52 protein-coding genes and 1 pseudogene (1 of these 53 only partly in view) are annotated in these 57,671 nt (G+C 57.8%); 31 read left to right on the plus strand and 22 right to left on the minus strand.

The window, feature by feature from the left end; translation table 11 throughout:
- Positions 1–291: 291 nt before the first annotated feature.
- The 5 genes from asnB to nagB form a co-directional block, all read right to left on the minus strand.
- Positions 292–1,956, minus strand: a complete 1,665-nt coding sequence (asnB, locus tag NKJ21_RS21940; RefSeq protein WP_008805652.1) for an asparagine synthase B — start codon at positions 1,954–1,956, stop codon at positions 292–294.
- A gap of 279 nt (positions 1,957–2,235) precedes the next feature.
- Entirely contained in the window at positions 2,236–2,988 is a 753-nt protein-coding gene (locus NKJ21_RS21945) for an HAD-IIA family hydrolase (protein ID WP_022065694.1), read from the minus strand.
- 128 nt (positions 2,989–3,116) lie between these two features.
- Positions 3,117–4,337 (minus strand): N-acetylglucosamine repressor, encoded by a 1,221-nt coding sequence (locus tag NKJ21_RS21950; protein ID WP_008805654.1) that lies wholly within the window; start codon positions 4,335–4,337, stop codon positions 3,117–3,119.
- 8 nt (positions 4,338–4,345) lie between these two features.
- Complete coding sequence (gene nagA / locus NKJ21_RS21955) at positions 4,346–5,494, minus strand: N-acetylglucosamine-6-phosphate deacetylase (protein WP_012542447.1); 1,149 nt, start codon at positions 5,492–5,494, stop codon at positions 4,346–4,348.
- Between the two features lie 113 nt (positions 5,495–5,607).
- Positions 5,608–6,408, minus strand: coding sequence for a glucosamine-6-phosphate deaminase (gene nagB / locus NKJ21_RS21960; RefSeq protein ID WP_012542446.1), 801 nt, complete (start codon positions 6,406–6,408; stop codon positions 5,608–5,610).
- Between the two features lie 315 nt (positions 6,409–6,723).
- Here nagB and nagE point away from each other — a divergent pair, with 315 nt between their 5' ends.
- Together nagE and glnS are read left to right on the plus strand one after the other, a co-directional pair.
- Entirely contained in the window at positions 6,724–8,679 is a 1,956-nt protein-coding gene (nagE, locus tag NKJ21_RS21965) for a PTS N-acetyl glucosamine transporter subunit IIABC (RefSeq protein ID WP_208777572.1), read from the plus strand.
- 178 nt (positions 8,680–8,857) lie between these two features.
- Positions 8,858–10,525: a glutamine--tRNA ligase gene (gene glnS / locus NKJ21_RS21970; RefSeq protein ID WP_012542445.1), complete on the plus strand. Its 1,668-nt coding sequence runs from the start codon at positions 8,858–8,860 to the stop codon at positions 10,523–10,525.
- Positions 10,526–10,578: 53 nt separating this feature from the next.
- On the opposite strand, the pseudogene NKJ21_RS21975 reads toward glnS, so the two are convergent.
- Positions 10,579–10,887: pseudogene (locus tag NKJ21_RS21975) on the minus strand (methionine synthase).
- A 74-nt stretch (positions 10,888–10,961) separates the two neighbouring features.
- On the opposite strand from NKJ21_RS21975, the gene chiP reads away from it, so the two are divergent.
- A complete protein-coding gene (gene chiP, locus NKJ21_RS21980; protein ID WP_008805658.1) occupies positions 10,962–12,365 on the plus strand; it encodes a chitoporin in 1,404 nt (467 codons plus the stop codon).
- Positions 12,366–12,412: 47 nt separating this feature from the next.
- Positions 12,413–12,745 (plus strand): ChiQ/YbfN family lipoprotein, encoded by a 333-nt coding sequence (gene chiQ / locus NKJ21_RS21985; RefSeq protein ID WP_022065692.1) that lies wholly within the window; start codon positions 12,413–12,415, stop codon positions 12,743–12,745.
- Positions 12,746–12,796: 51 nt separating this feature from the next.
- Here chiQ and NKJ21_RS21990 read toward each other — a convergent pair whose 3' ends face one another.
- From NKJ21_RS21990 to ybfF, 8 genes are all read right to left on the minus strand, one after another.
- On the minus strand, positions 12,797–14,092 hold the full coding sequence (locus tag NKJ21_RS21990; RefSeq protein ID WP_008805660.1) for an MFS transporter: 1,296 nt from the start codon (positions 14,090–14,092) through the stop codon (positions 12,797–12,799).
- Between the two features lie 55 nt (positions 14,093–14,147).
- Positions 14,148–15,287: a tricarballylate utilization 4Fe-4S protein TcuB gene (tcuB, locus tag NKJ21_RS21995; protein WP_023322236.1), complete on the minus strand. Its 1,140-nt coding sequence runs from the start codon at positions 15,285–15,287 to the stop codon at positions 14,148–14,150.
- Positions 15,274–16,677 (minus strand): FAD-dependent tricarballylate dehydrogenase TcuA, encoded by a 1,404-nt coding sequence (gene tcuA / locus NKJ21_RS22000; RefSeq protein ID WP_022065690.1) that lies wholly within the window; start codon positions 16,675–16,677, stop codon positions 15,274–15,276. The genes tcuB and tcuA overlap by 14 nt, the downstream gene beginning before the upstream one ends.
- 97 nt (positions 16,678–16,774) lie before the next feature.
- Entirely contained in the window at positions 16,775–17,701 is a 927-nt protein-coding gene (gene tcuR / locus NKJ21_RS22005; protein WP_008805663.1) for a tricarballylate utilization LysR family transcriptional regulator TcuR, read from the minus strand.
- A gap of 127 nt (positions 17,702–17,828) precedes the next feature.
- Positions 17,829–18,281 carry a ferric iron uptake transcriptional regulator gene (fur, locus tag NKJ21_RS22010; RefSeq protein WP_002894761.1) on the minus strand — a complete coding sequence of 151 codons (453 nt, stop codon included), beginning with the start codon at positions 18,279–18,281 and terminating at the stop codon, positions 17,829–17,831.
- Between the two features lie 291 nt (positions 18,282–18,572).
- Positions 18,573–19,103, minus strand: a complete 531-nt coding sequence (gene fldA, locus NKJ21_RS22015; protein WP_002894765.1) for a flavodoxin FldA — start codon at positions 19,101–19,103, stop codon at positions 18,573–18,575.
- 151 nt (positions 19,104–19,254) lie between these two features.
- Complete coding sequence (ybfE, locus tag NKJ21_RS22020) at positions 19,255–19,548, minus strand: LexA regulated protein (RefSeq protein WP_012542441.1); 294 nt, start codon at positions 19,546–19,548, stop codon at positions 19,255–19,257.
- A 133-nt stretch (positions 19,549–19,681) separates the two neighbouring features.
- Entirely contained in the window at positions 19,682–20,455 is a 774-nt protein-coding gene (ybfF, locus tag NKJ21_RS22025) for an esterase (protein ID WP_012542440.1), read from the minus strand.
- Between the two features lie 183 nt (positions 20,456–20,638).
- Here ybfF and seqA point away from each other — a divergent pair, with 183 nt between their 5' ends.
- The 3 genes from seqA to NKJ21_RS22040 are packed head-to-tail and all read left to right on the plus strand — an operon-like array spanning position 20,639 to position 23,351.
- On the plus strand, positions 20,639–21,187 hold the full coding sequence (gene seqA, locus NKJ21_RS22030; RefSeq protein WP_012542439.1) for a replication initiation negative regulator SeqA: 549 nt from the start codon (positions 20,639–20,641) through the stop codon (positions 21,185–21,187).
- 32 nt (positions 21,188–21,219) lie between these two features.
- Positions 21,220–22,860, plus strand: a complete 1,641-nt coding sequence (pgm, locus tag NKJ21_RS22035; protein WP_160326254.1) for a phosphoglucomutase (alpha-D-glucose-1,6-bisphosphate-dependent) — start codon at positions 21,220–21,222, stop codon at positions 22,858–22,860.
- Positions 22,861–22,913: 53 nt separating this feature from the next.
- Positions 22,914–23,351, plus strand: a complete 438-nt coding sequence (locus NKJ21_RS22040) for a hypothetical protein (protein WP_032739324.1) — start codon at positions 22,914–22,916, stop codon at positions 23,349–23,351.
- Here the strand turns inward: NKJ21_RS22040 and kdpE are convergent.
- The 6 genes from kdpE to kdpF are packed head-to-tail and all read right to left on the minus strand — an operon-like array spanning position 23,333 to position 31,118.
- Positions 23,333–24,010: a two-component system response regulator KdpE gene (gene kdpE, locus NKJ21_RS22045; protein WP_032739330.1), complete on the minus strand. Its 678-nt coding sequence runs from the start codon at positions 24,008–24,010 to the stop codon at positions 23,333–23,335. The two genes, NKJ21_RS22040 and kdpE, sit on opposite strands and share 19 nt — an antisense overlap.
- Positions 24,007–26,694, minus strand: coding sequence for a two-component system sensor histidine kinase KdpD (gene kdpD / locus NKJ21_RS22050; RefSeq protein WP_012542437.1), 2,688 nt, complete (start codon positions 26,692–26,694; stop codon positions 24,007–24,009). Before kdpD ends, kdpE begins: the two co-directional genes overlap by 4 nt.
- Positions 26,695–27,270, minus strand: a complete 576-nt coding sequence (gene kdpC / locus NKJ21_RS22055) for a potassium-transporting ATPase subunit KdpC (RefSeq protein WP_012542436.1) — start codon at positions 27,268–27,270, stop codon at positions 26,695–26,697.
- 10 nt (positions 27,271–27,280) lie between these two features.
- Complete coding sequence (gene kdpB, locus NKJ21_RS22060; protein ID WP_008805672.1) at positions 27,281–29,329, minus strand: potassium-transporting ATPase subunit KdpB; 2,049 nt, start codon at positions 29,327–29,329, stop codon at positions 27,281–27,283.
- Between the two features lie 20 nt (positions 29,330–29,349).
- Positions 29,350–31,029: a potassium-transporting ATPase subunit KdpA gene (kdpA, locus tag NKJ21_RS22065; protein ID WP_008805673.1), complete on the minus strand. Its 1,680-nt coding sequence runs from the start codon at positions 31,027–31,029 to the stop codon at positions 29,350–29,352.
- Positions 31,029–31,118 (minus strand): K(+)-transporting ATPase subunit F, encoded by a 90-nt coding sequence (kdpF, locus tag NKJ21_RS27790; RefSeq protein ID WP_020323459.1) that lies wholly within the window; start codon positions 31,116–31,118, stop codon positions 31,029–31,031. Before kdpF ends, kdpA begins: the two co-directional genes overlap by 1 nt.
- 307 nt (positions 31,119–31,425) lie before the next feature.
- Between kdpF and NKJ21_RS22075 the strand changes: the two genes are divergently transcribed.
- Both NKJ21_RS22075 and phrB read left to right on the plus strand, forming a co-directional pair.
- Complete coding sequence (locus tag NKJ21_RS22075; protein WP_004142243.1) at positions 31,426–31,635, plus strand: DUF2517 family protein; 210 nt, start codon at positions 31,426–31,428, stop codon at positions 31,633–31,635.
- Between the two features lie 184 nt (positions 31,636–31,819).
- Positions 31,820–33,262 (plus strand): deoxyribodipyrimidine photo-lyase, encoded by a 1,443-nt coding sequence (gene phrB, locus NKJ21_RS22080; protein ID WP_016160504.1) that lies wholly within the window; start codon positions 31,820–31,822, stop codon positions 33,260–33,262.
- Here the strand turns inward: phrB and NKJ21_RS22085 are convergent.
- Positions 33,234–34,712 carry an MFS transporter gene (locus tag NKJ21_RS22085; RefSeq protein WP_012542433.1) on the minus strand — a complete coding sequence of 493 codons (1,479 nt, stop codon included), beginning with the start codon at positions 34,710–34,712 and terminating at the stop codon, positions 33,234–33,236. The two genes, phrB and NKJ21_RS22085, sit on opposite strands and share 29 nt — an antisense overlap.
- A gap of 268 nt (positions 34,713–34,980) precedes the next feature.
- On the opposite strand from NKJ21_RS22085, the gene NKJ21_RS22090 reads away from it, so the two are divergent.
- From NKJ21_RS22090 to nei, 6 genes are read left to right on the plus strand one after another with little or no spacing between them, the layout of a single operon-like run.
- Complete coding sequence (locus NKJ21_RS22090; protein WP_008805677.1) at positions 34,981–35,724, plus strand: type 2 GTP cyclohydrolase I; 744 nt, start codon at positions 34,981–34,983, stop codon at positions 35,722–35,724.
- A gap of 14 nt (positions 35,725–35,738) precedes the next feature.
- Positions 35,739–36,395, plus strand: coding sequence for a 5-oxoprolinase subunit PxpB (gene pxpB, locus NKJ21_RS22095; RefSeq protein ID WP_039102971.1), 657 nt, complete (start codon positions 35,739–35,741; stop codon positions 36,393–36,395).
- Entirely contained in the window at positions 36,389–37,321 is a 933-nt protein-coding gene (gene pxpC, locus NKJ21_RS22100; RefSeq protein ID WP_008805679.1) for a 5-oxoprolinase subunit PxpC, read from the plus strand. The genes pxpB and pxpC overlap by 7 nt, the downstream gene beginning before the upstream one ends.
- A complete protein-coding gene (gene pxpA, locus NKJ21_RS22105; RefSeq protein ID WP_012542430.1) occupies positions 37,311–38,063 on the plus strand; it encodes a 5-oxoprolinase subunit PxpA in 753 nt (250 codons plus the stop codon). The genes pxpC and pxpA overlap by 11 nt, the downstream gene beginning before the upstream one ends.
- A 29-nt stretch (positions 38,064–38,092) precedes the next feature.
- A complete protein-coding gene (pcp, locus tag NKJ21_RS22110; RefSeq protein WP_012542429.1) occupies positions 38,093–38,737 on the plus strand; it encodes a pyroglutamyl-peptidase I in 645 nt (214 codons plus the stop codon).
- Between the two features lie 15 nt (positions 38,738–38,752).
- Positions 38,753–39,544: an endonuclease VIII gene (gene nei, locus NKJ21_RS22115; RefSeq protein ID WP_077139085.1), complete on the plus strand. Its 792-nt coding sequence runs from the start codon at positions 38,753–38,755 to the stop codon at positions 39,542–39,544.
- Between the two features lie 66 nt (positions 39,545–39,610).
- Here the strand turns inward: nei and gltA are convergent, their stop codons facing one another.
- On the minus strand, positions 39,611–40,894 hold the full coding sequence (gene gltA, locus NKJ21_RS22120) for a citrate synthase (protein ID WP_008805683.1): 1,284 nt from the start codon (positions 40,892–40,894) through the stop codon (positions 39,611–39,613).
- 640 nt (positions 40,895–41,534) lie between these two features.
- Between gltA and sdhC the strand changes: the two genes are divergently transcribed.
- From sdhC to tolA, 16 genes are all read left to right on the plus strand, one after another.
- On the plus strand, positions 41,535–41,939 hold the full coding sequence (gene sdhC, locus NKJ21_RS22125) for a succinate dehydrogenase cytochrome b556 subunit (protein WP_004142216.1): 405 nt from the start codon (positions 41,535–41,537) through the stop codon (positions 41,937–41,939).
- Positions 41,933–42,280, plus strand: a complete 348-nt coding sequence (sdhD, locus tag NKJ21_RS22130) for a succinate dehydrogenase membrane anchor subunit (protein ID WP_002894949.1) — start codon at positions 41,933–41,935, stop codon at positions 42,278–42,280. The genes sdhC and sdhD overlap by 7 nt, the downstream gene beginning before the upstream one ends.
- A complete protein-coding gene (gene sdhA, locus NKJ21_RS22135) occupies positions 42,280–44,046 on the plus strand; it encodes a succinate dehydrogenase flavoprotein subunit (protein ID WP_008805685.1) in 1,767 nt (588 codons plus the stop codon). The genes sdhD and sdhA overlap by 1 nt, the downstream gene beginning before the upstream one ends.
- A 15-nt stretch (positions 44,047–44,061) precedes the next feature.
- Positions 44,062–44,778 (plus strand): succinate dehydrogenase iron-sulfur subunit SdhB, encoded by a 717-nt coding sequence (gene sdhB / locus NKJ21_RS22140; protein ID WP_008805686.1) that lies wholly within the window; start codon positions 44,062–44,064, stop codon positions 44,776–44,778.
- A gap of 383 nt (positions 44,779–45,161) precedes the next feature.
- A complete protein-coding gene (gene sucA / locus NKJ21_RS22145) occupies positions 45,162–47,969 on the plus strand; it encodes a 2-oxoglutarate dehydrogenase E1 component (RefSeq protein WP_254733214.1) in 2,808 nt (935 codons plus the stop codon).
- 14 nt (positions 47,970–47,983) lie between these two features.
- Positions 47,984–49,210 (plus strand): 2-oxoglutarate dehydrogenase complex dihydrolipoyllysine-residue succinyltransferase, encoded by a 1,227-nt coding sequence (gene odhB / locus NKJ21_RS22150; RefSeq protein WP_012542428.1) that lies wholly within the window; start codon positions 47,984–47,986, stop codon positions 49,208–49,210.
- A 145-nt stretch (positions 49,211–49,355) separates the two neighbouring features.
- Positions 49,356–50,522 carry an ADP-forming succinate--CoA ligase subunit beta gene (sucC, locus tag NKJ21_RS22155; RefSeq protein ID WP_002895039.1) on the plus strand — a complete coding sequence of 389 codons (1,167 nt, stop codon included), beginning with the start codon at positions 49,356–49,358 and terminating at the stop codon, positions 50,520–50,522.
- Complete coding sequence (gene sucD, locus NKJ21_RS22160; protein WP_004885990.1) at positions 50,522–51,391, plus strand: succinate--CoA ligase subunit alpha; 870 nt, start codon at positions 50,522–50,524, stop codon at positions 51,389–51,391. Before sucC ends, sucD begins: the two co-directional genes overlap by 1 nt.
- 827 nt (positions 51,392–52,218) lie before the next feature.
- Positions 52,219–53,787, plus strand: a complete 1,569-nt coding sequence (gene cydA, locus NKJ21_RS22165) for a cytochrome ubiquinol oxidase subunit I (protein ID WP_012542427.1) — start codon at positions 52,219–52,221, stop codon at positions 53,785–53,787.
- A gap of 15 nt (positions 53,788–53,802) precedes the next feature.
- Positions 53,803–54,942, plus strand: coding sequence for a cytochrome d ubiquinol oxidase subunit II (gene cydB, locus NKJ21_RS22170; protein WP_008805690.1), 1,140 nt, complete (start codon positions 53,803–53,805; stop codon positions 54,940–54,942).
- 15 nt (positions 54,943–54,957) lie between these two features.
- Positions 54,958–55,071, plus strand: coding sequence for a cytochrome bd-I oxidase subunit CydX (gene cydX / locus NKJ21_RS22175; protein WP_004100325.1), 114 nt, complete (start codon positions 54,958–54,960; stop codon positions 55,069–55,071).
- Between the two features lie 130 nt (positions 55,072–55,201).
- Positions 55,202–55,486, plus strand: coding sequence for a cyd operon protein YbgE (gene ybgE / locus NKJ21_RS22180; protein WP_008805691.1), 285 nt, complete (start codon positions 55,202–55,204; stop codon positions 55,484–55,486).
- Between the two features lie 149 nt (positions 55,487–55,635).
- Positions 55,636–56,040, plus strand: coding sequence for a tol-pal system-associated acyl-CoA thioesterase (gene ybgC / locus NKJ21_RS22185; protein WP_002895056.1), 405 nt, complete (start codon positions 55,636–55,638; stop codon positions 56,038–56,040).
- Positions 56,037–56,729 (plus strand): Tol-Pal system protein TolQ, encoded by a 693-nt coding sequence (tolQ, locus tag NKJ21_RS22190; RefSeq protein ID WP_004152221.1) that lies wholly within the window; start codon positions 56,037–56,039, stop codon positions 56,727–56,729. Before ybgC ends, tolQ begins: the two co-directional genes overlap by 4 nt.
- Before the next feature lie 3 nt (positions 56,730–56,732).
- Complete coding sequence (tolR, locus tag NKJ21_RS22195) at positions 56,733–57,161, plus strand: colicin uptake protein TolR (protein ID WP_002895061.1); 429 nt, start codon at positions 56,733–56,735, stop codon at positions 57,159–57,161.
- Positions 57,162–57,260: 99 nt separating this feature from the next.
- A protein-coding gene (tolA, locus tag NKJ21_RS22200; protein ID WP_023322242.1) for a cell envelope integrity protein TolA crosses the window boundary here: on the plus strand, positions 57,261–57,671 show its beginning. It continues 927 nt past the right edge of the window; 411 of the gene's 1,338 nt are visible here — the first part of the coding sequence; the start codon lies at positions 57,261–57,263; its stop codon lies off the right edge, out of view.

Below are 57,671 nucleotides of genomic sequence, written 5' to 3' on the forward strand. Positions count from 1 at the left end.
CCTGTGACCCCATCATTATGAGTGATGTGCTCTAACCAGCTGAGCTACGTAGCCATCTTTTTTTCGCGTAACCTTATCGGCGTTGCGGGGCGCATTATGCGTATTGGGCCTGCGAGCGTCAACCTCTTTTTCAAGGAAAATCGTTGTAATGTGACTGTTTGGTTAGGTTGCGAACAGCTCGCTGCAATATTCGGCAATTATTGGTTATTTATCGTTTTTCAGCGGCATAAATCCTGCAAAAAGAAAACGGACCCCGGAGGGTCCGTTTCGCGTTTCACCGCCCGTCAGGGCTTATTTGTAGGCAGACTGGTGGACGCCCACCGCACGGCCTGATGGATCGTTCATGGTCTTGAACGCTTCATCCCACTCAATGGCTTTCGCTGAAGAGCAGGCCACCGACGGACCGCCAGGGACACACTCCGCCGCGCTCGGCAGCGGGAACAGCTCTTCGAAGATCTCGCGGTACAGATAGCCTTCTTTGGAGGTCGGCGTGTTGTACGGGAAACGGAAGCTCGCCGTTTCCAGCTGCTGATCGCTGATCTGCTTCGCGGCCACTTCTTTCAGCGTATCGATCCAGCTGTAGCCGACGCCGTCAGAGAACTGCTCTTTCTGCCGCCAGGCAACGCTGGCCGGCAGGTAGGATTCAAAGCATTCACGCAGCACGTGTTTTTCCATTTTGCCGTTGCCGCACATCTTATCCTGCGGGTTGATGCGCATCGCCACGTCGAGGAACTTCTTGTCGAGGAACGGCACGCGGGCTTCCACGCCCCAGGCGGACATCGCTTTGTTGGCGCGGGCGCAGTCAAACATATGCAGCGCCTGCAGCTTGCGCACCGTCTCTTCGTGCAGTTCTTTGGCATTCGGCGCCTTATGGAAATAGAGGTAGCCGCCGAACACTTCGTCCGAACCTTCGCCGGAAAGCACCATTTTGATGCCCATGGCTTTAATTTTACGCGACATCAGGTACATCGGCGTCGAGGCGCGAATGGTGGTCACGTCATACGTTTCGATGTGATAGATAACGTCGCGGATCGCATCCAGCCCTTCCTGGACCGTAAAGTGAATTTCGTGGTGTACGGTGCCGAGGTGGTTGGCCACTTCCTGCGCCGCTTTCAGGTCAGGAGAGCCTTCCAGACCGACCGCGAAAGAGTGCAACTGCGGCCACCAGGCTTCGCTACGCTCCTGATCTTCGACGCGACGGGCGGCGAATTTCTTGGTGATAGCCGAGATGACCGATGAATCAAGACCGCCGGAGAGCAGCACGCCGTAAGGCACGTCGGACATCAGGTGGCTTTTCACCGACTCTTCCAGCGCCTGGCGCAGCTCGTTCTTATCGGTAACGTTGTCTTTCACCGCGTCGTAATCGAACCAGTCACGCTGATAGTACTGGCGAATTTCGCCGTCTTTGCTCCACAGGTAGCTGCCCGCCGGGAACTCTTTAATGGTGCGGCATACCGGCACCAGCGCTTTCATTTCGGAGGCGACATAGAAGTTGCCGTGTTCGTCATGGCCCATATACAGCGGAATAATACCGATATGGTCGCGACCAATTAAGTACGCGTCTTTCTCGCTGTCGTACAGGGCGAAGGCGAACATCCCCTGCAGGTCGTCGAGGAACTCAGGGCCTTTTTCCTGATACAGCGCGAGGATCACTTCGCAGTCAGAGCCGGTCTGGAACTGATAGCGATCGCCATACTCCGCGCGCAGCGCCTGATGGTTGTAGATCTCGCCGTTAACGGCCAGCGCATGGGTTTTTTCGGCGTTGTACAGCGGCTGGGCACCGGCGTTGACGTCGACAATAGACAGGCGCTCGTGCGCCAGAATCGCTTTGTCGCTGGCATACACGCCAGACCAGTCCGGACCGCGATGGCGCATCAGGCGGGAAAGCTCCAGCGCCTTTTTACGCAGCTCGCCTGCGTCAGTTTTAATATCCAGTACGCCAAAAATAGAACACATAGCCTTCTCCATTACCCTGTCGTGTTTGATGTTGTGCTGGCTTCGTCTCGTGGCGAAGCCTGAGTGCGTGCTTAAGAAAATGCCGTAAAGGGGGCGCTGGCGCAAGGGTTTTGCGGCCTGAAAAAGAAAAAACGCAACTGTGATTATTGAACAGTAAAAAAAAGAGTATCTTTTGAGCGACTTTATTGAGGAATACGCATTTATAGGCCGTTTTTATTAGATGGATGACTTTTGGCAGGCGCTATAAATGAAAAACCACGTCCTGCGACGTGGTTGGCATCAGAAAATATCGATTTCCGCGACGGAAGGGTAAATCCACGACGGGCGAAACGGCATGCTGTCGATGTCATCGAGGGTGGAGACGCCGGAGAGCACCAGAATAGTCTCCAGCCCCGCCTGGAAGCCGGCCAGAATGTCAGTGCGCAGGTTATCGCCGACGATCACTGTCTGCTCGGAGTGAGCCTGCATTTTGTTCAGCGCTGAACGGATGATCCACGGGCTGGGTTTACCTACGTAAAACGGCTTACGGCCGGAGATCTTCTCGATCCCGGCGCACAGCGCGCCACAGGCCGGGTAGAAGCCGCGACCGTGCGTATCCGGGTTGGTAGCAATGAAGCGGGCGCCGTTGGCAACGAAGAAGGCGGCCTTATGCATCATCTCCCAGTTGAATGAACGGGTTTCCCCGACGATGACAAAATCCGGGTTCACATCGGTGATGGTAAAGCCGGCTTTGTACAGTTCGTGGATCAGCGCCCCTTCACCCACCACATAGGCTTTCTTGCCTTCCTGGCGGCGCAGGAAATCGGCGGTGGCCATCGCCGAGGTGTAAAACGCGGTATCCGGCACGTCGATGCCGGCGGTGGCGAAACGGTTGGCCAAATCCTGGCCGGTTTGCGACGGGTAGTTGGTCAGCATTACCAGCGGCATGCCTTTATCGAGGATGCGTTTGATAAACTCGGCAGCGCCGGGAACGGCGACGTTATCGTGCATCAGCACGCCGTCAATATCACAAATTATGTTTTGAATGGTCATGGTGGGTCCAGAATCATTAACAAAGACGAAACTATACTCGTCATCGATGAGGTTTCACATCGCTGGTGGACCATACCCACCAGCGACAGGGTGATGCGGATCGTTTCGCGCTATCAATAAAGAGGCGATTAGCTCTCAAGCAAGCGCTGCAGCAGCGTGCCATTGAGCATAGCGCGTTTGACTAGCGCGAAGGCGCCAATCGCTGAGCGATGGTCGAGGGTAGAACGCACCACCGGCAGGTTCTTGCGAAACGCTTTCAGCGCCTGGGCGTTAATGCAGCCTTCGATGGCCGGAAGAAGGACCTTTTCAGCTTCCACTATTTCGCCGGCGACAACGATTTTTTGTGGGTTGAACAGGTTAATCGCGATGGCGATCGTTTTCCCGAGGTGACGCCCCACGTACTCAATCACCTCGCAGGCCAGGGCATCGCCCTTGTTGGCCGCTTTGCAGATAGTTTTGATCGTGCAGTCATCCGGCGTCAGACGGCTCTGGTAGCCCTGCTCAAGCAGGTGGCGAACCCGCTGTTCGATGGCGGCATTGGCCGCGACGGTCTCCAGACAGCCGAAGTTGCCGCAGTGGCAGCGCTCGCCCAGCGGATCGACCTGAATGTGGCCAATTTCGCCGACGTTGCCGTTCCGGCCAATAAAAATGCGCCCGTTAGAGATGATGCCCGCGCCGGTACCGCGGTGCACGCGCACCAGGATGGAGTCTTCGCAGTCCTGACTTGCACCGAAATAGTGCTCGGCCAGCGCCAGGCTGCGGATGTCGTGCCCGACATAGCAGGTGACGTTGAAGCGTTTTTCCAGCGCCCCGACCAGGCCCCAGTTTTCCACCGCAATATGCGGCATATAGCGGATCACGCCGCTTTCCGGGTCGACGAGGCCTGGCAGGATCACCGAGATGGCGATCAGCTCGCGAATTTTGCGCTGACAGTTTTCGATAAAGGTGGCGATGATATTCAGCAGGGCGTGTTCCAGCGTTTCCTGGGTGCGCTCGGGCAGGGGAAAATGTTCCTCTTCCAGGGTCTTGCTGCTTAAATCATACAGGGTCAGAGTGGCGTCATAGCGGCCAAGCCGCACGCCGATGGCGTTGAAGTTGCGGGTTTCAGCGATGATAGAGATAGCGCGGCGGCCTCCGGTGGAGGCCTGCTGATCGACTTCTTTGATCAGGCCGCGCTCAATAAGCTGACGCGTGATTTTGGTCACGCTGGCAGGGGCAAGCTGGCTTTGTTCGGCTATCTGAATGCGCGAGATAGGCCCATGCTGGTCAATCAGGCGGTACACGGCCGCGCTGTTCAGTTGTTTTACGAGGTCAACGTTACCAATTTGAGCTTGTCCGCCTGCTGTCATACTTTTACTTACTCAGTGACGACCTCGTTACCATTAACGATGGTCTTGGTGATTTTATAATCGCGTGTAAAGGCGGTCAGGTTAGCGACCATGCCCGGCGCAATGCTGCCGAGCTGCTTGTCCACACCGATAGCGCGCGCGGGATAGAGCGTCGCCATCCGCAATACTTCGTCCAGTGCCACGCCGCAATGCTCCACCAGATTACGCACCCCTTCAATCATGGTCAGGGAGGAGCCGCTGAGCGTGCCGTTTTCATCTACGCACAGTCCATTGCGGTAGTATATTGTTTTCCCGGCAAAAATGAACTGGTCAATATTCGCCCCCGCCGGCGCGGTGGCGTCGGTGACCAGACACAGTTTGTCGCCTTTCAGGCGCTTGGCGTTACGTACGTTGGCATAATCGACATGCATCCCGTCGACAATAATACCGCAGTAGACATCCGGCTCGTCAAAAATCGCCCCGGCCAGACCCGGTTCGCGTCCGGTAATATACGGCATCGCGTTATACAGGTGAGTGGCGAAGGTAATGCCGGCGCGGAAGCCGACTTTCGCCTCTTTCAGCGTGGCGTTGGAGTGGCCGGCGGAGACGACGATCCCGGCGGCAACCAGCTTGCGGATCACTTCCGGCTCAACGCGCTCAGGGGCGAGGGTCACCTTGGTGATCACATCGGCGTTATCGCAGAGGAAATCGACCAGCGCGGCGTCCGGTTTACGCACGTAGTCCGGGTTGTGGGTGCCTTTCTTGACGATATTCAGCCACGGCCCTTCAAGATGCAGACCCAGCGCCTGATTCGGGTGTTTTTGCAGGTATTCGCGCATGACGCGGATACCTTGCTTCATCAGATCGTCACTGGAGGTAATCAGCGTCGGCAGGAAGCTGGTGCAGCCTGAACGTTCGTTCGCCTTCTGCATGATCTCCAGCGTTTCAACGGTGACCGCCTCTGGGCTGTCGTTAAACTGCACGCCGCCGCAGCCATTGAGCTGAACGTCGATAAAACCGGGGGCAATTATTGCGCCGTTGACCGAGCGCTGCTCCATGTCAGACGGCAAATCCGCCAGCGGACAGAGACGTTCGATTAGGCCATCGGCGATAACAACCGCATGGTCATCGAGAATTTCATGACCGGTATAAACCCGGCCCTGGGTTAATGCATACATTACGACCCCCGGTATATACGCCCCATCAGGTCAGCGATCGTTCATTTGCCGCCGGCATGATGATGCATACAAAGAAAAAGAGGGTCCCGCGCAAGTGGCGGGACACGACTACATTACAGACCTTTAATATTTTCAGCTTCTAATTCGTTGAAATATTTCAGGGTTTTCACTTTCAGCTCCATGGTGGACGGCTCGTCGCAGACAATCACCGCCTTCGGATGCAGCTGCAGGCAGGTAATGGTCCACATATGGTTGACGTTACCTTCTACCGCCGCCTGCAGCGCCAGCGCTTTCTGATGACCCAGCACCAGAATCATCACTTCTTCTGCATCCAGCAGGGTGCCTACGCCCACGGTCAACGCGTATTTCGGCACCAGATCCACATCACCATCGAAGAAGCGGGAGTTCGCCACACGGGTGTCATGGGTCAGGGTCTTAATACGGGTGCGGGACGCCAGAGAAGAGGCCGGTTCGTTGAACGCGATGTGACCATCGTTGCCTACACCGCCCATGAACAGGTGGATTTTACCGTAGGAACGAATTTTTTCTTCATAGCGACGGCATTCCGCATCGATGTCCGGCGCGTTACCATTCAGCAGGTTGATATTTTCTGCCGGAATATCAACGTGGTCAAAGAAATTACGGTGCATGAAGCTATGATAGCTTTCCGGATGCTCTTTTGGCAGGCCGACATATTCATCCATATTAAAGGTGACGACGTGTTTGAAGCTAACCTGGCCTGCTTTATGCATTTCAACCAGCGCTTTGTAGGCGGTCAGCGGAGTGCCACCGGTAGGCAGACCCAGCACGAACGGGCGGTCCGCGGTCGGTTTGAATGCATTAATACGGTTAACGATGTGGCGGGCAGCCCATTTACCGACCTGCTCAGCGGTTACCAGGGGGATCAGTCTCATTCTTCACCTCTATAGTTAAAGTAGATTCTGGCGGATTGGCGCCAGCACTCTGAGGAGAGTATTGCAGCAACTGCGCCGACCGGGGTCAATCCGTGTTGATTTTTTGAATGATAAAATAAGTTTTCGATGTTAGCCAGTGAAAGGGAGGGGGGAATACGATATTTGGTGATAATTATCACAAAAAATACCCGTTTAATTTGCGATACGAATTAATTTTTCACACACTTTGCCGGTAAGTGATAAAACCGACCTTGTTACACAATAAAAAAGTGGCTTTGAAAATGAGCCTCATCGGGGTCTCATAGGGGGAATAAGATGAATATTTTAGGTTTCTTTCAGCGACTGGGTAGGGCGTTGCAGCTCCCTATCGCAGTGCTGCCGGTCGCGGCATTGCTGCTGCGTTTCGGGCAACCAGACCTGTTGAATGTACCCTTCATCGCGCAAGCGGGTGGGGCGATCTTCGATAATCTGGCGCTGATCTTCGCAATTGGTGTGGCATCAAGCTGGTCCAAGGATAACGCGGGTTCTGCGGCGCTGGCCGGCGCAGTAGGGTATTTCGTGATGACCAAAGCGATGGTCACCATCAACCCGGAAATTAACATGGGCGTGCTGGCCGGTATCATTACCGGTCTGGTGGCAGGGGCGGTGTACAACCGCTGGGCCGGCATCAAGCTGCCGGACTTCCTGAGTTTCTTCGGCGGCAAACGCTTCGTGCCGATCGCCACCGGCTTCTTCTGTCTGATCCTCGCCGCGATCTTCGGCTACGTCTGGCCGCCGGTGCAACACGCTATCCACTCTGGTGGCGAATGGATCGTCTCCGCAGGGGCGCTCGGTTCCGGTATCTTTGGTTTCATCAACCGTCTGCTGATCCCAACCGGTCTGCATCAGGTGCTGAACACCATCGCCTGGTTCCAGATTGGTGAGTTCACTAACGCCGCTGGCGCTGTGTTCCACGGCGACATCAACCGCTTCTACGCCGGCGACGGCACCGCGGGGATGTTCATGTCCGGCTTCTACCCGATCATGATGTTTGGTCTGCCGGGTGCGGCGCTGGCGATGTATCTGGCGGCGCCGAAAGCGCGTCGTCCGATGGTCGGCGGTATGCTGCTGTCCGTAGCCATCACCGCGTTCCTGACCGGGGTAACCGAGCCGCTGGAATTCCTGTTCATGTTCCTGGCTCCGCTGCTGTACCTCCTGCACGCGGTGCTGACCGGTATCAGCCTGTTCATCGCAACAGCGCTGGGGATCCACGCGGGCTTCTCCTTCTCCGCAGGTGCAATTGACTATGTGCTGATGTACAGCCTGCCAGCGGCCAGCAAAAACGTCTGGATGCTGCTGGTGATGGGCGTGGTGTTCTTCTTCGTCTACTTCCTGCTGTTCAGCGCGGTGATCCGCATGTTCAACCTGAAAACGCCGGGTCGTGAAGACAAAGCCGCTGACGTGGTAACGGAAGAAGCCAACAGCAACACTGAAGAGGGCCTTACCCAGCTGGCGACCAGCTATATCGCCGCGGTGGGCGGAACGGACAACCTGAAAGCCATTGACGCCTGTATCACCCGTCTGCGTCTGACTGTGGGCGATTCGGCGAAAGTGAACGACGCGGCCTGTAAACGTCTCGGCGCGTCCGGGGTGGTGAAACTGAATAAGCAAACCATCCAGGTTATCGTCGGTGCGAAAGCAGAATCTATCAGCGATGAGATGAAAAAAGTGGTTACCCGCGGCCCGGTAGCGGCAGCAGCAGCCGCACCGGCTGGCAATGTCGCCACCGCAGCGCCAGCGGCTAAACCGCAGGCGGTAGCGAATGCGAAGACCGTTGAGTCGCTGGTTTCGCCGATTACCGGTGACGTGGTGGCGCTCGAACAGGTGCCGGACGAAGCCTTCGCCAGCAAAGCCGTCGGCGACGGTATCGCGGTGAAACCGACCAGCAACATCGTTGTCGCGCCAGCGGCGGGTACTGTGGTGAAAATTTTCAACACTAACCACGCGTTCTGCCTCGAAACCAACAACGGCGCGGAAATCGTCGTCCACATGGGTATCGACACCGTGGCGCTGGAAGGCAAGGGCTTCAAACGTTTGGTTGAAGAGGGCACGGACGTGAAGGCCGGTGAGCCGATCCTGGAAATGGATCTGGACTTCCTCAACGCCAACGCGCGCTCAATGATCAGTCCGGTCGTCTGCAGCAACAGCGATGACTACAGCGCGCTGGTGATACTGGCGAGCGGTAAGGTCGTTGCCGGCCAGACGCCGCTGTATGAGATTAAAGGCAAGTAAGGCTCCTGAGTCGAGTTTATGCCTCAGCGGCGAAGGGAAACCTTCGCCGCTTTTTTTTCCAGCAATCGGCCCCATAATCCTCTTCTGATACCTATTTTACGTAACTAATAGTTGTCACTACGTCCTGCTTGTAAGATCATGTGCCGTTATACGTTGTTTACGCTTTGAGGAACCCGTGATGAGTGAGGCAGAAGCCCGCCCGACTAACTTTATCCGTCAGATCATTGATGAAGATCTGGCTACCGGTAAACATACCACCGTTCACACTCGCTTCCCGCCGGAGCCGAACGGTTATCTGCACATTGGCCATGCGAAATCCATCTGCCTGAACTTCGGCATCGCGCAGGATTATCAGGGTCAATGCAACCTGCGTTTCGATGACACCAACCCGGTGAAAGAAGATATCGAATACGTGGAGTCGATTAAAAACGACGTGCAGTGGTTAGGTTTCCACTGGTCCGGGGACGTTTGCTACTCGTCTGATTACTTTGATCAGCTGCATCAGTATGCGGTTGAGCTGATCAACAAAGGTCTGGCCTATGTTGATGAACTCTCTCCTGATGAAATTCGCGAATACCGCGGCACCCTGAAAGCGCCGGGTAAAAACAGCCCGTATCGCGACCGCAGCGTGGAAGAAAACCTGGCGCTGTTTGAAAAAATGCGCAGCGGCGGCTTCGAAGAGGGTAAAGCCTGCCTGCGCGCGAAGATCGATATGGCATCGCCGTTCATCGTGATGCGCGATCCGGTGCTGTACCGCATTAAGTTCGCTGAGCATCATCAGACCGGCAACAAGTGGTGCATCTACCCGATGTATGACTTCACCCACTGCATCAGCGATGCGCTGGAAGGCATCACCCACTCGCTGTGTACCCTGGAGTTCCAGGACAACCGCCGCCTGTACGACTGGGTGCTCGACAACATCAGCATTCCGGTTCACCCGCGTCAGTATGAATTCTCGCGCCTGAATCTCGAATACACCGTGATGTCCAAGCGTAAGCTGAACCAGCTGGTGACCGAGAAGCACGTGGAAGGCTGGGATGACCCGCGTATGCCGACCATCTCTGGTCTGCGTCGCCGTGGCTACACCGCTGAATCCATCCGCGAGTTCTGCAAGCGCATCGGCGTGACCAAGCAGGACAACACCATCGAGATGGCATCGCTGGAGTCCTGCATTCGTGAAGATCTCAACGAAAACGCCCCGCGCGCGATGGCGGTGATCGATCCGGTGAAACTGGTTATCGAGAACTATCCGCAGGGCGAAAGCGAAATGGTGGCGATGCCGAACCATCCGAACAAGCCGGAAATGGGCAGTCGTGAAGTGCCGTTCAGCGCCGAAATCTGGATCGATCGCGCGGACTTCCGTGAAGAAGCCAACAAACAGTACAAGCGTCTGGTGCTGGGTAAAGAAGTGCGTCTGCGCAACGCCTACGTGATCAAAGCGGAACGCGTGGAGAAAGATGCCGAAGGCAATATCACCACCATCTTCTGCACCTACGATGCCGACACCCTGAGCAAAGATCCGGCCGACGGCCGCAAGGTCAAAGGCGTGATCCACTGGGTAAGTGCGGCGCATGCGCTGCCGGTGGAGATCCGTCTTTACGATCGCCTGTTCAGCGTACCGAACCCGGGTGCGGAGGAAGATTTCCTCGCGGTAATCAACCCGGATTCGCTGGTGATTAAGCAGGGATATGCGGAGCCGAGCCTGGCGCAGGCCGAAGCAGGCAAAGCTTACCAGTTTGAGCGTGAAGGTTACTTCTGCCTCGACAGTCGCTATGCAAACGCCTCCAGTCTGGTGTTCAACCGCACTGTCGGGCTGCGTGATACCTGGGCGAAAGTCGGCGAATAAATTTCCCTCTCGTAAAAGCGTCGCACCTTGCGGCGCTTTTTTTTGTTTCAGAATCAGCCAATTAAACTTTTCATTTTCGCGATGCGAATTAATCCTGTTACTGCGCGGTAATAAATAGCGCTTCTGATGTTTCCTGTCATATACAAAAAACCAATGTAATCGCTTTCAGTTCTTCTATTTTTCCCTGATTTTGCAATGACTTCCATGACAAAATTATCAGGGATAAGACTGTAACAAAAAGACATAAATTATGTGCGCTTTGTCATAATCTTAAGCTTTGCCTCACGAAAAACATTGATAATTCGCGTCACGAAAAATAGTCTATCTACAGTGGTTTCGCGGCCTTTTTCACCGCCCCACATTTTGCAGTTTTATTTATTTTTTTAGCGAATGACCGTTGGTCTTCGCCTTTTAAAACGTCAAAGAGGATATGCACATGCGTACGTTTAGTGGCAAACGTAGTACGCTGGCGCTGGCTATTGCCGCCGTCACCGCGATGTCGGGCTGGGTTGTGGTTCCGCAGGCCAGCGCAGCAGGCTTTATCGATGATTCAACCTTAACCGGCGGTATCTATTACTGGCAGCGTGAGCGTGACCGTAAAGATGTCACCGACGGCGACAAATATAAAACCAACCTTTCCCACTCCACCTGGAACGCTAACCTGGACTTCCAGTCCGGCTATGCTGCCGATATGTTTGGCCTTGATATTGCTGCATTTACCGCGATTGAAATGGCCGAGAACGGCGATAGCGGCCACCCGAACGAAATTGCCTTCTCATCGCGCAACAAAGCCTATGACGAAGACTACTCCGGCGATAAGAGCGGTATCAGCCTGTATAAAGCCGCCGCGAAATTCAAATACGGTCCGGCGTGGGCACGTGCGGGCTATATCCAGCCAACCGGCCAGACTCTGCTGGCCCCGCACTGGAGCTTTATGCCAGGTACCTATCAGGGGGCGGAGGCCGGGGCTAACTTCGACTATGGCACGGCGGGCGCGTTAAGTTTTTCCTATATGTGGACGAACGAGTATAAAGCGCCATGGCATATCGAGATGGACGATTTCTATCAGAACGACAAGAAAACCAAAGTTGATTATCTCCACTCCGTCGGCGCCAAATATGATTTCAAAAACGACCTGGTGCTGGAGGCGGCATTTGGTCAGGCTCAGGGCTATATCGATCAGTACTTTGCAAAAGCCAGCTACAAGTTTGACGTCGCCGGCGCGCCGCTGAGCACCAGCTACCAGTTCTACGGCACCCGCGATAAGGTCAGCAACGGCGGGGTCAATGACATCTATGACGGCACCGCATGGCTGCAGGCGTTAACCTTCGGCTATAAAGTGGCGGATGTGCTGGACCTGCGTCTGGAAGGCACCTGGGTGAAGGCCGATGGCCAGCAGGGCTACTTCCTGCAGCGTATGACGCCGACCTATGCCTCTTCCAACGGTCGTCTCGATATCTGGTGGGATAACCGCTCCGACTTTAACGCCAACGGCGAAAAAGCGGTCTTCTTCGGCGCGATGTATGACATGAAAAACTGGGATATGCCTGGCTGGGCATTTGGCGCGTCTTATGTCTACGCCTGGGATGCGAAGCCGGGAAGAATGTCCTCTCCGGATGCGTACTATGACCCTGACTATCGCCTGAAAGAATCGGCTTACAGCCTGGATGCGTTGTATACCGTGCAGGAAGGTCGGGCGAAGGGCACCCTGTTCAAACTGCACTTTACCCAGTACGACAACCATTCCGATATTCCGAGCTGGAGCGGCGGCTACGGCAACATCTTCCAGGATGAGCGCGACGTGAAGTTCATGGTTATCGCCCCGTTCACTATTTTCTGATGCCTGCGCGGCGGGCGTGAGCCTGCCGCACCTCTGGGAGAACGACAATGAAAAAAATGCTGCTTATTGCCATGATGGCCTCGGGTCTGGTGGCCTGCGCCACGTCGCCGGCACCGAAAGAAGACACCAAACTCAAAGATGCCTATAGCGCCTGTATTAATACGGCGGAGGGGAATCCGGACAAGATTGAAGCCTGTCAGAGCGTACTGAATGTACTGAAAGAGGATAAACGGCACCAGCAATTTGCCAATCAGGAGAGCGTTCGCGTCCTGGATTACCAACAGTGTATTCAGGCCACCCGCACCGGCAACGATCAGGCGGTGAAAGCGCGCTGCGACCAGATCTGGAAGGAGATCCGCAGCAATAATACGACCCATTAAATCAGACGTTAGCGGCAAACGGGCGGAGCATACCTCCGCCCGTTTGTTTTTTTAGCGCTGACTCTCCGCCGGCTGATAGCCTCGGCTCAGCCGCACGAACAGCAGCGCGGTGGCAATGAACCCGCACAGCGCGGCGCACATTAGCCACCAGCCCGGCGCGCTTTTATCGCCGGTGAGCTCGACCAGGGCGGTAGAGATAGCCGGCGTCAGGCCGCCGAAAATGGCAGTAGCGAGACTAAAGGCCAGAGAGAATCCCACAGTGCGGACGTACACCGGCATCACTTCGGTGAGCGCCGCCACCATCGCGCCGTTATACATGCCAAAGAAGAACGAGAACCACAGCAGGACCAGCGTCATACGCGTAAAATCGGGCGCGGCGGTGAGCCAGTGCATCACCGGCCAGGTGGTGAGCAGCGCCAGCACGGTAATGCCCATCAGCACCGGGCGACGACCGATCCGGTCAGAGATCGCCCCGCCAATCGGTAACCAGATAAAGTTAGAGATGCCCACCAGCATGGTCACCAGCAGGCTGTCGCGAGCGCTGAGGTGCAGCACCGCTCTGCCGTAGGTCGGCGTATAGACGGTGATAAAATAAAAGGTGGTGGTGGTCATCGCCACCAGCAACGTCCCGGCGGTAATAATGCGCCAGTTCCTGGCGATAGTGGTCAGGATCTCTTTAGTATCCGGGCGATGTTTACGCTGCAGGAATTCCTCTGTTTCCTGCAGCGAGCGGCGCAGCACGAAAATCAGCGGAATAATCAGGCAGCCAATGAAGAAAGGGATGCGCCAGCCCCAGTCGGCGATCTCCTCATGCTCAAGCGTGGCGTTCAGCGCATAGCCAATCAACGCCGCCATGACGATAGCCACCTGCTGGCTGGCGGATTGCCAGCTGGTATAGAAGCCTTTATTGCCCGGCGTGGCGATTTCCGACAGATAGACCGACACCCCGCCAAGCTCGACGCCCGCGGAAAACCCCTGCAGCAAGCGGCCCACTAACACGAGGATCGGCGCCAGCACGCCGATGGTCTGATAGCCAGGTACCAGGGCGATGAGTAGCGTCCCGCAGCCCATGATCGCCAGGGTGACCATCAGCCCTTTGCGGCGCCCGATTCTGTCGATATAGGCGCCGAGGACCACCGCGCCGATGGGGCGCATCAGGAAGCCCGAACCAAACACCGCAAAGGTCAGCATCAGCGCTGCGAACTCGCTCTCCGCCGGAAAGAAGGTGCGGGCGATATAGGTGGCATAAAAGCCAAACAGGAAAAAGTCGAACTGTTCGAGAAAATTACCGCTGGTCACGCGGAGGATAGCGCCGACGGTGCCGGCGCGCGTGGATTGTTGCGTCATAGGGTGTGCTCTCCATTGTCTTTATCTTGTTTTTATAGAGGTAAGAGGGAGCGGGTTAGTCGCCTGCGACTGCCGCCTGTTTTCCGCGCCGCTTCTCAATTGCCCACTTGAGTAGCGCCGCACAGCGATAAAATCCGTGGGCAAATTTTCCGTAGGGAAGGGTTAAGAACAGGGCCATTACCACCCCGAGGTGAACAGCGAGCAAAATACCCATCCATGAGGTATCCCGTCCCGCCAGCAGCGCCAGGCCGGTGAAGCTGGTCAGCAGCAGTAGCAGGATAAAGCCGCGGTCCATCGGTTTTTGTCGTGCATCGCCGTGCAACGGCGACCGGCGCAGGTTTAGCCACAGCAGGCCAGCCGGCCCCACCAGCAGGCCGATGCCGCCAAGGGTCCCCAGCAGCACCGGGACGCTGAAGAACGGGTAGGGAGCTTCCCGGTCGGCGAAATAGTGATAGCCCGTGGCCACCACGGTGGCGGCGAAGCAGAGCATAAAGCCGTAGAAGGTGAAGTGGTGGAAACGGCGGCGCATCAGCGTGAAGGCGTCATCGGCTTCGTTGCAGCCTTTGCCATGCCCGCCATCGAGATATTTCAGCGTCAACGCATCCTGTGAGGCCTTGGCGATATCAACCGCGTGCGGCTGGCCCGGGGAGATCTCGCGCCAGAAGCGGATCACCCCGGTCATCAGCAAGCCAAAGGCCAGCACGAAGACCGAGCCAAACATCCACGCCAGCAGGTTATGCGGGAATATCTGATAGAAATCGCCCGCCAGCGGCGGATGAAGCAGCGAGCCTTTGAGCCCCATCGCCAGCAGCAGAAAGAAAATCAGTCCGCCGACCAGCGCCAGTACGGTGGTCACGCCAGCCCGGCGGTACAGGCTGCCAAAGGCGGCGGGCTGGGCGTAATGCTGATAAGTTTCCAGCCGAACTTCGGCCATCGCCTTCGGCACGTTAATCGCGAATTCGTGCGGCGGCGCGTACTGACAGGCGTGCAGGCAGGCGCCGCAGTTATGACACAGGTTAGCCAGATAGTTAATATCTGCTTTGCCAAAGGCCAGGCGCTGGGTCATCGCCGGGAATACGGCGCAAAACCCTTCGCAGTAGCGGCAGGCGTTACATACCTGCATCACCCTTTCCACTTCCGCCTCCGGCTCGGTGATGATCTGCGCCTCAATGATCAGCTTCTCAAGCGACTTCATGGTGTTTCTCCTGCTGTGCCGCCCGGGCGGCTTGCTGGCCGGCAATGCGGCCGAAGGTGGTGCCGATCGACATCCCGACGCCGGCGGTATAGCCTTTGCCCAGCACGTTGCCAGCCATCATTTCCCCGGCGACAAACAGGTTGCGGCTGGGTTTACCGGCGAAGTGGACGGCGGCGGTGTCGTCGACGTAGAGCCCGAGGTAGGTGAAGGTGATCCCCGGACGTAAGGCATAGCCGTAGTAAGGCGGCGTATCGATAGGCCGCGCCCAGTGGGTCTTTGGCGGCGTCAGGCCGGCGGTGGCGCAGTTATCCAGGCGGGTATGATCGAACTGGCCTGGCGCGCAGGCGGCATTATAGTCGGCGATGGTTTGCGTAAAGCGTTCGCTGTCCAGGCCGAGCTGGCGGGCCAGCTCGGGAAGGGTGTTGGCCTGAGCGCCGGGAAAGACGGGCGGCATAAAGTGGCCGATGGCTTTGCTGTCGATGATCGAGTAGCCGATTTGCCCGGGCTGGTGGGCGACCAGCCGGCCCCAGATGGCATAGCGTTTGGGCCAGAAATCTTCTCCTTCATCGTAAAAACGGTCGGCATCGCGGTTGACCACTACCCCCAGCGACACGCAGTCGACGCGGGTACAGATCCCGCCATCGTAGAGCGGCGCCCGGGCGTCAATGGCGACGCAGTGGGACTGCGAGGGATCGCCGATAATATCGGCCCCGGCGTCGATCATAAACTTAAGCAGCACTCCCTGGTTGAAGCGGGTGCCGCGGATGAGAAAGTTATCGGCGGGCCATTCACCGCGGTCATTTTGCCCCCAGGCCTCGCGCAGCCATTCGCGGTTGGATTCAAATCCGCCGGCGGCGAGGACGCAGCTTTTTGCAACAATCCGTTCCTCGCCCGCCAGCGCGGCGACAAATTCGCCGTTGCGCAGCTCGAGAGCCTGCACCGGTGTGTTGTAGCGGATCTGCACCCCCATTTGCTCCGCGCTGCGGTAATAGGCATTGACCAGCGCTTTGCCGCCGCCCATAAAAAAGGCGTTGGTGCGGGCCACGTGCAGGGCGCCGGAGAGCGGTGGCTGAAAGTTCACGCCGTGCTGGCGCATCCAGTCCCGGCATTGTGACGAGGTGCGGATCACCATTCGGGCCAGCGCTTCGTTGGTATTCCCCTCGGTGACGCGCAGCAGATCCTGCCAGTACTCTTCTTCCGGGTAGCTGTCGACCAGCACGTCCTGCGGCGCATCGTGCATACAGCGCAGGTTACGCGTGTGCTGCGAGTTGCCGCCGCGCCACTCCCGCGGCGCCGCCTCCAGCAGCAGCACCGAGGCGCCAGCTTCCCGGGCGGTTAAGGCGGCGCATAGCGCGGCATTGCCGCCGCCAATCACCAGTACATCCACCATTATCGGCTCCCTTACAATTTAATTAATTGTTAAATTTGTAATGGGAATGTAGGTGGTAACAGCGGTGAGGCGCTATGGTGTAATGCTAAAGAGGGGTTTAGTGAGCGTAAAGGGTAGCACCCGGCCAGCGGTCAGACTCCACCAGCTGGCGCATGACTTTGCTGAGTATCACTCGAGCCGCAAGGCCTGCCGGAGTGAGTTCATCATCAGACAGACTGACCAGAAAGTTGGGGCGACTGAGTATCGGGTTGACGACGTCGATCACCCTCAGCGCCTGATGGTCGAGGTGGGAGATGGCGGCCCCGGGCTGCAGGGTGGCCCCCAGTCCGCTGCGCACGGCCTGCATCAGCAGGGCCAGACCGTCAATGTCCGCCACCACCTCAACGCTGAGATGATGCTGCTGGCAAACTGCCTCCAGCCTGCCGCGCAGGCCATGGCCCTGGCTTGGCATAATCAACGGCAGGGAGGTGAGCTGGTCAGGGGAGATGTGGTCCTCCTGCAGGGGGGCCAACAGCGCATGGGTGCCAATCAGGAACAGGCGTTCTTCCAGCACCGGTCTGGCGCTCCAGCGCAGGATCTTTTCCTGCTGGAAAACGATAGCTAAATCGAGCTGGCGGGTGTTGATCATCCGCTCCAGATTACCGGAGAGGCTTTCCACCAAATGCAGGCGCACGTCGGGATAGCTTTCGCGCATCGCATTGATGAACGGGACGCCGAGAACGGAGGCGGTGCTGGGGGCCATGCCGACGCTAACGTGGCCTGACAGGCGCGCCTCGCGGGCGGCGAGGATGGCATCATCGGCATGGCGCAGCGCCAGCTGTGCCTGCGAGTAGAAAGCGAGACCCGCGCTGGTGGGCGTGACCCCGCGGGAGGTCCGCTGCAGCAGGCGAATGGCCAGTTCGTTTTCCAGGCGTGCGATCTGCTGGCTGAGCGCCGAGACGCCGATATTAAGATCAAGCGCGGCGCGCCCCATGCTGCCGGTTTCAACAATGCGCACAAAATAGCGTAGCTGGCGAAGTTCCATATCAACTCTCCGGACAAAACGGGGACGCGGGAAGGTCACCTGTGGGACGAGAGCGGTAAGGGCAGCAGAGGCGCCCATAAAAAAGCCAACCGGCAGGTTGGCTTTTCAGTCTCAGCGAAGCGGGGAATTATTTTTCCACCGCGTCGTGGGCGTGTTCGTCCTCGCGGCAATCACCTTCCGCACAATGACCGTACAGATACAGACTGTGGTTGGTCAGGCGGATGCCGTGGCGGGAGGCAATTTCACGCTGGCGTAATTCGATCGAGTCATCGCTGAATTCGATCACTTTGCCGCAGTCGAGGCAAATCAGGTGATCGTGGTGATGCTGCTGGGTCAGTTCGAAAACGGATTTACCGCCTTCAAAATTATGACGAGTCACGATACCGGCATCATCAAACTGGTTGAGTACGCGGTAAACGGTCGCCAGACCGATCTCTTCGCCCATGTCGATCAGGCGTTTATATAAGTCTTCCGCACTGACATGATGGTTATCCGGTTCCTGCAGCACTTCAAGGATTTTCAGTCGAGGAAGTGTGACTTTCAGGCCAGCCTTCTTTAATGCGGTATTGTTGTCAGTCATGCGGAATCTGTCCTGTTGCTAAACGATCTACTTCCTTCAACGGAAGTCATACAGAAATTAACCCGACGTAATGCGTCTCATTATAGAACTGCCACTGGTAAATGAAAACTGCAAGCATCAGGCCTGGTTTGCTGTCAAAAACGAGGCACCAGCTACAAACTGCGTCACGTGCCTCGTAGAATCAGAGGACATTGTACAGATATGTGATTAAAAGTTAAAAACTTGTAGCTATTAGTTTGATTGCTTTTGTCTATTAATGCGACGCAACTCAATGATTGCGCCGCTTAATCATCAGGCGTTTTTGATTTCTTCGAGGTGCAGCTCTTCGGCAACCTGCTTCACCCATTTCTCAACGCGCTCGTTGGTCAGCTCCGGCTGGCGGTCTTCATCAATGGCGAGGCCGACGAAGTGGTCGTCATCCGCCAGGCCTTTGGAGGCCTCAAAATGATACCCGGCTGTCGGCCAGTGACCGACGATGGTCGCGCCGCGCGGCTCAATGATGTCGCGGATGGTGCCCAGCGCGTCACAGAAGTATTCTGCGTAGTCTTCCTGGTCGCCACAGCCGAACAGCGCCACCAGTTTACCATTGAAGTCGATCTCTTCCAGCGTCGGGAAGAAGTCGTCCCAGTCACACTGCGCTTCGCCGTAGTACCAGGTCGGGATACCGAGCAGCAGAATGTCGTGGGCTTCCAGGTCTTCTTTGCTGCTTTTGGCAATGTCGTGAACATCAGCAACATCTTTACCAAGCTGCTTTTGAATCATTTTTGCAATATTTTCGGTGTTGCCGGTGTCGCTGCCAAAAAAGATGCCGATGATTGCCATGAGTAAAATAACCTCTTGAAACTTAAATGATGTGGTAGGGACGCGATGCCCATAGATAACGGCAATCATAGCAGAACAGGCAAGGGCGCGGAAACAGCAATCACGCCCGACTGCACACTCTGCTACACGAATGCGGATTTTTCGCGGAAAGTTAGACTTTTCCCTGGCTGTGCAGGGCGCGCAATTGGGTCATCAGCATCTCTTCAATGAGATCGCTGCGGCTCATATTACGCGCTTCCGCCAGTTCATTGAGCGCATCGACCGCGTCGGCGTTGAGTTTTAACTCGACGCGCTTCAGCCCGCGAACCTTATCGCGTTTCAGCTGGTTACGTTTGTTGATGCGCAGTTGTTCATCGCGCGACAGCGGATTGGTTTTCGGTCTTCCCGGGCGACGCTCGTTTGCGAACAAATCTAATGTCGTACGGTCCGTTTGTTCTTTTGCCATGATTCTGAGTGACTTCGGGGAAACAAGCTGCCGGGCTCTAGCCGGCGCAGATAGCGCGCCATCATACATCAGGCGAACGGCTGCGCCAACGACCGCGGGCATTCTGCGGCGCGGTCGGGCATATTTTAGCCAATCAGGCGGCGATGCTCGTCAGATAGCGGCGGATGGCGCGTAACACCGCCTCGGGTTTCTCGGCATGCACCCAGTGTCCGGCGCCGGCGATGACGTGCGCCCGGGCCTGCGGGAACTGCGCCAGCAGCGCGTCGCGGTAGGCGTCGGTCACATAGGGCGAGTTGCCGCCGGGAATAAACTGCGTCGGGTGCGGCCAGGCCGGAATGGTTTCCCAGCCGACGATATGCGGGTACTGGTCCCACAGCACCGGCACGTTAAAGCGCCATTCGCCGTCGACAAAAGATTTCAGCAGGAACTGAATCACGCCCTCTTCCCGCAGATGCTCACGCATCACCTGCGCCGCCTGCTGGCGACTGCTGGCGGAGGATTCGCTGACGGCGCGGATAGCGGCGAAGATCTCATCATGGCGGCGCACATGATAATCCACCGGCGCGATATCGATCGCCACCAGCCCGCTGATGCGTTCCGGCGCCAGGGCGGTCAACGCCATCACCGCTTTCCCGCCCATCGAATGGCCGATAAAGGTGGCGCGCTCGATCTGGTGCGCGTCAAGCGTATCAAGCAGATCCTGCGCCATGGCGGGGTAGGTCATCTCTGGCGATCGCGGCGACAAACCGTGGTTGCGCATATCGACCTGCACAATATCGTGGTCGGCGATCAGGTCGCGGGCGAGGATGCCCAGGTTGTCCAGGCTGCCAAACAGACCGTGGACCAGCACGATCGGGGAGTGGTTGTGCGGATTCTGTGCAGATTGCGCTCGGCTATTTAATTTCATGGCAAAGTTCTTTTTTTCGCTCCGTCGGGTTAGGGTATTATGTTGGACATTCTGCCATCCGGCTGCAAGACCCAGAAGTTTTCTGAGTTTTACCGCCATCCTGGTTTGACGCTATCCGCGGTTGGGATTTGTACTTATAATCCCAACGATTTGTATTCAGAAAAGATATCGCACTGGATTAAGATGAAAACAATTGAAGTTGATGATGAACTCTATCGCTATATTGCCAGCCACACTCTGCATATCGGCGAGAGCGCATCCGACATTTTACGGCGCATGCTGAAATTTTCCGCCGTTTCCCAACCGGCTACACCGGTCAGCAAAGCCGCGCCGGCACTGGCGCCAGCGCCTGCCGTGGAGGTGAAACCCGCTAACCCGGCGAAAGATAAAGTCCGCGCCATGCGCGAGCTGTTGTTATCTGATGAATACGCCGAGCAGAAGCGTGCGGTGAACCGTTTCATGCTGGTGTTGACGACCCTCTATTCTCTGGACAATAAAGCATTTGCCGAGGCGACTGAGTCTCTGCATGGCCGCACGCGCGTCTACTTTGCAGAAGATGCGCGTACGCTGCTGAAAAGCGGTAATCAGACCAAACCAAAACAGGTTCCTGGTACACCGTGGTGGGTTATCACTAATACCAATACCGGCCGTAAATGCAGCATGATTGAGCACATCATGCAGTCGATGCAGTTCCCTGCGGAGCTGATTGAAAAGGTTTGCGGCACGATCTAGCTTTTTAACATTTGCACCAGAAGGATCAGGCAATGGCAATCGATAAACGTGCGGGGCAGCCTGCGCAACAGAGTGATTTGATTAACGTCGCCCAACTGACTGCTCAGTACTACGTGCTGAAGCCTGAAGTCGGTAATGCGGAGCATGCGGTAAAATTCGGCACCTCTGGCCATCGCGGTAGCGCGGCGCGCCACAACTTCAACGAACCGCATATCCTGGCCATCGCCCAGGCCATTGCGGAAGATCGTGCGAAGAACGGGATCACCGGTCCGTGCTATGTCGGCAAAGATACCCACGCTCTCTCCGAGCCGGCGTTTATTTCGGTGCTGGAAGTGTTAACCGCCAACGGCGTTGACGTGATCGTGCAGGAAAACAACGGCTTCACTCCGACGCCGGCAGTCTCCAACGCGATTCTGGTGCATAACAAAAAAGGCGGTCCGCTGGCGGACGGCATTGTGATCACCCCGTCACACAACCCGCCGGAAGATGGTGGTATCAAGTACAATCCGCCAAACGGCGGCCCGGCTGATACCAACGTCACCAAAGTGGTGGAGAACCGCGCCAACGAACTGCTGGCCGCGGGCCTGCAGGGCGTGAAACGCATTTCTCTGGACGCGGCGCTGGCTTCTGGTCACGTTAAAGAACAGGATCTGGTGCAGCCGTTCATTGAAGGGCTGGCGGACATCGTCGACATGGCGGCGATCCAGAAAGCGGGCCTGACGCTGGGCGTCGATCCGCTGGGCGGGTCCGGTATCGAATACTGGAAACGCATTGGCGAACACTACAAGCTCAATCTGACCATTGTGAACGATCAGGTTGACCAGACCTTCCGCTTTATGCACCTCGATAAAGACGGCGCCATCCGTATGGACTGCTCCTCAGAGTGTGCGATGGCGGGCCTGCTGGCGCTGCGCGATAAGTTCGATCTGGCGTTTGCTAACGATCCGGATTACGACCGCCACGGGATTGTCACCCCAGCCGGGTTGATGAACCCGAACCATTACCTGGCGGTAGCGATCAACTACCTGTTCCAGCATCGTCCGCAGTGGGGCAAAGAGGTGGCGGTGGGTAAAACGCTGGTCTCCTCCGCGATGATTGACCGCGTGGTGAACGATCTGAGCCGCAAGCTGGTGGAAGTGCCGGTGGGCTTTAAATGGTTTGTCGACGGCCTGTTCGACGGCAGCTTCGGCTTCGGCGGCGAAGAGAGCGCCGGGGCCTCCTTCCTGCGCTTTGACGGCACGCCATGGTCCACCGATAAAGACGGCATCATCATGTGCCTGCTGGCGGCGGAAATCACCGCGGTGACCGGGAAAAACCCGCAGGAGCATTACAACGAACTGGCGGAACGCTTTGGTGCGCCGAGCTACAACCGCCTGCAGGCTTCCGCGACCTCCGCGCAAAAAGCGGCGCTGTCCAAGCTCTCTCCGGAAATGGTCAGCGCCGACACCCTGGCGGGCGATCCGATCACTGCTCGTCTGACCGCGGCGCCGGGCAACGGGGCGGCGATTGGCGGCCTGAAGGTGATGACCGACAACGGCTGGTTCGCGGCGCGTCCGTCAGGCACCGAAGACGCCTACAAGATCTACTGCGAAAGCTTCCTCGGCGAAGAACATCGCAAGCTGATTGAAAAAGAAGCGGTAGAGATTGTCAGTGAAGTGCTGAAGAACGCGTAACCGCAGCAAACATCAGGCCCCTTGCGGGCCTGATTTTTTTCGCAAGGATAGCGATGAAAATACAACGGAAGACCCTGTTTTTATTCTGGGCGTGGATGGATCTCTTTTTCGTCCTGCAATTCTTATGGTGGAATATTGCCCACCGCCGCCTCCCTTTTTACGACGATCTGCTGGCTTATCTCCAGCTGCTGCATACTTACGGCTCTGGGGCGGTCTGGCTGTATCCGCTGAATGTTCTGCTGATTATCAGCATCCCGCTATCGATGATCCTCTTTTTCCGTCAGAGCCGCTATGCGCTGTGGCTGGCCTGGGGGCAGGCGCCGCTCAGACTGGTGTTTATGCAGCCTTCGCTGTCGCTGGGTCTGTGGCTGATTCAGGCTGCCGGCGTCAGGCATGTAGCGATCCTGGCCGGTTTTCTGCTGCTCTCTGAAGGGCTGAAAATCGCCAGCCTCTGGTACTGCAGAGGCGGGATTCAGGGCATAAAGCGATAGCCAATGCCTGTTTCAGTCAGCAAATGCTGCGGCCGTGCCGGATCGGCCTCCAGCTTTTGTCGCAAATGACCCATATAGATCCGCAGATAGTGGCTGTGCTCCACGGCGTTAGGCCCCCACACCTGATTCAGCAACTGGCGCTGGGTAAGCACTTTGCCGGGATTATTCAACAGCGCCGCCAGCAGACGAAACTCGATGGGCGTCAGGTGGATCTCTTCGCTGCCGCGCAGGATGCGGCGGGCGGGGATATTGACCTCCAGGTCGGCGAAGCGCACCACTGGCTCATCGTCCTGCGCCGCGCCGTGGCGACGCAGCGCAACGCGCAGGCGGGCCTGCAATTCGCCGATGCCAAAGGGTTTACTTAAGTAGTCATCGGCGCCGGCATCCAGGGCGGCAATTTTGTCATGCTCTTCGCTACGCGCTGACAGGACGATAATCGGCATCTGGCTCCACTGACGCAGGTCGCGAATAAAATCAATGCCGTCACCATCCGGCAGGCCCAGATCGAGGATCGCGAGGTCGGGCTTACGGGTAGCGGCTTCAATCAGCCCACGCTGCAGGGTTTCCGCTTCAAATACGCGCATGCCGTCGGCTTCCAGCGCGGTGCGCAGAAAGCGTCGGATAGCGTGTTCGTCTTCGATAATCAGAACGTTAATCACAATTCCTCAGGTAGCTCTTCCAGTTCAGGGGGCGTTTCTCCCGGCAGTGTAACACGGAATGAGGCACCGCCCTCGGGCCGGTTGCTGGCGGAGATGGTCCCGCCGTGAACGTCGACGATGGCCTGACAGATGGCAAGGCCCAGCCCGACGCCAGGGATCGCCGACTCTTTGTTGCCGCGGGCGAATTTATCAAAGATAGCCTGTTCCTGGCCTGCCGGGATCCCCGGACCGTTATCCCATACCTCCAGCGACAGCTGCCGGGCGTCCGCCTCGGCGCGGATGCCGATGTTCGCCCGGGCGCCGGCATACTTATGGGCATTTTCCAGCAGGTTGATCAGCACCCGCTCGAACAGCGGCCCGTCGACATGCACCAGCTGGAGGGGATCGGGGAGATCCAACTGAATGTGCTGGCCGCCGAGGCTCGGTTCGAGCATGCGCAGCGCGCTGCCGACCACTTCCTCCAGCGTCAGCCACTCCTTATGCAGATTAAAGCCGCCGGACTGGATCCGCGCCATATCCAGCAGGTTGTTCACCAGACGGGTGGTGTTGAGCACATGCTGGCGAATTTCATTGGCCTGCGGAGCATGCTTTGAACCTTCGCTGGCCAGATCGAGGGTCAGAATTTCCGCCTGGCCAAACAGCACGGTCAGCGGAGTACGCAGATCGTGCGACAGGGCGGCGAGCAGCGAGTTACGCAGGCTTTCCCGCTCGCTGGTCAGCCGGGCCTGCTCTTCGCTGGCGGTCAGGGTGAGGCGCTCCAGGGCGCTGGCCACCAGCAGGGTAAAGGTCTCCAGCAACCGCTGCTGCTCCGGGATCATCAGCTGGCGCAGATTCTCCGGCTCCACCACTAAGAGCCCCCAGGTGCGGGCGGCGCTCTTCAGCGGTAAAATTTGGTACGGCACGCCGGGCAGGGTATCGGTGCCGGCGCCGGCAGGCTGCCCCTTATCAAAGCTCCAGCGGGCGATGGCGTCATCCCATGGGGTCAGCCCTGGCTGGTGGGTTAAGGGCAGCAGTTTTCCCTGGGCGTCCGGCAGCAGCAACTGGCTGCGGGCCTGAAAGGTGGAGGCGATGAAGCGCTCGCTGGTGGTGGCGATATCCTGCTGGCTACGACCCACCGCCAGTGCTTTAGACATCTCATACAGGTGGCGGGTACGGCGTTCACGGTAGCGCGCCACCCGCGCCTGGTAGCGTACGCCAGCGGTGAGGTTACCGATAAGCAGGCCCACAGTGAGCATCACGCCGAAGGTGAGCAGATACTGGACATCTGACACCGCCAGCGTCCCGCGCGGGGCGACAAAAAACAGATCGAAGCTGATAACGTTGATCACCGTCGCCAGCACCGACGGCCAGCGGCCATAGACCAGGGCGATGATCACCACCCCCAGCAGATAGAGCATCACCAGGTTGGCGGCTTCGAAGGCCATCAACCACTGCATGGCCACCAGGGTAATGATGGCGCATAGCGCCACCGCCACCGCGCAGCCCTGCAGCTGCAGGCGCCACTTTTCCAGCGCCGTACGGCTGTCGTTGGCCCGGGCAGGGAGAGGGGACGGTTTTTCATCGAGGGCGATCACCACCAGATCGAGGTCCGGCGCATGGCGAGCCAGACGGTCGGCGAAGCCGCTGCGATCCCACCAGCGGCGTTTGCGCTGGCGGCCGATGACGATTTTGCCGAGGTTATGCTCGCGGGCGTAATGGAGAACCGCTTTCTCTTCCGACGGGTCGGAGAGGGTGGCGGTTTCGGCCCCCAGCTCCTGGGCCAGACGCAGCGCGGCGAGAATAGCCCGCCGCCGGGCTTCCGGCAGGCGGTGCAGGGAAGGGGTCTCGACATACACTGCATGCCAGACGCTGCCCAGGCGGGCGGCGAGCCGGGCGGCGGCGCGCACCAGCTTTTCGCTGCCGGTGTTGTGCCCGATACAGAGCAGGATCGCATCGCGGGTGTGCCAGACTTTCTCCTGGCCCTGGCGGTCGCGCCAGGCGCGCATCTGTTCATCGACGCGGTCGGCGGTGCGGCGCAGAGCCAGCTCGCGCAGCGCAATCAGATTGCCCTTGCGGAAAAAGTTTTCGATGGCGCGCTCGGCCTGGCCGCCGATATAGACTTTGCCCTCATTGAGCCGCTGGCGCAGATCGTCAGGGGGGAGGTCCACCAGCACCACGTCGTCCGCGGCGTCAAAGAAGGGGTCGGGAACGGTCTCCCGCACCTGCACGCCGGTGATCCCGCTGACGACGTCGTTCAGGCTTTCCAGATGCTGGACGTTGACGGTGGTAAAGACATCAATTCCGGCCTCCAGCAGTTCATCCACATCCTGCCAGCGCTTCGGATGGCGGGAGCCGGGCGCATTGCTGTGCGCCAGCTCATCCACCAGAATCAGCGCCGGACGGCGGGCGAGGGCGGCGTCGAGATCGAACTCATACACGTACCGCCCGCGATGAGCGAGCCGCCGCGGCGGCAGGGTGCTCAGGCCCTCCAGCATCGCAGCGGTCTCTTTTCGGCCGTGGGTCTCCGCCACGCCAATCAGAATATCCAGCCCCTGGGCGCGCAGCCGCTGCGCTTCCGCCAGCATCGCCCAGGTTTTCCCCACCCCGGCGCAGGCGCCGAAGAACACTTTCAGTTTGCCGCGATGCGGGGCGGCGGTGTGCTGCAGCAGGCGGTCAGGGTCCGGGCGCAGCGGCTCGTCACTCATTTACTTATCCTTCAGGGCATCCAGCGCCATATTGAGTTGCAGTATATTGACCACCGGCTGACCAAGGAAGCTCAGCAGCGGGGTTTGTGTGGCCTGGTTCACCAGCTGGCTTACCTGCTCAACGCTCAGCTGGCGCGCTTTAGCCACCCGGGGGACCTGCCACAGCGCGGCGGCCGGGGTCAGGTTGTTATCGAGACCGCTCGCCGAGGTGGTGACCAGCTCGACCGGTACCCGCGGGTCGGCGTCCGGGTTCGCGGCGCGCAGGGCCTGTACGCGCTCGCTCACCGCTTTATCCAGCGCCGGGTTGCTGGCGGCAAGGTTGCTGCCGCCTGACGCCATGGGATTATCCGCCGTCTCAGCGGTGGCCGACGGGCGGCCCTGGAAATAGCCTGCGGCAGTATAGTTCTGGCCAATCAGTCCGGAGCCGCGCACCTCACCGTTCAGGCGGATCAGCGAGCCGTTGGCCTGTGAGTTAAACCACCATTGTCCCAGGCTGGTGGTCAGCAGAGGATAGACGCCGCCGGTGAGCAGCGTTAACAGAATAAATAGCACAAGTGCTGGACGAATCAATGACATAGTTTTTTCCTCACACCAGACCGCTCAGGGTCAGCAGCAGGTCGATGGCTTTAATACCGATAAAGGGCACCAGCAGACCGCCGAGGCCGTAGATCCACAGGTTGCGGCGCAGCATCGCCGAGGCGGAGAGTGGGCGATAGCTCACGCCTTTCAGGGCCAGCGGGATCAGGAAGACGATGATCAGCGCGTTAAAGATAACGGCGCTGAGGATCGCTGACGACGGTGAATGCAGGCCCATCACGTTCAGCATGGCCAGCTGGGGATAGACCGCGGCAAATGCCGCCGGAATAATGGCGAAATATTTCGCCACGTCGTTGGCAATACTGAAGGTAGTCAGCGAGCCGCGCGTCATTAACATCTGTTTGCCGATATGGACCACCTCAATCAGCTTGGTGGGGTTGGAATCCAGGTCGACCATGTTGCCTGCTTCCTTCGCCGCCTGGGTGCCGGAGTTCATGGCCACCGCCACGTCGGCCTGAGCCAGCGCGGGCGCATCGTTGGTGCCGTCGCCGGTCATCGCCACCAGCCGACCTTCCGACTGATACTGGCGGATCAACGCCAGCTTGGCTTCCGGCGTCGCTTCGGCGAGGAAATCATCGACCCCGGCCTCGGCGGCGATCGCCGCGGCGGTCAGGCGGTTATCGCCGGTGATCATCACCGTTTTAATGCCCATTTTGCGCAGCTGGGCGAAACGTTCTTTGATACCGCCTTTAACGATATCTTTGAGCGAAATAATCCCCAGCACCTTTTCCCCTTCGGCGACCACCAGCGGCGTGGCCCCCTGGCGGGCGACCTCTTCCACCTGCTTATCGACATCGGCAGGGAAGTGGCCGCCGTTGGCCTCCACGTGGCGGCGAATGGCGTCCACCGACCCTTTGCGGATCATGCGTTGATCGATATTGATGCCGCTCATCCGCGTTTGCGCGGTAAAGGGGACAAAGGTGGCGTGCAGCGACTGCAGATCGCGTTCGCGCAGGTTAAAGCGCTGTTTCGCCAGCACCACGATGCTGCGCCCCTCAGGGGTTTCATCCGCCAGCGAGGAGAGCTGGGCGGCGTCGGCTAGGGTTCGCTCTTCCACGCCGCGCGCCGGCAGGAAGGCGGAAGCCTGACGGTTGCCGAGGGTAATGGTCCCGGTTTTATCCAGCAGCAGGACATCGACGTCGCCAGCGGCCTCCACCGCGCGGCCACTGGTGGCGATGACGTTGGCGCCGAGCATACGACTCATCCCGGCGACGCCGATGGCCGACAGCAGCCCGCCGATGGTGGTCGGGATCAGGCACACCAGCAGGGCGACCAGCACGGTAACGCTGACCGCATTGCCGCTCCACGCCGAGAAGGGCCAGATGGTGGCGGTGGCCAGCAGGAACACCAGCGTCAGGGCGATCAGCAGGATCGTCAGGGCGATCTCGTTCGGCGTTTTACGGCGCTGGGCGCCTTCCACCATGGCGATCATCCGGTCGAGGAAGGTTTCTCCCGGGTTCACGCTGCAGCGGATCACCAGCCAGTCGGAGAGAATGCGTGTCCCGCCGGTCACCGAGGCAAAATCGCCACCGGATTCACGGATCACCGGGGCAGACTCGCCGGTAATGGCGCTTTCGTCGACCGAGGCGCCGCCTTCGATGACTTCGCCATCGCAGGGGATAATATCCCCGGCTTCCACCAGCACCACGTCGCCTTTGCGCAGGTCTTCCGCTGGCACGTGGTCGACCGTCGCGTCATGCTGCGGGGCGCGCAGTTTGCGGGCGAAGGCCGTTTTTTTCACCCCTTTCAGGCTGTTGGCCTGGGCTTTGCTGCGGCCTTCCGCCATCGCTTCGGCAAAGTTAGCGAACAGCACGGTAAACCACAGCCAGATGCTGACGGCGGCGGTAAATGTGGCGCTACCGGTCAGGGCGCCGCCAGCCATGGCGATCGCCAGCAGGGTGGTTAACAGACTGCCCACCCAGACGATAAACATCACCGGATTGCGCCATTGCACCATCGGGCTGAGTTTTTTCACGGCATCCAGCAGCGCCTGGCGCACCAGCGTCGGCTCCAGCAGGGCTAATTGTTTGCGACTCATAACAGGGTGCTCCGCATCGCTCAAAGTAAGGAAAAGTGTTCAGCCAGCGGGCCAAGCGCCAGCGCAGGAATAAAGGTCAGGGCGCCCACCAGCAGCACGGTGCCGATCAGTAAACCGATAAACAGGGCGTCGTGGGTGGCCAGGGTGCCGGGGCTGGCCGGTTGAATTTTCTTCGCCACCAGCGAGCCGGCGATGGCCATCACCGGAATGATGACGGCGAAGCGGCCGACCAGCATGCAGAACGCCAGCAGCAGGTTCCAGAACGGCGTCGCCGCACCCAGGCCAGCGAAGGCGCTGCCGTTGTTATTGGCCGCCGAGGTGACGGCGTACAGCACTTCGCTAAAGCCGTGCGGTCCAGGGTTGAACATCCCGGCGCGGCCGGCGTCGGTCATCATCGCCAGCGCCGTGCCAAGCAGCACCAGCGTCGGGGTGACCAGAATGGCGAGGGCGATCATTTTCATTTCCCGGACATCGATTTTCTTCCCGAGATACTCCGGAGTGCGGCCGACCATCAGCCCGGCGATAAATACCGCCAGCATAACGAACAGCAGCATGCCGTACAGGCCCGAACCGACGCCGCCGAACACCACTTCGCCAATCTGCATCAGCCACATCGGCACCATGCCGCCCAGCGCGGTGAAGGAGTCATGCATGGCATTGACCGCGCCGCAGGAGGCGGCAGTGGTGATCACCGCGAACAGACTGCTGGCGAGAATACCGAAGCGACTCTCTTTACCTTCCATATTCAGGCTACTGTCAGCGCCCAGCGTCAGCAGGTGGGGGTTGCCGCGAGTTTCCGCCCACATCACCACGGCGACGCAGAGGATAAAGATCAGCGTCATTGCCCACAGGATGGCGCGCCCCTGGCGGCGATCGCTCACTACCTCGCCGAAGGCGAAGCACAGTGCTGCCGGGATCAGGAAGATTGCCAGCATCTGCACGAGATTGGTCAGCGCGGTCGGGTTTTCAAACGGGTGAGCGGAGTTGGCGTTAAAGAAACCGCCGCCGTTGGTGCCCAGCAGCTTAATCGCTTCCTGCGAGGCGACAGGCCCCATCGGCAACAGCTGGTGCGCCCCTTCGAGGGTGGTAAAGGGCTGGTAGGCCAGCAGATTCTGCGGCACACCCTGCTGAATAAAGAACAGGGCCACCAGCAGGGAGAGCGGCAGCAGCAGCCACAGGGTAATGCGCGTCAGGTCGACCCAGGCATTGCCAAGGGCGGACATTTTCTGCCGGGCGAAGGCGCGGGTCAGGGCGAATACCACGGCGATCCCGGTGGCGGCAGAGAGGAAATTCTGCACCGTCAGGCCGACCATCTGGCTGAGATAGCTCATGGTGCTTTCGCCGGCGTAAGCCTGCCAGTTGGTATTACTGACAAAGCTGACCGCCGTGTTGAGCGCCAGATCCCATGACAATCCCGGCAGATGCTGCGGGTTAAACGGCAACACGCCCTGGAGCATCAGCAGGGCAAACAGGGCCAGGCCGCCGAGGGCGTTAAACAGCAGGATCGCCAGCAAATACTGCAGCCAGCCCATCTCCTCGGCGCGGATCCCGGCCACGCGCCACAGGACGCGCTCGACGCCGGCCAGGCCGGGAAGCGGGATATCGTTCACCATCCTCGCCAGACACGTCCCCAGCGGGCGCGCCAGCACCAGCAACACCAGCAGGTAGCTGGCTAATAATAAAAATCCCTGGGCAGCCATCAGAATGCCTCCGCGTGTATCAAGGCATAAACCAGATAAGCCAGTAACAGGAACACCAGCCCAACGCCAGTGAGTACGCCTGCAGTCACAATCCACCTCCGGGTGTCTTTTTTGATTTACCGGGAGAATAGAAATTACGGCGCAAAGATTTCGCAAAAATCGGCGGGCGCGGTGTAAAAAAAGTATAAAAATTACAAAGGCACAATTTAACTGATGGTTAGTATTGATTTAACTTTTTTGTAACTAATTTACGTGGTGAATGTAAATTAAGTATAAATACGTGCTTTTTAGTGGTCGGATGAGTAGTAAAATTACAACCAGAGCGGTATTATTTTGCTCAGACAAACATGATTAATTTTACCGGCGCTGCTTGCCGGCCTGACAAAGGGGAGAGAAATGATGGCGTTGTACAAAGCTTATCCTGCTCATATTATTTTACTGCGTCGTGCTTTCGCCGTCGTGGCTGGCGTCGCGGCGCTGCCGGTGATGCTGTTCTGGAAAGATCGCGCCCGCTATTACAGCTGGCTGCACCGGGTGTGGTCGAAAACCAGCGAGCAGCCGGTGTGGATGGCGCAGGCGGAAAAAGCCGCTCACGATTTCTATTAATCCGTCCTGCTGCGACGAAGACAAGAAAACCGCCGGTTGCCCCCGGCGGTTTTTTTTCGTCGCTTGTCTACATTCGTTTTCATGCACCGCAGTGGAATTGGCAGGTGCTTATTTTGCCGGAGCGCGCTATTTTTTCCGGCTTATATCATGAGATGAGTTTTGCTGACGGATATCGAGGAGTTATATGGCCACCCATCTGGTCTGGTTACGCACGGATTTACGCATTCACGATAACCTGGCGCTGGCCGCCGCCTGCCGGGATCCGCAGGCGCAGGTGCTGGCGCTGTATATCGCCACCCCGGGGCAGTGGCGTGAGCATCACCTGGCGCCGCGGCAGGCCGCGTTTATCGTCAGCCATTTGCACAGTCTGCACACCGCGCTGGCGGAACGGGGCATACCGCTGTGGGTCGAAGAGGCGGATGATTTTACCGCCAGCGTCGAACGGCTGGTCCATTTCTGCCAGCAGCACCAGGTCAGTCACCTGTTCTACAACTATCAGTACGAATTCAATGAACGTCAGCGCGATGCCGCCGTTGAGAACACCTTGCGCGATGTCATTTGCCAGGGCTTTGACGACAGCGTCCTGTTGCCGCCCGGCAGCGTCATGACCGGCAGCGGCGAAATGTATAAAGTTTTCACGCCGTTTAAGAATGCGTTTATTCGCCGTCTGCGGGACGGGCTCCCGGCGTGCGTGGCGGCGCCGAAGCCGCGCCAGGCGCCTGCCCGCCAGGCGCCGCCGCTGCCTGAGCTCAACTACCCGCAAACGCCGTTCGATGGGCTGCTGTTTGCCGCGGATGAAAAAACGGCGCTGGCGCGGCTGCGCGCGTTTTGTCAGCAACCGGCGGCGGAGTATGAGGGGCAGCGTGACTTCCCCGCCGTGGAAGGGACCAGTCGCCTGTCGCCCTGCCTGGCCACCGGGGTGTTGTCACCGCGCCAGTGCCTGCATCGTCTGCTGACGGAACACCCCGCCGCGCTGGACGGTGGGGCAGGTGCCACCTGGCTTAATGAGCTGATCTGGCGCGAGTTTTACCGCCATCTGATGGTCTACTATCCGAAACTCTGTAAAGGACGCCCGTTTATCGCATGGACTGATAAGGTCGCCTGGCGTGAAGATGACGCCGCCCTGCAGGCCTGGCAGCGCGGGGAGACCGGCTTTCCGATAGTCGATGCCGCGATGCGCCAGCTTAACGCCACCGGCTGGATGCATAACCGGTTGCGCATGATTGTCGCCAGCTTCCTGACGAAAGATCTGCGCCTCGACTGGCGGGCAGGGGAGCGCTACTTCATGAGTCAACTGATTGATGGCGACCTGGCGGCGAACAACGGCGGCTGGCAGTGGGCGGCCTCGACAGGCACCGACGCCGCGCCCTATTTCCGCATATTTAACCCCACCACCCAGGGCGAGAAGTTTGATAAGCAGGGGGTGTTTATGCGTCGCTGGCTGCCTGAGCTGGCAAAGGTGCCGGAGAAGGCGCTGCATCAGCCGTGGGCGTGGGCGGATAAACAGGGGATCAAACTGGATTATCCGCGCCCGATAGTCGATCACAAACAGGCGCGGCAGGAGACGCTGGCGGCCTGGGAGGCCGCCAGAAAAGGAATTACTCCACCGCCAGACGGCGGGTCCTGACCTTCAGCGAGTGATACAGCCAGATGACCAGCACCACGCCGACACAGGCCAGCGCGCCCCAGGTGATCTGGCTGAAGACCTTGATGTAGGCGTCAATGGAGTAGTTCACTGCCCCGGCGGCGTCGAAGGACGCCTGCGAGGTCTGGTCGGCGATGACGCCGGCCAGATAGTTGGCGATGGCCCCGGAGAGCAGCATATAGATACCGGTCAGCACCCCGGTGACCCCCGGGATCTCAATGCGGGTGATTTGCGACATGGCGACCGGGTCGATAAACAGTTCGGCAAAACCCATCACCGCCAGCCCCAGCACCATCAGCGGCATGGACGACTGGCCATAGGCCGCGGACCAGCGGGCGCTGAGGGTCAGGATGCAGAACCCGGCGCTCATCAGGCCCAGACCGAGGGCAAATTTCCCCCAGATGCGCACGGTGCGATTGCCACCGACGCTCTCTTTCACCAGCCACGCCAGCACCATCCCGCAGAGCATCACCGCGAAGGCGTTGACCGACTGGAACATGGCGGTAGGGACTTCGTAGCTCATGATATGGCGATTAACGAAGCGGTCAATATACAGGCTGATGGAGCTCCCGCCCTGCTGGGCGAAGGCCCAGAACAGCAGGCTAAACGCGGTGAGGACGACGATCAGGCGCAGATCCTTACGCTGTTTATCGGTTTCAGCGCGCAGGTAGATCCGCGCCAGCACCGCCAGGCCGATAACGGTGGCCACGATCAGGGCATACACCGACCACTCCTGCCAGAACAGCACGGCGATCAGCAGCGGGGCGGTAACCAGCAGCACCAGCAGCCAGCCCCAGTTCGGTAGCAGGAAGCGGCGCGCGCACAGCGCCTGGCGGTTGACGCCGGCAGTATGCTGGAAGTGACGGTTGCCGCAGAGAAAAATCACCAGTCCCGCCACCATGCCGATGGCCGCCAGGGCAAAGCCCATCGCCCAGCTATACTCCTCCTGTACGTAGCCGCAGGCGATCGGCGCGATAATCGAGCCGATATTGCCCGCGGCATACATCAGCGAGAAGCCGCCGTCGCGACGCGGATCGGCAGGTTCGTAGAGTTCGCCCAGCAGACAGCTGACGTTGGATTTAAACAACCCGTAGCCGCAGACGATGATCGCCAGCGACAGGTAGAGGAAGACTGGGGCGGTTTCGCTGGCTCCGAGCACCAGATGGCCAATGGCCATCAGCAGCGCGCCGAGCATGACCGCCATCCGGTTGCCTAACAGCTTATCGGCCAGATAGCCGCCGAGGATCGGCGTGACATAGACCAGCGAACAGTAGGCGCTGAACAGGGCATAGGCGTGGTTATCGTCATATTTGAGCTGATTGGTGAGATAGAGGATCAGCAGGGCGCGCATGCCGTAGAAGCTAAAATATTCCCAGATTTGCAGCGCCACGACGTAGTAAATCGCCCGCGGTTGCGATGATGTTGTCTTCATGAGAAGTGTGGTTTCCTGGCGTAAAGCGAAAGTCGATCGTTCTGCATGAATAGCGCTTTATTAGTCATATTCATGGCTTGAGGGGCTTTCTGTTTATTTAATATGCTTTATTAATGCATAAATATACACGAATGCGCGATGGGGTGGGTAGACAAAATGCGGGATTAACAAAAAAGTCATGGTCGGTGCCGGTTGTGGACTATCGACGGCCCGAATGGATCTGGTTATGTTATGCCTTTGTATACCCTGATTATCTGCTGGAGTGGCGATGAAAAATAGCGAACTGGAACAACTGATAAACGACAAGCTCAATAGTGCGGCCATCAGTGATTTCGCCCCTAACGGTCTGCAGGTGGAAGGACGTGATACGGTGCAAACGATCGTCACCGGGGTGACGGCCAGCCAGGCGCTGCTGGATGAAGCCGTTCGGCTGCAGGCGGATGCGGTGATCGTCCATCATGGCTATTTCTGGAAAAACGAGTCGCCAGTGATCCGCGGCATGAAGCGCCGCCGCCTGAAGACTCTGCTGGCCAACGATATCAATCTCTACGGCTGGCACCTGCCGCTGGATGCCCACCCGGAGCTGGGCAACAACGCGCAACTGGCGCATCTGCTGGGGATTAACGTGCTGGGTGAAATCGAACCGCTGGTGCCTTGGGGCGAACTGTCGATGCCGGTTTCCGGCCTCGAACTGGCCTCGTGGATCGAAGCGCGGCTGGGGCGCAAGCCGTTATGGTGCGGCGATACCGGGCCGGACACCGTCAGCCGCGTCGCCTGGTGTACCGGCGGCGGCCAGAGCTTTATCGACGCCGCGGCGCGCTTTGGGGTGGATGCGTTTATTACCGGCGAGGTGTCGGAACAAACTATTCACTCTGCCCGCGAACAGGGGCTGCATTTTTATGCCGCCGGCCACCACGCCACCGAGCGGGGCGGCATTCGCGCCCTCAGTGAATGGCTGACGGAAACGACCGACCTGGATGTCACCTTTATTGATATTCCTAACCCTGCCTGACGGGAGAGAGAAAAGTGCAGCGAGCGCGTTGTTATCTGTTAGGAGAAACGGCCGTCGTGCTGGAGCTGGAGCCGCCGGTCACGCTCGAGAGCCAGCAACGGATCTGGGGATTGGCCCAGCGTCTGTCTCACCATGAAGAGGTGGTTGACGCCATTCCCGGCATGAACAATATCACCGTGGTGCTCCGCCGCCCGCAGGAGATGGCGTGGGAGGCGATAGACCGTCTGCAGCGCTGGTGGGAGGAGAGTCTTGCGCTGGAGCCGGAGTCGAGGTCATTAACCATCCCGGTCGTGTACGGCGGCGAGGCCGGGCCGGATCTCGGGGTGGTGGCGCAACACAGCGGCCTGAGTGAAAAACAGGTTGTGGAGCTGCATGCCTCGGTGGAATACCTGGTCTGGTTTATTGGTTTTCAGCCGGGATTCCCCTACCTGGGCGGGCTGCCGCCGGCGCTGGCGACCCCGCGTCGCGCCGAACCGCGCGTGCAGGTCCCGGCCGGATCGGTGGGCATTGGCGGCGCGCAAACCGGCATCTATCCGCTGGCGACGCCCGGCGGCTGGCAGCTGCTGGGGCGGACCGCGTTGACGCTGTTTGACCCGGCGCGTAAGGAGCCTGCGCTGTTGCGCGTGGGCGATAAAATTCGCTTTGTGCCGCAAAAGGAGGGGGTATGTTAACCCTGATCCGCGCCGGTCTGTACACCTCGGTACAGGACGGTGGACGAGAAGGCCTGCGCCAGTCTGGCATCAGCCGCTGCGGCGCTCTGGATTATCCCTCGCTGGTGATTGCCAATCTGCTGGTTGGCAACGAGGCGAACGCCGCCGGGCTGGAGATTACCCTCGGTCAGGTGGAGATCGAATTTGCCCGCAGCGGCTGGTTCGCGCTGACCGGCGCCGCCTGCGAAGCGACGCTGGACGGCAAAGCGGTCTGGGTGGGCTGGCGCACCGCCTACCGGGCCGGGCAACGGTTGGTGCTGAAAACGCCGCAGCATGGCATCCGCAGCTATCTGGCGGTGGCGGGCGGGGTCGCGGTCCCGGTGGTGCTTGGCTCGCGCAGCACGGATCTTAAGGCGGGGATTGGCGGTCTGGAAGGACGCCGCCTGCAGGATGGCGACCAGCTGAAGCTCGGGAAAGCCGCTCGGCGCTTTACCACCTCGCGCGGTGTCAAGCAGCTGCCGCTGGGCAACCGCATTCGCGCGCTGCCGGGCCCGGAGTATCATGAGTTTGATGCGGCCTCGCAGGCGTCGTTCTGGCGCTCCCCCTGGCAGCTCAGTCCGCAGAGCAATCGCATGGGCTACCGCCTGCAGGGGCAGCCGTTGAAACGGACCACCGATCGCGAGATGCTGTCGCACGGTCTGCTGCCGGGCGTAGTGCAGGTGCCGCATAACGGCCAGCCCATCGTCCTGATGAACGATGCGCAAACCACCGGCGGCTATCCGCGCATCGCCTGCATTATTGAGGCTGATATGTACCAGCTGGCGCAGATCCCGCTGGGGCAGCCGATCCACTTTGTCGCCTGCTCGCTGGAGGAGGCCTTAAAAGCACGGGCCGATCGTCAGCGTTATCTTGAACAACTGGCCTGGAGACTCCACGATGATGATTGATCTCAATGCCGATCTCGGGGAAGGGGGCGCGAACGATAGCGCGCTGCTCCAGTTGGTCTCGTCGGCGAATATCGCCTGCGGCTTTCATGCCGGCGACGCCGGACTGATGGTGCAGAGCGTACGCGAGGCGCTGAAGTACGGCGTGGCGGTGGGCGCCCATCCGGGATACCCCGACCGGGAAAATTTTGGCCGTACGGCGATGGATCTGCCGCCGGAAACGGTCTATGCCCAGATGCTGTATCAGATTGGCGCCCTGGCGGCGATCGTTCAGGCGCAGGGCGGCGAGCTACAGCATGTGAAGCCGCACGGCATGCTCTATAACCAGGCGGCCAAGTCGCCGCCGCTGGCGGACGCGATCGCCCGCGCGATCCGTGATGTTAACCCGAAGCTGGTGCTGGTGGGGCTGGCGGGCAGCGAACTGATCCGCGCCGGGCAGCACTATGGTCTGACGACGCGCCAGGAGGTGTTTGCCGACCGCGGCTACCTGGCCGACGGTAGCCTGGTGCCGCGCAGCCAGCCCGGCGCGCTGATCGACAGCGAAGAGCAGGCTCTGGCGCAAACCCTCGAGATGGTGCAGCACCACCGGGTGCGCAGCATCAGCGGCGAGTGGGCGAACGTGGTGGCGCAGACGGTGTGTCTGCACGGCGATGGCCCGCACGCGCTGGATTTTGCCCGCCGTCTGCGGGCGGCCTTTGCCGGGCGCCATATTCTGGTCAGCGCGCAACTGGACGCTGAAGCGTGACAACCTGAATGACCGCGAAGGAGAGGATGATGGCGGGAGTATTGCTCACCGGTTTTGAACCCTTTGATGGCGAAACGGTTAACCCTTCATGGGAAGTGGTGAAGCAGCTGGACGGGACGATGATTGCCGGGCAGCCGGTGATCGCCCGCCAGCTCCCCTGTGTGTTTGGCGAGGCGCTGTCGGTGCTTTACGCGGCGATCGAAGACCTGCAGCCGAGGCTGGTCATTGCCGTTGGGCAGGCTGGTGGTCGCGTCGATATCAGCGTTGAACGTGTGGCTATCAACGTCGATGATGCGCGCATTCCCGATAACAAAGGCCAGCAGCCTGTCGACACGCCGATCGTCGACGGGGGGCCGGCGGCGTGGTTCAGTACCTTACCGATCAAAGCGATCGTCAGCGCGTTGCGCGATCGCGGGATCCCGGCTTCGGTCTCCCAAACCGCCGGCACCTTCGTCTGCAATCACGTGATGTATGGTTTGCTACATAAGCTGCAGGAGCAGGCTGGCGTCAGGGGCGGCTTTATCCATATTCCATGGCTACCGGCGCAGGCGGCGGCCCATCCCGGCGAGCCGAGTATGGCGACCGCCACCGTGCGGGAAGCGCTGGAAACGGCCATTGCCGTGGCGTTGCGCCAGTCGGTGGATAGTAAACTGGGCGGCGGCGCCACCCATTAACAGAAGGATGACAGTATGCCGGAAGGTCCGGAGATCCGCCGCGCGGCGGATAAACTGGAGGCGGCAATCAAAGGCGAACCCTTAACCGATGTCTGGTTCGCCTTTCCGCAGTTGCAACCCTATCAAAGCCAGTTGATTGGCCAGCGGGTGACCCATATCGCCACCCACGGCAAGGCCCTGTTAACACACTTCTCCGGCGGGCTGACCCTGTACAGCCATAATCAGCTGTACGGTGTCTGGCGCGTGGTCGATGCCGGGGAACAGCCCGCCTCTAACCGGGTGCTGCGCGTCAGGCTGCAGACCGCCCGCAAGGCGATTCTGCTTTACAGCGCCTCGGACATCGAGATGCTCACGGAGGAGCAGGTTGCCCATCACCCGTTTTTACTGCGCGTGGGGCCAGATGTGCTGGATATGACGTTAACCGTGGAGGAGGTGAAAGCGCGGCTGCTGTCGGCCAAATTCCGCCATCGTCAGTTTTCCGGCCTGCTGCTGGATCAGGCTTTTCTGGCCGGGCTCGGTAACTATCTGCGGGTGGAGATCCTCTGGCAGGTGGGATTAAGCGGAAAGCGTAAAGCCGCTGAACTGAGCGATAGTCAGCTGGATGCGCTGGCGCACGCGCTGCTGGCTATTCCGCGGTTGTCGTATCACACCCGCGGCCAGGCCGATGACAACAAGCATCACGGCGCGCTGTTTCGCTTTAAGGTCTTCCATCGCGACGGGGAAAGGTGCGAGCGCTGTGGGGGTGTGATTGAGAAGACGACACTCTCCTCGCGGCCGTTTTACTGGTGTCCCGGATGTCAGCATTAAGCCCGGCAGTCAGGCAGATAAAAAAACGCGCCAGGTGGCGCGTTTTTTTTCATCCGGACGGCAAGATTAGCGCTTAATGTCGGACTGGTAATCGCGTTTGGTGTAGCCAGTGTACAGCTGACGCGGACGGGCGATCTTCATGCCATCGCTGTGCATTTCGTTCCAGTGCGCAATCCAGCCCACGGTACGCGCCATGGCGAAGATAACGGTAAACATGGAGGACGGAATACCCATCGCTTTCAGGATGATACCGGAGTAGAAGTCGACGTTCGGGTAGAGTTTCTTCTCGATGAAGTACGGGTCGTTCAGCGCGATATGCTCCAGCTCCATGGCTACCTGCAGCAGATCGTCTTTGGTGCCCAGCTCTTTCAGCACTTCATGGCAGGTTTCACGCATCACGGTGGCGCGCGGGTCGTAGTTTTTGTAAACACGATGGCCGAAGCCCATCAGGCGGAAAGAGTCATTCTTGTCTTTCGCACGACGAACAAATTCCGGAATGTGCTCAACGGAGCTGATCTCTTCCAGCATCTTCAGCGCCGCTTCGTTGGCGCCGCCGTGCGCCGGTCCCCACAGGGAGGCGATGCCAGCAGCGATACAGGCGAACGGGTTAGCGCCGGAGGAGCCGGCGGTACGTACCGTCGAGGTCGACGCGTTCTGCTCGTGATCGGCGTGCAGGATCAGAATACGATCCATCGCGCGTTCAAGCACCGGATTGACTTCATACTCTTCGCACGGTGTCGCGAACATCATGCGCAGGAAGTTGCCGGCGTAGGAGAGGTCGTTGCGCGGATAAACAAACGGCTGGCCGATAGAATACTTGTAACACATGGCTGCCATGGTTGGCATTTTGGACAGCAGACGGTAGGCAGCAATCTCGCGGTGACGTGGGTTATTCACGTCGAGGGAGTCATGATAGAACGCCGCCAGGGCGCCGGTGATCCCGCACATCACGGCCATCGGGTGGGAATCGCGACGGAATGCATGGAACAGACGCGTGATCTGCTCATGAATCATGGTGTGGCGGGTGACGGTGGTTTTGAATTCGTCATATTCGGCCTGAGTCGGTTTTTCACCGTACAGCAGAATATAACATACTTCGAGATAGTTAGATTCGGTCGCTAACTGGTCGATCGGGAAGCCGCGGTGCAGCAGGATCCCCTCGTCACCATCGATAAACGTAATTTTAGATTCACAAGAAGCGGTGGATGTGAAACCTGGGTCAAAAGTAAATACGCCTTTTGAACCAAGACTACGAATATCAATAACATCCTGACCGAGCGTGCCTTTTAGCACATCCAGTTCAATAGCAGTGTCACCACCCAGGGTGATTTTTGCTTTAGCATCAGACATTTATGGTCTCCTTAGCGCCTTTATTGCTTAAGACTGCCGGGTGGTGGATTTGCTTTCGGCCCGCGCCTGCATACGTTACCAGTTTGTTATGTTGCACACAGCTCTGCGTCAGCGAAAAGGGCAGGGTACAGAGCAACGGCGCTTGATGGTACGTCCTTCAGGGCTGCGGTGAAACAACAGCAAATCAGCGTTTTAGCAGTCCGAATATTAAAACCTGTATACCACTAATAACTGTCCTGATTACATCGGTCAATACTGACACACTGTTACATAACTTATTCTCAGGTGAAAGAGTGACCCCATAACTTTTGAGCATTATTGCATTTAACTGGTAATGGTTGTAACAAGAATGTTTAATATTTGTCAAATCAGGTGATTAAAAATTAAAAAAATGTTGTTATCGTGACCTTGATCACTGTTCCGGAGAAAACCCAACAAACTATATGTAGGTTAATTGTAATGATTTTGTGAACGGCCTATACTGCGGCCAGGTCTCCGGAACACCCTGCAATCCCGAGCCACCCAGCGTTGTTTAGTGATGTTTTAATGCCTGAAAAGACGTTTTAACATGACTTCTGGTTATAGAAAGGACGCTGTCTGACCCGCAAGCAGACCGGAGGAAGGAAACAATAAGAACAGCATGTGGGCGTTATTCATGGTAAGAAATGTGAAAAAACAAAGACCTGTCAATCTGGATCTACAAACGATACGGTTCCCAATCACGGCGATAGCGTCCATTCTCCATCGCGTTTCCGGTGTCATCACCTTCGTGGCGGTCGGAATTCTGCTTTGGTTGCTGGGCACCAGCCTTTCCTCCCCTGAAGGTTTTCTGACGGCGGCCTCGATCATGGATAGCTTCTTTGTGAAGTTCATCATGTGGGGCATTCTCACCGCACTGGCCTATCATGTCGTTGTCGGTATCCGCCATCTGATGATGGACTTTGGCTACCTGGACGAAACCCTCGAAGCAGGGAAACGTTCCGCCAAAATCTCTTTTGTTATTACTGTCGTGCTTTCACTTCTCGCAGGAGTCCTCGTATGGTAAGCAACGCCTCAGCACTGGGACGCAACGGCGTACATGACTTTATTCTGGTCCGTGCTACCGCCATCGTTCTGACCCTCTACATCATCTACATGGTTGGCTTCTTCGCCACCACCGGTGAAATCTCATGGGAAGTGTGGACCGGATTCTTTGCCTCCGGCTTCACTAAAGTCTTCACTCTGCTGGCTCTCGTCTCCATTCTCATCCATGCCTGGATCGGGATGTGGCAGGTGTTAACGGACTACGTTAAACCACTGGCTCTGCGCCTGGTTCTGCAACTGGCTATCGTTGTGGCGCTGGTGGCTTACGTTCTTTATGGATTTGTTGTGGTGTGGGGTGTGTAATGAAATTGCCAGTCAGAGAGTTTGATGCTGTTGTTATCGGTGCCGGCGGCGCAGGTATGCGCGCGGCGCTGCAAATTTCCCAGAGCGGACAGACCTGTGCACTGCTCTCCAAAGTGTTCCCTACCCGTTCCCATACCGTATCCGCGCAGGGTGGTATCACCGTCGCGCTCGGTAACTCCCATGAAGATAACTGGGAATGGCATATGTACGACACCGTAAAAGGGTCGGACTATATTGGCGACCAGGACGCCATCGAATATATGTGTAAGACCGGCCCGGAAGCGATTCTTGAGCTGGAACATATGGGCCTGCCGTTCTCCCGTCTTGACGACGGCCGTATTTATCAGCGCCCGTTCGGCGGCCAGTCGAAAAACTTCGGCGGCGAGCAAGCGGCACGTACCGCGGCGGCGGCTGACCGTACCGGCCACGCGCTGTTGCACACCCTGTATCAACAGAACCTGAAAAACCACACCACTATCTTCTCCGAATGGTATGCCCTCGATCTGGTGAAAAACCAGGACGGCGCGGTGGTCGGTTGTACCGCCCTGTGCATCGAGACCGGCGAAGTGGTCTACTTTAAAGCCCGCGCCACCGTGCTGGCGACCGGCGGCGCAGGCCGTATTTATCAGTCCACCACCAACGCCCACATCAACACCGGTGACGGCGTCGGGATGGCCATCCGCGCCGGCGTTCCGGTGCAGGATATGGAAATGTGGCAGTTCCACCCGACCGGCATCGCCGGGGCAGGGGTGCTGGTCACCGAAGGTTGCCGCGGCGAAGGCGGTTACCTGCTGAACAAACACGGCGAGCGCTTTATGGAGCGTTATGCCCCGAACGCCAAAGACCTGGCGGGTCGTGACGTGGTGGCGCGTTCCATCATGATCGAAATTCGCGAAGGCCGCGGCTGCGATGGTCCGTGGGGCCCGCATGCGAAACTGAAACTGGATCACCTGGGTAAAGAGGTTCTGGAATCTCGTCTGCCAGGTATCCTTGAGCTGTCCCGTACCTTTGCTCACGTCGATCCGGTGAAAGAGCCGATCCCGGTTATCCCAACCTGCCACTACATGATGGGCGGTATCCCGACCAAAGTCACCGGTCAGGCGCTGACCGTGAATGAGAAGGGCGAAGACGTGGTGATCCCGGGCCTGTTCGCGGTAGGCGAAATTGCCTGCGTATCGGTCCACGGCGCCAACCGTCTGGGCGGCAACTCGCTGCTCGACCTGGTGGTCTTCGGCCGCGCGGCGGGCCTGCATCTGCAGGAGTCTATCGCCGAGCAGGGCACGCTGCGCGACGCCAGCGAATCGGATGTCGAAGGCTCGCTGGACCGCCTCAATCGCTGGAACAATACCCGCTCCGGCGAAGACCCGGTGGAAATCCGCAAAGCACTGCAGGAATGTATGCAGCACAACTTCTCGGTGTTCCGCGAAGGCGATGCGATGCACAAAGGTCTGGAGCAACTGAAAGTGATCCGCGAGCGCCTGAAAAACGCGCGTCTCGACGATACTTCCAGCGAGTTCAACACCCAGCGCGTCGAGTGCCTGGAGTTGGACAACCTGATGGAGACCGCGTTTGCGACCGCCGTGTCCGCTAACTTCCGTACTGAAAGCCGTGGCGCCCATAGCCGCTTCGACTTCCCGGATCGTGATGATGAAAACTGGCTGTGCCATTCCCTGTATCTGCCAGAGTCGGAATCCATGACGCGTCGTAGCGTCAACATGGAACCGAAACTGCGTCCGGCATTCCCGCCGAAGATTCGTACTTACTAATGCGGAGACAGGAAAATGAAACTCGAGTTTTCAATTTATCGCTATAACCCGGATGTTGACGACGCTCCGCATATGCAGGATTACACCCTCGAAGCGGAAGAAGGTCGTGACATGATGCTGCTGGATGCGCTGATCCAGCTGAAAGAAAAAGATCCGTCGCTGTCGTTCCGCCGCTCCTGCCGTGAAGGGGTCTGCGGTTCCGATGGTCTGAACATGAACGGGAAAAACGGTCTGGCGTGCATCACGCCAATCTCCGCGCTGAATCAGCCGGGCAAGAAGATTGTTATCCGTCCGCTGCCAGGATTACCGGTTATCCGTGATTTGGTGGTAGACATGGGGCAATTCTATGCACAATATGAGAAGATTAAGCCTTACTTGTTGAATAATGGGCAAAATCCTCCGGCTCGCGAGCATCTGCAGATGCCTGAGCAGCGTGAGAAACTCGATGGTCTGTACGAGTGTATTCTGTGCGCATGTTGTTCAACCTCGTGCCCGTCGTTCTGGTGGAACCCGGACAAGTTCATCGGCCCGGCTGGCCTGCTGGCCGCGTATCGCTTCCTGATCGACAGTCGCGATACCGAAACCAGCGAGCGCCTGGAAGGCCTGAGCGATGCTTTCAGCGTATTCCGCTGTCACAGCATTATGAACTGCGTCAGTGTGTGTCCTAAAGGGCTTAACCCGACGCGCGCCATCGGCCATATTAAGTCGATGCTGCTGCAGCGCAGCGCGTAAGCAACACGGTCTGTCCCGGATGGCGCTTGCGCTTATCCGGGCTACCAAAGCAGTAGCCCCGGCAAGCGTTAGCGCCGCCGGGGGACAGATAGCAGGAAATCTTTAAAAACCGCCACAAGATGTACCAGTAATCGAGGCGTTCAGTGCGAGGTAAGGCGGCAACTGAGCGCATCCCCGGGAGCATAGTGAACTATGTGACCGGGGTAAGCGAAGGCAGCCAACGCAACCGCAGCCTGAACGCTGAAGATTAATGGCAGTTTTTAAAGGTTCCTTAGCGGATAGAAACCACAACTCGTCCGCAACAAGTGAACCCCGGCACGTGCACTCGGTGTGCGTGGTAGTTTCTACGGCGAAATAAGCATAAAAGTGCTTAAGGGATCACGATGCAGAACGGCGCAATGAAAGCCTGGCTGGACTCTTCTTTCCTCTCTGGTTCGAACCAGAGCTGGATAGAACAGCTCTATGAAGACTTCTTAACCGATCCTGACTCTGTTGACGCCAACTGGCGTTCGATGTTCCAGCAGTTACCTGGCACCGGAGTTAAACCGGATCAATTCCATTCCAAAACACGTGATTATTTCCGTCGACTGGCGAAGGATGCCTCACGTTACACTTCTTCGATTTCCGACCCTGACACCAATGTGAAGCAGGTTAAAGTCCTGCAGCTCATCAACGCATACCGTTTCCGTGGCCACCAGCATGCGAATCTCGATCCGCTGGGACTGTGGAAGCAAGAGAGAGTGGCGGATCTTGATCCGGCCTACCACGATCTGACCGAGGCCGATTTCCAGGATAGCTATAACGTAGGTTCATTCGCCATCGGTAAAGACACGATGAAGCTGGGCGAACTGATTGCCGCCCTCAAGCAAACCTACTGCGGCTCCATCGGCGCGGAATACATGCATATCACCTCTACTGAGGAAAAACGCTGGATCCAGCAGCGTATTGAATCGGTAGCCGGTAAAGCGAGCTTCACCGCGGCAGAGAAAAAGCGCTTCCTCAGTGAACTGACCGCTGCAGAAGGGCTGGAACGCTACCTCGGCGCCAAATTCCCGGGGGCGAAACGCTTCTCGCTGGAAGGGGGTGATGCCCTGATCCCGATGCTCAAAGAGATGATCCGCCATGCAGGCAAAAGCGGCACCCGCGAAGTGGTGCTGGGCATGGCGCACCGTGGCCGTCTGAACGTGCTGGTCAACGTGCTGGGTAAAAAACCGCAGGACCTGTTCGACGAGTTCGCGGGCAAACATAAAGAACACCTCGGCACCGGCGACGTGAAGTACCACATGGGCTTCTCTTCCGATATGGAAACCGAAGGCGGTCTGGTCCACCTGGCGCTGGCGTTTAACCCGTCGCACCTGGAGATCGTTAGCCCGGTGGTTATCGGTTCCGTACGCGCCCGTCTGGATCGTCTGGACGAGCCAAGCAGCAACAAAGTTCTGCCTATTACCATCCACGGCGACGCCGCCGTTACCGGCCAGGGCGTGGTTCAGGAAACCCTGAACATGTCGAAAGCCCGCGGTTACGAAGTCGGCGGTACCGTGCGTATCGTTATCAACAACCAGGTTGGCTTTACCACCTCCAACCCGCTGGATGCGCGTTCTACGCCATACTGTACCGATATCGGTAAGATGGTTCAGGCGCCGATTTTCCACGTTAACGCGGATGACCCGGAAGCCGTTGCTTTCGTTACCCGTCTGGCGCTGGATTTCCGTAATACCTTCAAACGCGATGTCTTTATCGACCTGGTGTGCTACCGCCGTCACGGCCATAACGAAGCCGACGAGCCGAGCGCAACCCAGCCGCTGATGTACCAGAAAATCAAAAAGCATCCGACCCCGCGCAAAATCTATGCTGACAAGCTGGAGCAGGAGAAAGTTGCGACGCTGGAAGACGCGACTGAGCAGGTTAACCTTTACCGCGATGCGCTGGATGCCGGCGAATGCGTGGTAGAGGAGTGGCGTCCGATGAATATGCACTCCTTTACCTGGTCTCCCTACCTCAACCACGAGTGGGACGAGAGCTATCCGGATAAAGTGGATCCGAAACGTCTGCAAGAGCTGGCTAAACGCATCAGTACGGTGCCGGAAGGTATCGAAATGCAGTCCCGTGTAGCGAAAATCTACGGCGATCGCCAACTGATGGCCGCCGGCGAGAAGCTGTTCGATTGGGGCGGCGCTGAAAACCTGGCTTATGCCACCCTGGTTGACGAAGGCGTTCCGGTGCGCCTGTCCGGTGAAGACTCCGGTCGCGGCACCTTCTTCCACCGTCACGCGGTTATCCATAACCAGAGCAACGGTTCTACCTATACCCCGCTGCAGCATGTGCACAACGGCCAGGGCCAGTTCCGCGTCTGGGACTCGGTGCTGTCTGAAGAAGCCGTGCTGGCGTTCGAATACGGTTACGCCACCGCAGAGCCGCGTACGCTGACCATCTGGGAAGCGCAGTTCGGCGACTTCGCCAACGGCGCGCAGGTGGTGATTGATCAGTTCATCTCCTCTGGCGAACAGAAATGGGGCCGGATGTGCGGTCTGGTGATGTTGCTGCCGCACGGCTACGAAGGGCAGGGCCCGGAGCACTCCTCCGCGCGTCTGGAACGCTATCTGCAGCTGTGCGCTGAGCAGAACATGCAGGTTTGCGTACCGTCCACCCCGGCACAGGTTTACCATATGCTGCGTCGTCAGGCGCTGCGCGGTATGCGCCGTCCGCTGGTGGTGATGTCGCCGAAGTCTCTGCTGCGCCACCCGCTGGCGGTCTCCAGCATGGACGAACTGGCGAACGGCACCTTTATGCCGGCCATCGGCGAAATCGACGAACTCGATCCGCAAGCCGTGAAGCGCGTCGTACTGTGCTCTGGTAAGGTTTACTACGACCTGCTGGAACAGCGCCGCAAAAACGAGCAAAAAGATGTCGCCATTGTGCGTATCGAACAGCTCTACCCGTTCCCGCATCAGGCGGTGCAGGAAGCGCTGAAAGCTTACTCGCACGTACATGATTTTGTCTGGTGCCAGGAAGAGCCGCTCAACCAGGGCGCATGGTACTGCAGCCAGCACCACCTTCGTGAAGTAGTTCCATTTGGGGCCTCTCTGCGTTATGCAGGCCGCCCGGCCTCCGCCTCTCCGGCGGTAGGGTACATGTCCGTTCACCAGAAACAGCAACAAGATCTGGTCAATGACGCGCTGAACGTCGATTAATTAAAGGATACACAATGAGTAGCGTAGATATTCTGGTTCCCGACCTGCCTGAGTCCGTAGCTGACGCAACCGTCGCCACCTGGCATAAAAAACCGGGCGACGCGGTCGTCCGTGACGAAGTTCTGGTCGAAATCGAAACTGACAAAGTGGTACTGGAAGTACCGGCATCAGCGGACGGCATTCTGGATGCAGTGCTGGAAGACGAGGGCGCTACCGTCCTGTCTCGCCAGATCCTTGGCCGCCTGCGTGAGGGCAACAGCGCAGGTAAAGAAACCAGCGAAAAAGCGGATGCGAAAGCGTCCACCCCGGCGCAGCGCCAGCAGGCTTCTCTGGAAGAGCAGAACAACGATGCGCTCAGCCCGGCGATCCGTCGTCTGCTGGCGGAGCACAACCTCGACGCCGCTGCCATCAAAGGTACCGGCGTGGGTGGCCGTCTGACTCGTGAAGACGTCGAGAAACATCTGGCGAAAGCCCCGGCGGCGGCTGAAGCCAAAGCGCCAGCGGCTACCGCGGCAGCGACACCAGCGCCGCAGCTGGGTCACCGTTCAGAAAAACGCGTCCCGATGACCCGTCTGCGTAAACGCGTGGCCGAGCGTCTGCTGGAAGCGAAAAATTCCACCGCCATGCTGACGACCTTTAACGAAGTCAACATGAAGCCGATTATGGATCTGCGTAAGCAGTACGGCGATGCCTTCGAAAAACGTCACGGTATCCGTCTGGGCTTCATGTCCTTCTACGTGAAAGCGGTGGTTGAAGCGCTGAAACGCTATCCGGAAGTGAACGCTTCCATCGATGGCGACGACGTGGTTTACCACAACTACTTTGACGTCAGCATGGCAGTGTCCACTCCGCGCGGCCTGGTAACCCCGGTTCTGCGTGACGTTGACCTGCTGGGCATGGCGGACATCGAAAAGAATATCAAAGAGCTGGCGGTGAAAGGCCGTGACGGCAAGCTGACTGTAGATGACCTGACCGGCGGTAACTTCACCATTACCAACGGCGGCGTCTTCGGTTCCCTGATGTCCACGCCGATCATCAACCCACCGCAGAGCGCCATCCTGGGTATGCATGCCATTAAAGACCGTCCGATGGCGGTGAATGGCAAGGTAGAGATCCTGCCGATGATGTACCTGGCGCTCTCCTATGACCACCGTCTGATCGATGGGCGTGAATCGGTTGGCTTCCTGGTGGCGATTAAAGAGCTGCTGGAAGATCCGACTCGTCTGCTGCTGGACGTGTAGTCAGTAAGAGTATGACTTACCGTAGGCCGGATAAGGCATTTTTGCCGCCATCCGGCGTTGATGAGATGCCTGATGGCGACGCTAGCGCGTCTTATCAGGCCTACAGGTTTAAAGATAATTACACCCTGAAGGATGGACTGAACACATGAACTTACATGAATATCAGGCAAAACAACTTTTTGCCCGCTATGGCTTACCGGCGCCGGTGGGTTATGCCTGTACTACTCCGCGTGAAGCAGAAGAAGCCGCTTCAAAAATCGGCGCGGGTCCGTGGGTAGTGAAATGTCAGGTTCACGCTGGTGGCCGCGGTAAAGCGGGCGGTGTGAAAGTAGTTAAGAGCAAAGAAGAGATCCGCGCTTTTGCTGAGCATTGGCTGGGCAAACGCCTGGTGACTTACCAAACCGATGCCAACGGCCAGCCGGTAAACCAGATTCTGGTTGAAGCGGCGACCGATATTGATAAAGAGCTGTATCTGGGCGCGGTCGTTGATCGTAGCTCCCGTCGCGTGGTGTTCATGGCGTCGACTGAAGGCGGCGTGGAAATCGAAAAAGTCGCGGAAGAAACCCCGCACCTGATCCACAAGATCGCCATCGATCCGCTGGCGGGCCCGATGCCTTATCAGGGGCGTGAACTGGCGTTCAAACTGGGTCTGGAAGGTAAGCAGGTTCAGCAGTTCACCAAGATTTTCATGGGTCTGGCGACCATTTTCCTTGAGCGCGACCTGGCGCTGATCGAAATCAACCCGCTGGTTATCACTAAGCAGGGCGACCTGATCTGCCTCGACGGCAAACTGGGCGCTGACGGCAACGCGCTGTTCCGCCAGCCGGATCTGCGCGAAATGCGCGACCAGTCTCAGGAAGATCCGCGCGAAGCGCAGGCGGCGCAGTGGGAACTGAACTACGTGGCGCTGGATGGCAACATCGGCTGCATGGTTAACGGCGCAGGCCTGGCGATGGGCACCATGGACATCGTTAAGCTGCACGGCGGCGAACCGGCTAACTTCCTCGACGTTGGCGGCGGCGCCACCAAAGAGCGCGTGACCGAAGCGTTCAAAATCATCCTTTCTGATGACAATGTGAAAGCAGTGCTGGTTAACATCTTCGGCGGCATCGTGCGTTGCGACCTGATCGCTGACGGCATCATCGGCGCGGTAGCGGAAGTTGGGGTTAACGTTCCGGTCGTGGTTCGTCTGGAAGGTAACAACGCCGAACTGGGCGCGAAAAAACTGGCTGACAGCGGCCTGAATATTATTGCAGCGAAAAGTCTGACGGACGCAGCACAGCAGGTTGTTGCCGCAGTGGAGGGGAAATAATGTCAGTTTTAATTAATAAAGATACCAAGGTTATCTGCCAGGGCTTCACCGGTAGCCAGGGGACCTTCCACTCTGAACAAGCGATCGCTTACGGTACGCAAATGGTTGGCGGCGTGACGCCAGGCAAAGGCGGCACCACCCACCTGGGCCTGCCGGTATTTAATACCGTGCGCGAAGCTGTTGAAGCGACCGGCGCGACCGCGACCGTTATCTACGTTCCGGCGCCGTTCTGCAAAGACTCCATTCTGGAAGCAATCGACGCGGGCATTAAGCTGATTATCACCATCACCGAAGGTATCCCGACGCTGGATATGCTGACCGTGAAAGTGAAGCTGGACGAAGCGGGCGTGCGCATGATTGGCCCGAACTGCCCAGGCGTTATCACCCCGGGCGAATGCAAAATCGGCATCATGCCGGGTCACATTCACAAGCCGGGTAAAGTGGGCATCGTTTCCCGTTCCGGTACCCTGACCTATGAAGCGGTTAAGCAGACCACCGACTACGGCTTCGGCCAGTCTACCTGCGTCGGTATCGGCGGCGACCCGATCCCGGGCTCCAACTTCATCGATATCCTGAAGCTGTTCCAGGAAGATCCGCAGACCGAAGCGATCGTGATGATCGGTGAGATCGGCGGCAGCGCGGAAGAAGAAGCGGCAGCCTACATCAAAGAGCACGTGACCAAGCCGGTTGTCGGCTACATCGCGGGCGTGACCGCGCCGAAAGGCAAGCGTATGGGCCACGCGGGCGCCATCATCGCTGGCGGTAAAGGTACTGCTGATGAGAAATTCGCCGCCCTGGAAGCCGCTGGTGTGAAAACCGTTCGCAGCCTGGCCGATATCGGCGAAGCGCTGAAAGCTATCATCAAGTAAACCCTCTCTGCTTCTCCGAAGCAGAAATCTGTCCGATTTCGACATGGTTGGCCACCGTCAGGTGGCCTTTTTTATGGGCGTTATCCATCTCGCCAGAACATCCGCTGAACCGGCGGAATGCCTGCTCCGTGAAAAACCTTATCTATCATATTGATTTTATGAATTATTTCATGAATATAATCCCGGCAGCGTGGTTGCTGAAGGAAATATTTCCGCAATTCGCGACAGGCAAGGGTTTTAGATAGTGAAAAAACAGAAGAGAAGGGCATAAGAAAACAGGAAAAATACTGTGAGCAGTCTAGCATTATTAGGATCGGCGCATTTTTTTTCATTTTTCCCCGCGGCGTTAAATAATATTACCTATGATTCTCATATCTCTCTTTTCAGTAACCAAGCAAGCCATACTTTAAACACAACATTAACATTAAGTTCACCAATATTCTTTATTGAGCTACATAATTAACACGTAGAGTAAAAATTGATTTATATCAATGCTTAATGCTTGGAAAAATTCTTCAAAAAACGTTAAATTGTCGCAAGTCAAATTGGCCTAAACAGGCTATCTTCGCTATATATTGATCACCGTCGAAAAATGTAAAACTGGAACAATAAAAACATATTTATTGTAAGGTTATTGCGGCGTAATATATTGGGGAATCAATTGGGTTTTCGTTAACGTATTTGTAACCTTGTCGTGGCGTGGCTTCACTTTCAGGTGAAACGCGCTGCGGACGGGCCAACAAATAACTTTTGTATTGGGGCATGCGTATGAGCCAGAGCTTCTCGGTTCATTTTCGGAGTCTTCATGCGATGAGCAAGGAGTCATGATGTTAGATATAGTCGAACTGTCGCGCTTACAGTTTGCCTTGACCGCGATGTACCACTTCCTTTTTGTGCCGCTAACGCTCGGTATGGCGTTCCTGCTGGCCATCATGGAAACGGTTTACGTCCTTTCCGGCAAACAGATTTATAAAGATATGACCAAATTCTGGGGCAAGTTGTTTGGTATCAACTTCGCGCTGGGTGTGGCGACCGGTCTGACCATGGAGTTCCAGTTCGGGACTAACTGGTCGTATTACTCACACTACGTGGGCGATATCTTCGGTGCGCCGCTGGCCATTGAAGGTCTGATGGCCTTCTTCCTCGAATCCACCTTTGTAGGTCTGTTCTTCTTCGGTTGGGATCGTCTGGGTAAAGTTCAGCACATGGCGGTCACCTGGCTGGTTGCGCTGGGCTCCAACCTCTCCGCGCTGTGGATCCTCGTCGCCAACGGCTGGATGCAGAACCCTATCGCATCGGACTTCAACTTCGAAACCATGCGTATGGAGATGGTCAGCTTCTCTGAACTGGTGCTCAACCCGGTCGCCCAGGTGAAGTTCGTTCACACCGTGGCGTCTGGCTATGTCACCGGCGCGATGTTCATCCTGGCTATCAGCTCCTGGTATATGCTGAAAGGCCGCGACTTTGCCTTTGCTAAGCGCTCCTTTGCCATCGCAGCCAGCTTCGGTATGGCGGCGATCCTCTCCGTTATTGTGCTGGGTGACGAATCCGGTTACGAAATGGGTGACGTGCAGAAAACCAAACTGGCGGCTATCGAAGCTGAGTGGGAAACCCAGCCGGCGCCGGCTGCCTTTACTCTGTTTGGTATTCCCGATCAGAATGCGCAGACCAACCACTTCGCGATCCAGATCCCTTACGCGCTGGGCATCATCGCCACCCGCTCGGTGGATAAGCCGGTTATCGGCCTGAAAGATCTGATGGTTCAGCACGAAGAGCGTATCCGTAACGGGATGAAAGCGTACGCGCTACTGGAGCAGCTGCGCGCCGGTTCGACCGACCAGGCCGTGCGTGACCAGTTCAATAGCGTGAAGAAAGACCTCGGCTATGGCCTGTTGCTGAAGCGCTATACCCCGAACGTCGCTGACGCCACGGAAGAGCAGATCGCCAAAGCGACCAAAGACTCTATTCCAAGCGTCGCCCCGCTGTACTTCGCCTTCCGTATCATGGTGGCGTGCGGCATCCTGATGCTGTTGATTATCGGCGCCTCCTTCTGGAGCGTGATTCGTAACCGCATTGGCGAGAAAAAATGGCTGCTGCGCGCCGCGTTCTTTGGCCTGCCGCTGCCGTGGATTGCCGTGGAGTCGGGCTGGTTTGTTGCCGAGTATGGCCGTCAGCCGTGGGCGATTGGTGAGGTCCTGCCGACCGCGGTGGCCAACTCGTCGCTGACCGCAGGCGATCTGATCTTCTCAATGTTGCTGATCTGCGGTCTGTACACGCTGTTCCTGGTGGCTGAACTGTTCCTGATGTTCAAGTTTGCCCGCAAAGGACCTAGCAGCCTGAAAACCGGCCGCTATCACTTTGAACAGTCCTCTGCGGCTATTCAGTCGGCACGCTAAGACAGGAGTCGTCAAATGATCGATTATGAAGTATTGCGTTTTATCTGGTGGCTGCTGATTGGCATTCTGCTGATTGGCTTCGCTGTCGCCGACGGGTTCGACATGGGGGTGGGCATGCTCACCCGTTTCCTCGGCCGTAACGACACCGAGCGTCGGATTATGATCAACGCCATCGCTCCGCACTGGGACGGTAACCAGGTGTGGCTGATCACCGCCGGCGGCGCGCTGTTCGCGGCCTGGCCGATGGTTTACGCCGCAGCGTTCTCTGGCTTCTATGTGGCGATGATTCTGGTGCTGGCTTCGCTGTTCTTCCGTCCGGTCGGTTTTGACTACCGTTCCAAGATCGAGGACACCCGCTGGCGCAACATGTGGGACTGGGGCATCTTCATCGGTAGCTTCGTGCCGCCGCTGGTGATTGGTGTGGCCTTCGGCAACCTGTTGCAGGGCGTGCCGTTCCACGTCGATGAATACCTGCGTCTGTTCTATACCGGAAACTTCTTCCAGCTGCTGAACCCGTTTGGTCTGCTGGCCGGTATCGTCAGCGTGGCGATGATCCTGACTCAGGGTGCCACCTACCTGCAGATGCGTACCGTAGGCGAACTGCACCTGCGTACCCGCACCGTTTCCACGGTGGCGGCGCTGGTGACGCTGGTCTGCTTCGCGCTGGCGGGCGTGTGGGTCTACTACGGCATCGACGGCTATGTGGTGAAATCAGTAATGGATCATAGCGGCCCGTCTAACCCGCTGACTAAAGAAGTCGTGCGTGAGGCCGGTGCATGGATGGTGAACTTTAATAACATGCCAGCGCTGTGGGCCGTTCCTGCCCTGGGCGTGGTGCTGCCGCTGCTGACCGTCGTCTCGACTAAAGCGGATAAAGGCGCGTGGGCATTCCTGTTCTCCTCGCTGACCCTGGCCTGCATCATTCTGACCGCCGGTATTGCGATGTTCCCGTTCATCATGCCGTCCAGCACCATGCTGAACGCCAGCCTGACGATGTGGGACGCGACCTCCAGTCAGCGGACGCTGAACCTGATGACCTACGTGGCGATTGTCTTCGTGCCGATCATTCTGGCCTACACCAGCTGGTGTTACTGGAAGATGTTCGGCCGCATTACGCGCGAAGACATCGAAAAGAACACCCACTCGCTGTACTAAGGTAAGGAGCTATATATGTGGTACTTCGCATGGATTTTGGGAACGCTTCTTGCCTGTGCCTTTGGGGTGATTACCGCGCTGGCGCTTGAGCACGTGGAAGCCACCAAAGCAGGTAAAGAAGAACACTGATGAGTATTATCGTGATGCGATATACGAAATCATTCGGATTGCATCGAGGCGGCAAGTCTGTGAATCCCCAGGAGCTTACACCAGTAAGTGACTGGGGTAAGCAGACGTAGCCAACAAAGAGGCGACGTGAATGATAAAGTATATGTATGCGATAATGGACAAGCGCCCGTTAAGGGCGCTTTCCTTATTGATGGCGCTGCTGCTGGCCGGCTGCATCTTCTGGGATCCGTCGCGCTTTGCGGCGAAGACCAGCGAGCTGGAAATCTGGCATGGTTTCTTGCTGATGTGGGCGGTTTGCAGCGGCGTTATTCACGGCGTGGGCTTCCGTCCGCGTGCCGTTCACTGGCAGGGGATTTTTTGTCCGCTTATCGCTGATATCGTGCTCGCTTTGGGTCTCTTCTTTTTCTTCTTTTGAATAAGAGATCTCTGTTAATGGTATGGGCTTGCATAAGCCCATAAAAATTTACGCCCCGTTTACTTTCCCCCATTCCAAACCACCTTTCCCGCGCGTATAGTAGCGAAGTTTGAAAGCTCTAACCTTTTTTTGCATTACCGGGATGTAAAGTGAATACAACGCTGTTTCGATGGCCGGTTCGGGTCTACTACGAAGATACCGACGCCGGTGGTGTGGTTTACCACGCCAGTTACGTCGCTTTTTATGAAAGAGCACGCACAGAGATGCTGCGCCACCATCACTTTAGTCAACAGGTGCTGTTGGCTGAACGCGTTGCCTTCGTGGTTCGCAAAATGACGCTGGAGTATTTTGCCCCCGCCAGACTCGACGACATGCTCGAAGTCCAGACGGAAATTACCTCGATGCGCGGCACCTCTTTGGTTTTCACGCAGCGAATCGTCAACGCCGAGAATACAGTGTTAAACGAAGCTGAGGTTCTCATTGTGTGCGTTGATCCACTCTTAATGAAGCCACGTGCGCTTCCCAAGTCTATTGTCGCGGAGTTTAAGCAGTGACTGACATGAATATCCTTGATTTGTTCCTGAAGGCGAGCCTTCTGGTTAAACTTATCATGTTGATTTTGATTGGTTTTTCTATCGCTTCCTGGGCTATCATTATTCAGAGAACGCGTATCCTTAACTCGGCCGCGCGTGAAGCTGAAGCGTTCGAGGACAAATTCTGGTCCGGGATCGAGCTGTCCCGTTTGTACCAGGAGAGCCAGGGGCGTCGCGATAACCTGACCGGTTCGGAACAAATCTTCTACAGCGGTTTCAAAGAATTTGCGCGCCTGCATCGGGCCAACAGCCATGCGCCGGAAGCGATTGTCGAAGGGGCATCGCGCGCGATGCGTATTTCGATGAACCGCGAGCTGGAAACGCTGGAAACCCATATCCCGTTCCTCGGCACCGTAGGCTCCATCAGCCCGTATATCGGTCTGTTCGGTACTGTCTGGGGGATTATGCATGCCTTTATCGCCCTTGGCGCGGTGAAGCAGGCCACCCTGCAGATGGTGGCGCCAGGTATCGCCGAAGCGCTGATCGCCACCGCGATCGGTCTGTTCGCCGCGATCCCGGCGGTCATGGCGTACAACCGCCTGAACCAGCGCGTGAACAAGCTTGAACTGAACTACGACAACTTTATGGAAGAGTTCACCGCTATTCTGCACCGTCAGGCCTTTACCACCAGCGAAAGCAATAAGGGGTAAGCCATGGCCAGAGCACGTGGACGCGGACGTCGCGAACTGAAGTCCGAGATCAACATCGTTCCGCTGCTGGATGTCCTGCTGGTACTGCTGCTGATCTTTATGGCAACGGCGCCCATCATTACGCAGAGCGTGGAAGTCGATCTGCCGGACGCCACGGAATCGCAAGCGGTGAAAAGCAATGACGATCCGCCGGTGATTGTGGAAGTCTCCGGGGTAGGGCAGTACAGCGTGAAAGTGGGGCAGGAGACGCTGTCCCAGCTGCCGCCGGAGCAGGTGATTGCCGAAGCGAAGCGTCGTCTTGAAGCCAATGAGAAAACGGTATTCCTGATCGGCGGTGCGAAAGACGTCCCTTACGATGAAATTATTAAAGCGCTGAACCTGTTGCATAGTGCAGGGGTTAAATCGGTCGGCTTGATGACCAAACCTATTTAATCGCTTCAGGTATGTGCGTCCGTGTGGCGTCCGATGGTGAGTATCGCTCGCCGTCGGCGTGCATCGCGGGTACAGGCGAACAGTTTTTGGGAACCGATAGTGTCAAAGGCAACCGAACAAAACGACAAGCTTAAACGAGCGATCATCATTTCAGTCGCGCTGCACATCATTCTGATCGCGCTGCTGATCTGGAGTTCGTTTGACGAGCATCTGGATGCCTCTGCCGGCGGCGGCGGGGGATCGTCCATTGATGCCGTCATGGTCGATCCGGGGGCGGTGGTAAATAACTATAACCGTCAGCAACAGCAGCAGGCCAGCGCACGTCGCGCCGCTGAGCAGCGTGAAAAACAGGCGCAGCAGCAGGCGGAAGAGTTACGTGAGAAACAGGCAGCGGAACAGGAACGGCTGAAACAGCTCGAACAGGAACGGCTGCAGGCGCAGGAAGCGGCGAAAGAAGCGAAGGAACAGCAGAAGCAGGCTGAGGAAGCGGCTGCCAAGGCTGCCGCGGCG

The organism is Klebsiella sp. SWET4 (assembly GCF_024296565.1).
Taxonomy (GTDB): Bacteria; Pseudomonadota; Gammaproteobacteria; order Enterobacterales; family Enterobacteriaceae; genus Klebsiella; species Klebsiella variicola.

What these genes read in the sequence shown, in the direction of transcription:
- sdhC (WP_004142216.1), top strand. Translation starts at nt 41,535, where the DNA reads ATGTGGGCGTTATTCATGGTAAGAAATGTGAAAAAACAAAGACCTGTC.
- fldA (WP_002894765.1), bottom strand. Translation starts at nt 19,103, where the DNA reads ATGGCAATCATCGGCATCTTTTTTGGCAGCGACACCGGCAACACCGAA.
- NKJ21_RS22075 (WP_004142243.1), top strand. Translation starts at nt 31,426, where the DNA reads ATGATGGCGTTGTACAAAGCTTATCCTGCTCATATTATTTTACTGCGT.
- sucA (WP_254733214.1), top strand. Translation starts at nt 45,162, where the DNA reads ATGCAGAACGGCGCAATGAAAGCCTGGCTGGACTCTTCTTTCCTCTCT.
- pxpC (WP_008805679.1), top strand. Translation starts at nt 36,389, where the DNA reads ATGTTAACCCTGATCCGCGCCGGTCTGTACACCTCGGTACAGGACGGT.
- gltA (WP_008805683.1), bottom strand. Translation starts at nt 40,894, where the DNA reads ATGTCTGATGCTAAAGCAAAAATCACCCTGGGTGGTGACACTGCTATT.
- seqA (WP_012542439.1), top strand. Translation starts at nt 20,639, where the DNA reads ATGAAAACAATTGAAGTTGATGATGAACTCTATCGCTATATTGCCAGC.
- cydA (WP_012542427.1), top strand. Translation starts at nt 52,219, where the DNA reads ATGTTAGATATAGTCGAACTGTCGCGCTTACAGTTTGCCTTGACCGCG.
- NKJ21_RS22040 (WP_032739324.1), top strand. Translation starts at nt 22,914, where the DNA reads ATGAAAATACAACGGAAGACCCTGTTTTTATTCTGGGCGTGGATGGAT.
- NKJ21_RS21950 (WP_008805654.1), bottom strand. Translation starts at nt 4,337, where the DNA reads ATGACAGCAGGCGGACAAGCTCAAATTGGTAACGTTGACCTCGTAAAA.
- pgm (WP_160326254.1), top strand. Translation starts at nt 21,220, where the DNA reads ATGGCAATCGATAAACGTGCGGGGCAGCCTGCGCAACAGAGTGATTTG.
- sdhA (WP_008805685.1), top strand. Translation starts at nt 42,280, where the DNA reads ATGAAATTGCCAGTCAGAGAGTTTGATGCTGTTGTTATCGGTGCCGGC.
- glnS (WP_012542445.1), top strand. Translation starts at nt 8,858, where the DNA reads ATGAGTGAGGCAGAAGCCCGCCCGACTAACTTTATCCGTCAGATCATT.
- ybgE (WP_008805691.1), top strand. Translation starts at nt 55,202, where the DNA reads ATGATAAAGTATATGTATGCGATAATGGACAAGCGCCCGTTAAGGGCG.
- sucD (WP_004885990.1), top strand. Translation starts at nt 50,522, where the DNA reads ATGTCAGTTTTAATTAATAAAGATACCAAGGTTATCTGCCAGGGCTTC.
- nei (WP_077139085.1), top strand. Translation starts at nt 38,753, where the DNA reads ATGCCGGAAGGTCCGGAGATCCGCCGCGCGGCGGATAAACTGGAGGCG.
- odhB (WP_012542428.1), top strand. Translation starts at nt 47,984, where the DNA reads ATGAGTAGCGTAGATATTCTGGTTCCCGACCTGCCTGAGTCCGTAGCT.
- tcuR (WP_008805663.1), bottom strand. Translation starts at nt 17,701, where the DNA reads ATGGAACTTCGCCAGCTACGCTATTTTGTGCGCATTGTTGAAACCGGC.
- kdpD (WP_012542437.1), bottom strand. Translation starts at nt 26,694, where the DNA reads ATGAGTGACGAGCCGCTGCGCCCGGACCCTGACCGCCTGCTGCAGCAC.
- NKJ21_RS22090 (WP_008805677.1), top strand. Translation starts at nt 34,981, where the DNA reads ATGAAAAATAGCGAACTGGAACAACTGATAAACGACAAGCTCAATAGT.
- sucC (WP_002895039.1), top strand. Translation starts at nt 49,356, where the DNA reads ATGAACTTACATGAATATCAGGCAAAACAACTTTTTGCCCGCTATGGC.
- asnB (WP_008805652.1), bottom strand. Translation starts at nt 1,956, where the DNA reads ATGTGTTCTATTTTTGGCGTACTGGATATTAAAACTGACGCAGGCGAG.
- NKJ21_RS21990 (WP_008805660.1), bottom strand. Translation starts at nt 14,092, where the DNA reads ATGACGCAACAATCCACGCGCGCCGGCACCGTCGGCGCTATCCTCCGC.
- cydX (WP_004100325.1), top strand. Translation starts at nt 54,958, where the DNA reads ATGTGGTACTTCGCATGGATTTTGGGAACGCTTCTTGCCTGTGCCTTT.
- NKJ21_RS22085 (WP_012542433.1), bottom strand. Translation starts at nt 34,712, where the DNA reads ATGAAGACAACATCATCGCAACCGCGGGCGATTTACTACGTCGTGGCG.
- kdpA (WP_008805673.1), bottom strand. Translation starts at nt 31,029, where the DNA reads ATGGCTGCCCAGGGATTTTTATTATTAGCCAGCTACCTGCTGGTGTTG.
- kdpB (WP_008805672.1), bottom strand. Translation starts at nt 29,329, where the DNA reads ATGAGTCGCAAACAATTAGCCCTGCTGGAGCCGACGCTGGTGCGCCAG.
- tcuB (WP_023322236.1), bottom strand. Translation starts at nt 15,287, where the DNA reads ATGAAGTCGCTTGAGAAGCTGATCATTGAGGCGCAGATCATCACCGAG.
- sdhD (WP_002894949.1), top strand. Translation starts at nt 41,933, where the DNA reads ATGGTAAGCAACGCCTCAGCACTGGGACGCAACGGCGTACATGACTTT.
- ybfE (WP_012542441.1), bottom strand. Translation starts at nt 19,548, where the DNA reads ATGGCAAAAGAACAAACGGACCGTACGACATTAGATTTGTTCGCAAAC.
- nagB (WP_012542446.1), bottom strand. Translation starts at nt 6,408, where the DNA reads ATGAGACTGATCCCCCTGGTAACCGCTGAGCAGGTCGGTAAATGGGCT.
- chiQ (WP_022065692.1), top strand. Translation starts at nt 12,413, where the DNA reads ATGAAAAAAATGCTGCTTATTGCCATGATGGCCTCGGGTCTGGTGGCC.
- chiP (WP_008805658.1), top strand. Translation starts at nt 10,962, where the DNA reads ATGCGTACGTTTAGTGGCAAACGTAGTACGCTGGCGCTGGCTATTGCC.
- pxpA (WP_012542430.1), top strand. Translation starts at nt 37,311, where the DNA reads ATGATGATTGATCTCAATGCCGATCTCGGGGAAGGGGGCGCGAACGAT.
- tolR (WP_002895061.1), top strand. Translation starts at nt 56,733, where the DNA reads ATGGCCAGAGCACGTGGACGCGGACGTCGCGAACTGAAGTCCGAGATC.
- NKJ21_RS21945 (WP_022065694.1), bottom strand. Translation starts at nt 2,988, where the DNA reads ATGACCATTCAAAACATAATTTGTGATATTGACGGCGTGCTGATGCAC.
- kdpC (WP_012542436.1), bottom strand. Translation starts at nt 27,270, where the DNA reads ATGTCATTGATTCGTCCAGCACTTGTGCTATTTATTCTGTTAACGCTG.
- cydB (WP_008805690.1), top strand. Translation starts at nt 53,803, where the DNA reads ATGATCGATTATGAAGTATTGCGTTTTATCTGGTGGCTGCTGATTGGC.
- pcp (WP_012542429.1), top strand. Translation starts at nt 38,093, where the DNA reads ATGGCGGGAGTATTGCTCACCGGTTTTGAACCCTTTGATGGCGAAACG.
- sdhB (WP_008805686.1), top strand. Translation starts at nt 44,062, where the DNA reads ATGAAACTCGAGTTTTCAATTTATCGCTATAACCCGGATGTTGACGAC.
- nagA (WP_012542447.1), bottom strand. Translation starts at nt 5,494, where the DNA reads ATGTATGCATTAACCCAGGGCCGGGTTTATACCGGTCATGAAATTCTC.
- phrB (WP_016160504.1), top strand. Translation starts at nt 31,820, where the DNA reads ATGGCCACCCATCTGGTCTGGTTACGCACGGATTTACGCATTCACGAT.
- nagE (WP_208777572.1), top strand. Translation starts at nt 6,724, where the DNA reads ATGAATATTTTAGGTTTCTTTCAGCGACTGGGTAGGGCGTTGCAGCTC.
- fur (WP_002894761.1), bottom strand. Translation starts at nt 18,281, where the DNA reads ATGACTGACAACAATACCGCATTAAAGAAGGCTGGCCTGAAAGTCACA.
- ybfF (WP_012542440.1), bottom strand. Translation starts at nt 20,455, where the DNA reads ATGAAATTAAATAGCCGAGCGCAATCTGCACAGAATCCGCACAACCAC.
- tcuA (WP_022065690.1), bottom strand. Translation starts at nt 16,677, where the DNA reads ATGGTGGATGTACTGGTGATTGGCGGCGGCAATGCCGCGCTATGCGCC.